Genomic DNA, 54171 nt, shown 5'->3' with positions numbered 1-54171 from the left:
GCTGCCCGTCGTCCGTCATACCGCCAGATTAACGCCGCCCGCCGACAGCGGCCCCGCCGGCCGCGACAGCGCCCCCGCCGGCACCGGCACCGCCGCACCCGACCGGCGCTACTTCTGGTCCGACGCCCGCGCCGTCGTGGCGATGCCCTCCAAGACCTTGGCCGGCTGTCCGCCCGGCTGGACGGTCTTGCCGATGTTCTGCTTGATGTCCTCGCTGACGTCCGCCCAGGACTTCTTGCCGACCGGGTACAGCCGCGAGCCGGGCAGCGCCGTCAGGAAGGGCTTCAGCTTGGCCGCCTGGCCGCTCGTGGCGGCCTGCTTGGCCTGGTAGCCGCTGGTGGTGGCCGGCAGCAGGTCGTACTGGTCCGTGAAGGCCGCCACGTTCTTCGGCTGGTACATGTAGTCCAGGAACTTGCCGGACTGCTCGCGGTGGCCGTTCTTGAAGGCCATGACCCAGTCCGCGACGCCCATGGCCGGCTCCTCGGACCCGGTGGCGGTCGGCAGCGGCACCATGCCGAACTTCACGCCCTTGGCCTCGGCCTGCTTCATCAGCGACGGGTGTCCGTTGAGCATGCCGACCTCGCCCTTGGTGAAGGCGTCGAAGGCGGCCTGCCGGTCCAGCTTGCCCGGTTCGACGGGTCCGGTCAGCCCCTGGCCGACCATCTTGTCCCGCAGGAACTCCAGCGCCTTGACGTTGTCGGCGGAGTCGATGGAGTACTGCTCTTCGTTGTCGGTGTAGCCGCCACCGCCCGAGAGCATCCACATCATCGTCTCGGCCTGCGCCTCCTCGCGGCCCAGCGGCAGCGCGAAGGGGGTGGGCACGCCCGCGCCCTTGAGCTTCTTGGCCGCCGCCTCCAGGTCCGCCCAGCTCTTCGGCTGCCAGCCGGCCTTGGCGTCCTTGCCGATCACGCCCGCGTCGGCGAGCAGCTTCTCGTTGTAGAAGAGCAGCCGGGTGCTCGACACGAAGGGCAGCCCGTACTGGACCTGCTTGACCTTGCCCGCGTCCGCGAGCGGTCCGAGGAAGTCGGCCTCGGTCTTCACGGAGAGCAGCTCCGCCGCCGAGTAGAGCTTGCCGGCGGCCGCGTAGTCGGCGTAGGCGCCGATCTGGGCGATGTCGGGGGCCTTGCCGGCCTTGACCATGTCGGCGACCTTGGCGTCGACCTCGGACCACGAGTAGACGGAGACCTCGACCTTGACGCCCGGGTGGTCCTTCTCGAAGCCGTCGGCGAGGCCCTTCCAGTAGCCGGCCGAGGAGTTCTGCGGATTGTCCCCGTAGTCGGCCGCCACGACCCGCAGGGTCACCTCGTTGTCTCCGGTGAGTCCGCCGAGGGCTCCGCAGCCCGTCAGCGTCACGGCAGTCAGGCACAGCGCGGCGCCGGACGCGGCCAGGCTCAGGTAACGGCCCTTCACAGTTCTCGATCCACCCCTTGTTGTACGTACGATCCACGTAAGGTCTACACCACTTTGGCGGCTCGTCCACATCCGGATCCCGACCGGGGCCCCGAATTTGTATGGCCACTCAACAATCCCTCTCAATGGACTAGACCTTTCCCCGCCGAGCACGCGAGACTGTCTCTGTGAAACCCGTGAAACACGTCATCGCCCTCGATGTGGGCGGCACCGGGATGAAGGCCGCCCTCGTCGCCGAGGACGGCACCCTGCTCCACGGAGCGCGCCGGGCCACCGGCCGCGACCGGGGCCCCGACGCCGTCGTCGAGACGATCCAGGACTTCGCCGCCGAGCTGCTCGGCACCGGCCGGGAACGCTTCGGACGGACCGCCTCCGCCGCCGGAGTCGCCGTCCCCGGCATCGTCGACGCCGACGACGGGATCGCCGTCTACGCGGCGAACCTGGGCTGGCGCGACGTGCCGATGCGCGCCCTGCTCAGCAGCCGCCTCGGCGGCATCCCGGTGGCCCTCGGCCACGACGTGCGCACGGGCGGACTCGCCGAGGGCCGCATCGGCGCCGGCCGCGGCGCCGACCGCTTCCTCTTCGTGCCCCTCGGCACCGGCATCGCCGGCGCCATCGGCATCGCGGGCCGCATCGAGGCCGGCGCCCACGGCTACGCGGGCGAGATCGGGCACATCGTGGTGCGCCCGGGCGGCCCCGCCTGCGGCTGCGGCCAGCACGGCTGCCTGGAGACCCTGGCCTCCGCCGCCGCGGTCAGCCGCGCCTGGGCGGCCGCCTCCGGCGAACCCGGGGCCGACGCCGCGGACTGCGCCAAGGCCGTCGAGTCCGGCGACGCGCGCGCCCGGGAGGTCTGGCTGGCCGCCGTCGGCGCCCTCGCCGACGGGCTGGTCACCGCGATCACCCTGCTGGACCCGCGCACGCTGATCATCGGTGGCGGGCTGGCCGAGGCGGGGGAAACCTTGTTCACACCACTACGGACGGCCGTGGAGGAGCGCGTGACGTTCCAGCGGCTCCCCCACATCGTGCCGGCGGCCCTCGGGGACACCGCCGGCTGCCTGGGCGCAGGGCTGCTCGCCTGGGACCTACTCGCCACGGAGGTACCTGCCTGATGTCCGGAAGCGCGCACAGCACTGTTCTCTCCGGCGCCAGGGTGGTGCTGCCCACCGGAACCGTGGCCAACGGCCGGGTCATCGTCGACGGCGACCGCATCGCCGGCAGCGCCCACGAGGGCTCGCGCACCGTGGACCTGTCCGGGCACTGGATCGTCCCCGGCTTCGTGGACATGCACAACCACGGCGGCGGCGGCGCCTCCTTCACCTCCGGCACCGCCGAGGACGTCCTCCAGGGCGTCCGCACCCACCGCGAGCACGGCACCACCACCCTGATCGCCTCCACCGTCACCGGCGACCTGGACGAACTGGCCCGGCGCGCCGGGCTGCTCGCCGAGCTCACCCAGCAGGGCGAGATCGCGGGCATCCACTTCGAGGGACCCTTCATCAATCCCTGCCGCAAGGGCGCGCACAAGGAGGACCTGCTCCGCGACCCCGACCCGGCCGAGGTCCGCAAGCTGATCGACGCCGCGCACGGCACCGCCCGCATGTTCACCCTCGCCACCGAACTCCCGGGCGGCCTGGATTCCGTACGGCTGCTGGCCGAGCACGGGGTGATCGCCGCGATCGGGCACACGGACGCCACGTACGAGCAGACGCGCGCCGCCATCGACGCGGGCGCGACCGTGGCCACCCACCTCTTCAACGCGATGCCGCCCCTCGCCCACCGCGAGCCCGGCCCGATCGCCGCGCTGCTGGAGGACGAGCGGATCACCGTCGAGCTCATCAACGACGGCACCCACCTGCACCCGGCGGCCCTCGAACTGGCCTTCCACCACGCGGGCGCGCACCGCGTGGCGCTGATCACCGACGCGATGGACGCCGCCGGCTTCGGCGACGGGACCTACCACCTCGGCCCGCTGGAGGTCGAGGTCAAGGAGGGCGTGGCCCGGCTCGTGGAGGGCGGCTCCATCGCCGGCTCCACCCTGACCCTGGACACCGCCTTCAAGCGCTCGGTGACCCTCGACAAGCTGCCGGTGGAGTCCGTGGTCCAGGCGATCTCCGCCAACCCGGCCAAGCTCCTCGGCCTGTACGACGAGATCGGCTCGCTGGAGCCCGGCAAGTACGCGGACCTCGTCGTCCTGGACGCCGCCTTCGACGTCAGGGGCGTCATGCGGCGGGGCGAATGGGTCGTCAGCCCCCTCGCCGCGGCGGCGGTCTGACGGCCAAGCGGCTGTAACGACGAAGGCGGTCGGCCCGAGGACTGGGCCGACCGCCTCGGGTTTGGCATGATCCCGGCAGCAACAGACCCGGGGGTGCCCATGATCCTGACCGTGACGCTCAACACCGCACTCGACGTCACGTACCGCGTGCCGAGGCTGCTCCTGCACGCCTCGCACCGGGTCGCCGCCGTCACCGAACGTCCCGGCGGCAAGGGGATCAACGTCGCCCGCGTCCTGGCCGCGCTCGGCCACGAGGTGACGGCGACGGGCTTCACGGGCGGCCCGGTCGGCTCCGTCGTACGCGAACTGCTCGCGCGGTCCCCGCGGGTGGTGGACGCCCTGGTGCCCTGCGCGGACGGCAGCCGCCGCACCCTGGCCGTGGTCGACGAGTCCTCCGGCGACACCACCCAGTTCAACGAGCCGGGCCCGCTGATCACGCCCGCCGAGTGGTCCCGGTTCCTCGCGCAGTACGGGGAGCTGGTCCGCGGTGCCCGCGCCGTGGCCCTGTGCGGCAGCCTCCCGCCGGGCGTGCCGGTCGGCGCGTACGCGGTCCTCGTCCGGGCGGCCCGCGCGGCCGGGGTCCCCGTCCTCCTGGACACCAGCGGCGAGGCCCTGCGCCGCGGGGTCGCCGCCCGGCCCGAGATCATCAAGCCGAACGCCGCCGAGCTGGCCGAGCTCACCGGATCCCGCGACCCGCTGCCCGCCACCCGCGATGCCCGCCGCCGGGGTGCGCACGCCGTGGTCACCTCGCTGGGCCCGGACGGCCTGCTGGCCGCCACCGCCGAGGGCACCTGGCAGGCGGCCCCACCGCGGGCCCTGTCCGGCAACCCCACCGGAGCCGGTGACTCCGCCGTCGCCGGCCTGCTGTCGGCCCTGGTGGAGGGTGCGGACTGGCCGAACCGCCTCACCCGCGCGGTCGCCCTCTCGGCGGCCACGGTCCTCGCACCGGTGGCGGGAGAGTTCGACCCCCGCACCTACGAGGAGGTACGGGGGTCGGTGAAGGTCACGACGGCCGGCTAGGTCCTAGAAGTTCTCGAGCCACAGCTGGTCGATGTTGACGTTGCAGCTGTTGCCGGCCTCGCACGACAGCTTGATCGTGTTGGTGCCCTTTTCGAGGTTCACCTGGCCCCAGGTCGTCTGCCAGCCCTTCTCCCAGTCGCCCTTGGGCGACTTGGCGAAGTTGCGCATGCTGATCGGCGACTCGTTCGGCTTGCCGTTGACGGTCAGGGTGCCGTTGGCGTCCTCGCCCGGGATGCCGAAGCGCACGTAGAACTTGTACTTCCCGGCCTTGGGAACGTCCAGGGTCCAGGTCACGGCCGCGCCGGGCTTGTTGAACCCGCCGACGTACTGGCCGCCGGAGCTCTTCGCCCCCGGGATCGTGCTGTCCAGGCCCGCGCCGCCCGTGATGGACATGCCGGCGCCGGCCGCCTCGCCCTTGGGCAGCGGGGCCTGGGAGGGAGCGGGAGAGCCGCTCGGGGGCGCGGGCGAGGGGTTCTGCGGGGCCGCCGACTGCTGGCCGCCGTTCGCCTCGTCCCCGCCCTTCTTGTCCTTGTCCTTGTCGCCGAAGGCCAGGGCGGCGCCGATGCCGATCACGACCGCGCCGACCACCGCGACGGCGGCGATCAGCAGACCGCGACGGCTGGAGCCGCCGCCGCCGTGGCCGCCGTGGCCGCCGGAGTGCGCGATCGTCTGGGTCTGGTGCTGCGGGGCCTGCGGCTGCTGCGGAACGCCGTAGCCGCCCGCCTGGAGCGCCTCCGGGGCCTGGTACTGGGCCTGGTAGGGCGGCTGCTGCGCGGGCACCTGGCCGCGCTGGGCGCCGTTGCGGCGCTCGCCGACCGTCCGCACCTGGTGGTGCGAGGTACGGGGGACGCCCGGCTGTGCTCCCTGGTGACCGCCGGCCGACGCCCCGGGATAGCCGTATCCACCGCCCGACGTGGGCGGGGTGGCTCCGGCCGCCTGGCCATCCTCGTAGAGGTAGCCGAACGGATCGTCGTCCTCGGGCTTGTTCGCCCCACCGTGCGGGCCGTTGTTCGCGGGCGTCGTCATCGCAGGTCACTCCTTTCGACCCCCGGGAGCCTACCCCGAACAGGTGCGCCCAGGAGCGACAGACCGCCTCAGCCGGCCCTGCGGTGCGCCTTGGAGCGGGACCGCTTCTCGATGTACATCCGCTGGTCGGCGGAGCGCAGCACCTCGTCCGCCGACATCCCGCAGCTCGCCCAGCCGATGCCGAAACTGGCTCCCACACGGACCGCACGGCCGTCGACCCGGATCGGCGGGATGATCGCGTTGCGCAGCCGGACGGCGAGATCGGCGGCGTCCGCCGCACCCAGACCGTCGGCGAGGACGACGAATTCGTCACCACCCAGCCGAGCGACGGTGTCACCGTCCCTGACGCCCCTCGTCAGCCGCCGGGCGACCTCGATCAGGACCGCGTCGCCCGTGTGGTGCCCGAACCGGTCGTTGATCGACTTGAAGCCGTCGAGGTCGCAGAAGAGCACCGCGAGCCCCTTCGTCCCGTCGTCGATGTCGGTCGCGGGCGCCACCGTGTGCACGTGGTGGTCGTACGGGCCGTCCGCCGCCGTGACCGGCGCCCCGGGGAACTCGAAGGGATCGGACCCCGTGTACCGGTCGGGTCCGTCGGCCTGAAAGCCGTGCTCACCGGCACCACCCGCCTCCGCACGCACCTCGTAGCCGTCGTGCACCGCGCGCCCGTCGTGTCCGTCGCGCCCCTCGAAGGCCGCGTCCAGGGCCTCGACCGCGGTGGCGCGCACGGACTGTGGCCTGCGGCACAGCCGCGCGCCGAGCCGGGACCGCAGCTCGGCGCTGTTGGGCAGGCCGGTCAGCGAGTCGTGGCTGGCCCGGTGGGCGAGCTGGAGCTCGTGCCGCTTGCGCTCCTCGATGTCCTCGACGTGCGTGAGGAGGAACCGGGGCCCGTCGGCGGCGTCGGCGACGACGGAGTTGCGCAGCGAGACCCATACATACGTGCCGTCGCGCCGGCCCAGGCGCAGCTCGGCGCGGCCGCCCTCGGCGGAGGTGCGCAGCAGGGTGCCGATGTCCTCGGGGTGGACCAGGTCGGAGAAGGAGTAGCGGCGCAGTACGGAGGCCGGCCGGCCGAGCAGCCGGCACAGCGCGTCATTGGTCCGCAGCAGCCGGCCGTGCTGGTCCCCGCCCATCTCGGCGATGGCCATCCCGCTGGGCGCGTACTCGAAGGCCTGCCGGAAGGACTCCTCGCTGGCGCGCAGTGCCTGCTGTTCACGCTCCAGCCGGACCAGGGCCCGTTGCATGTTCGCGCGAAGCCGCGCATTGCTGATCGCAATCGCGGCCTGGAAGGCGTACATCTGGAGGGCTTCGCGGCCCCAGGCGCCGGGCCGGCGCCCGTTGCGCGGTCTGTCCACCGAAATGACACCCAGAAGTTCCCCGCCGGACGCGTACATGGGGGCGTAGAGCCGGTCCTCGGGATGCCACTCGTCCTCGAAGCGCGGATCGGGGCCGTCCGTGTGCCACTGGGGGACGTCGTCCTCCATGAGGATCCAGCCCTCGGTGTGCGGGATGAACCGGAGACCGTCCCAGTTCTCACCCATCGTCAGGCGGCGTTCCCAGGAGGCGCGGGAGCCGACGCGGCCGGTGATGAGGGCCTCTGCGGCGGGGTCTCCGGCGAAGGCGGCGACGACCAGATCACCGTCCGGGCGTACGAGGTTGACACAGGCGAGTTCGTAGCCGAGGCCCACGACGATGCCGTCCACGACGGTCTGCAGAGTGTCCGCCAGGCTCCTGGCCGTATTGAGATCGGCCACCACCCGGTGCAGCTGCCGCAGGGTCGCAAGACGGACGTACGGCTCCGACTCGGTCTCCATTGCTCGCTCTCCCCGAGACCTCGACAGCAACTCCAGGTTTGTCATCGGCGTTTCGTTGCGGTGTCCCGTCCACTGAATCACAGTGAGCTGTGCGGCAGGTACACAGGGTCAACAAATCTTGCCCTCTGTGACTCAAGTCACATGAGATGAATATCGGTGCGGGAGGGGACTCGGGGCGACTGGGAGCGCTCCCCCACATTCCCGAGAGCAAACGATACGCCCGGGCCTAGGCCAAGGGGCGGGGGCGCGACTCGGACCAGGGCCCGATGTGCGGCGCGGAGGGGCGAGATTAGCGTTTCCACCGTGCTGAAGACGACCCCCGTGCCCCGCCCGCCCCGTGGAAACCCGCATGCTGAGGGGGTGAGCAATGACGAGTTCCGGGCCGCGATGTCCCGGCTGGCGGCGGGCGTGTGCCTGATCACCGCGCACGAGACCCCCCTGGCGGCGGACGGCCCGCGCGGCGAGGACGTCGGCATGACGGCGACCGCCTTCATGTCCGTGTCCCTGGATCCGCCGCTGGTCCTGGTGAGCCTGCGCGAGGGCTCCCGGATGGACGACCTGCTCGCGGAGCAGCCCCTGTGGGCGGTCTCGGTCCTCGCCGACCACCAGCTCCAGGTCGCGGGCCGCTTCGCGATGAAGGGCCGCATCAGCGACCGGCTGCTCTTCGCGGACCTGCCGTACGTACGCGGCGAGGCCTCCGGCGCCCCCCTGCTGACCGGCGCCCTGGCCACCCTGGAGTGCCGCACCGAGAACCGCGTCGAGGCGGGCGACCACACCCTGGTCGTCGGCCGCGTCCTGACGGCGGCCCTCCCGTCCCCGGACCACCAGCCCCTGACCTACTTCCGCGGCCGCTACCGGCACCTGGGCCAGTAGGCCGGATCCGGCCGCGGCGACTACCAATCGCGCCCGGTCCGCCCCCGCTTGGTCTCGGCCCGCGCCTTCTTCTCCCGCAGCCGCCGCTCGTTGATCCCCCGCGGAATCTTCGTCGCCCGCCGCTGCCTCGGCGGCGGAGCCGTCGCCTCCGCCAGCAGCGAAGCCATCCGGACCAGCGCCATCTCCCGGTTGCGGAACTGCGAGCGGTGCTCGGAGGCCCGTACGGTCACCACCCCGCCCACCAGGCGGGACGCCAGCCGCTCCAGCGCCCGTTCCTTCCACACGTCCGGCAGCGCGTTCGTCGCCGCCAGGTCGAACATCAGCTCCACCCGCGAGTCGGAGGTGTTGACGTGCTGCCCGCCGGGCCCGGAGGACCGCGAGAAGCGCCAGGCGAGCTCGCCCTCGGGGAGCACGACCGAACCGCGGATGACATAAGGACCAGGCATGCCCCCTATGATCCGTGCTCGCCACCGCCCGCGTCACTCAGATTTCACGGCGGGAACCCGACAGGCCTCTCGTCGCGTTATAGGGGGCAGCGGTAGTTTGACCGCCTGTACGTGCATGTTGGATGAGGAAAGGGACATTCCCATGGCTGTCAGCCTGTCCAAGGGCGGCAACGTCTCGCTCACGAAGGAGGCCCCCGGCCTCGCTGCCGTCACGGTCGGCCTCGGCTGGGACGTCCGTACGACGACCGGTGTCGACTTCGACCTCGACGCCTCGGCCATCGCGGTCAACCCGACCGGCAAGGTCGTCTCCGACGGCCACTTCGTCTTCTTCAACAACAAGTCCACCCCGGACCAGACCATCGTCCACACCGGTGACAACCGCACCGGCGAGGGCGCCGGCGACGACGAGGCCATCAACGTCAACCTCGCCGGCCTGCCGGCCGACGTGGACAAGATCGTCTTCCCGGTCTCCATCTACGACGCCGAGGCCCGCAGCCAGAACTTCGGCCAGGTCCGCAACGCGTACATCCGCGTCGTGAACCAGGCCGGCGGCGCCGAGATCGCCCGCTACGACCTCTCCGAGGACGCGGCGACCGAGACCGCCATGGTCTTCGGCGAGCTGTACCGCAACGGCGCCGAGTGGAAGTTCCGCGCGGTCGGCCAGGGCTACGCCTCCGGCCTCACCGGCATCGCGCAGGACTTCGGCGTCAACGTCTGAGTCCGGTAGCCCGGGTCGCTCCGGTCACTTCGGTCGCTCCGGTCGCTCCGGTCGCTCCGGCGATCAGCCCCTGCAGGTGAGGCGCTGATCGCCGGGCGGACACCAGCGCCGGCCAAGCCCCCTCCCGGCCGTCCGGGGAGGGGGCTTCGCTACCGTTCGGTAGGTGATCCTCCAACCGCTCGTCCCCGTCGACGGCGCCCTCCCCGGCCCGGTCCTCACCGAAATCGCCGCGCTCTACTCGACGAACCACGCGTTCTTCGAACTCAGCGGCGACTTCCCCGACCCGGACCGCATCACCGTCGAACAGGTCGCGGCCGCCCTCGCCGACGAACTCGCCCATGACGGCGCCGAGGTCCTCCTCGCCCGTTCCGCCGGCCGCCTCGTCGGCCTGGCCGCCACCCTGGCCCACCACCCGGACCCGGCCTCCGCCGGCACCGATCCGTGGATCGGCCTGCTGCTCATCGACGCCACCGCGCACCGCGAGGGATACGGCCGCGCCGTGGCCACCCTGGTCGAGGACCGCTTCCGCGCCGCCGGACGCACGGGCGTGCAGATCGCCGTACTGGACAACAACCCCAAGGCCCTCGCCTTCTGGCAGTCCCAGGGGTACGCCGAACTGCGCCGGGCCAAGGACCGCGAGCTCGGCCGCGACTGCACGGTGCTGCGCAAGCCGCTCGAAGCCCCGTAGGAGACCGGCCGGCTACTTGGGGCGGCCCTCGCCGTACAGCCAGACGTCCCAGACCTTCTTCAGGTCGTGCCCCGTCTTCTCCTGCGCGTAGGCGGTGAAGTCGGCCGTGCTCGCGTTCCCGTGCCGGTGGTCCGCGGCCCAGCCGCGCACCAGGGCGAAGAACTTCTCGTCGCCCACCTCCTGGCGGATCCGGTGCAGGACCATCGCACCGCGGTAGTACACGGGCCTGTCGGAGATCTGCCCGGGCCCGGGCGGGGAGGCCGGCGGGAAGGCGTCCCAGTCGGAGTCGGCCTCCTCGTCGACGGCCGTGTCGCCGGCCAGGAACGCCTCGAAGTGCCGCTGCGCGGTGGGCCCGCCGTGGTCCTCGGCCCACAGCCACTCGGCGTAGGTCGCGAAGCCCTCGTTGAGCCACATGTCCTTCCAGGACTTCGGCGACACCGAGTTGCCGAACCACTGGTGGGCGAGCTCGTGCAGGACGAGCTCCTCGCTCTCGAGCGGACCGGAGAAGACGGGCTTGGTCTGGGTCTCCAGCGCGTAGCCGAGGGTCCCGGCCGGCAGCACGACCGCACCCGCCGTACTGAAGGGGTACGGGCCGAACCGGCCGCTGCCCCACTCCACCATCTCCGGCAGCCGCGCGAGCGTGCCCGCGCTCGCGGCCGCCTCCCCGGGCGCCACGGCGTTGTAGAGGGCGGTCCCCGACGGCGTCCGCCCCGTCGTCACCTTGTACGGGCCGACGACGGCGGTGGCCAGATAGCTCGCCATCGGCTCCGGGCTGTGCCACGCGAACGAGGTCCGCCCGTCCGCGCCTTCGGTGCGGGAGCGCAGCTCCCCGTTGGACACGGCTTCGTAGCCGCGCGGGACGGTGAGCGTGATGTCGTACGTGGCCTTGTCGCTGGGATGGTGGTTGCCCGGGAACCAGGTCATCGACCCGACCGGCTCACCGACGCCGACCGCGCCGGCCCGCGCCTGCGCGCTGCCCGGCCCGTCCCCGCCGTCCTCGGTGGTGATCCAGCCCTCCTTGGCCCCGTCCGGATCCGTGAGGGCCTTCGGCTTCCCGACGTACTCCACCTCCGTACGGAAGACCTCACCCTTCTGCAGGTCCTCGGCCGGGCGCACGGTCAGCTCGTTGCCGGTCCTGTTGTACCGGGCCCCGACGCCCTGCACGGTCACGCCCTCGACGTTCAGGCCGCTGAGGTCGAGGTTGAAGGAGCTGAGCCCCTGCTCGGCGCGGGCGGTGATGACGGCCGTGCCGTGCAGCTCGCCGTCGGCGGGGTCGTAGTCCAGTTCCAGCGCGTAGTGGTCGACCTGGTAGCCGCCGTTGCCGGCCCTGGGGAAGTACGGGTCGCGCAGCCCCGACGCGCCCGGCCGCCCCTGCACCGTGCCCCCCGTACATGCCGTGGTGAGGGCGAGGAGGGAGGCGACGGCAGGGACGGCAAGACGGGAGAGAGCGCGGTGTTCCACGCACTCGATCCTAGGCGGGCTGCCCGTGCGGGCTGTTTACCCTACTTACCGAGCGCGTCGACGCCGGCCTTGGCGAACTTCTCGTCCAGGTCACCGCTCGGGGCGCCGGCCACGCCGATGCCCGCGACGGGCGCGCCGTTCGCCTGCACCGGGGTGCCGCCGCCGAGGAAGAGGGTGCCGGGGATGTCCTTCAGGTTCGGGGTCTGGGCGAGGCGGCCCACGAGCACCGAGGTCGGGGCGTTCCAGGACACGGCGGTGAAGGCCTTGCGCTGCGCGGACTCGTAGGACTGCGGGCCGGCACCGTCGCCGCGCAGGGTGACGATGGGGTTGCCGTTGCGGTCCACCACCGCGACCGTCACCTTCTGGTTCTCGGCCTGCGCGGCCTGCAGCGCGGCCTGGGCGGCGCGGGTGGCGGCGTCGACGGTGAGGTGCGTCGTGGTGGTGAAGTTCTTGTCGCTCGGGCCGGCCTTCTTCCCGGCGACCGCGGCGGAGGCGGCGACCGGAGCGGCGTCGGCGGCGGGGGTGGCGCTGGCGCTCACGGCGCCGAAGGCTCCGGCGCCCAGGGCGACGGCGAGGGCGGTACCGGTGAGAACGCGGGTGCGGGTGTTCATCTCTGCTCCTGAGAACGGTGACACGGTGACGGCATCGGGTCGGTCCGGGCCGGTCGGACCGGCTCCTTCACTGCTCCAAGCCTGTCCCCGGACCCCCTGCCGCCCCGTCCCCGTACCGGCTCGCCCCGCCCACCGCACCGGTTGACCCCAGGGTCATCCAATCGGTCGATGCGAGCCGCCTCCGGCGCGGTATTTCCTGGTCAGGACCTCACGTCAGGACCTCGCGCACCCAGCCCCGCCGGGGACCAACCCAGCCCCGCCGGCGTTTGAGGCGCGGGGCCCGGGGCAGCGCCCCGGCGGCGGCGCCGCACCCGACAATGGACGCATGCCCCGACCGAGGAGCACCTCGTGAACCCCGCCCCGCCGCGCGACGACACCCGCACGCTGGCCACGGTCGCCCACACCGCCTTCTTCCTCCTCCTCGGCGCGTCCCTGCTCCGCTTCCTCCTGCGCCACCCCGGCGAACCCCGCACCCCGTGGATCATCGCCCTCAGCATCACCCTGGCCCTGCTCTACGTACTCGGCCCCGCCCTCGGCGCCGCCCCCACCGCCCGCCGGCTCCTCTGGCTCGGCCTGGTCGTCACCACCTGGGTGGTCCTGGTCGTCCTCGCGCCGAGCTTCGCCTGGTGCGCCGTACCGCTCTTCTTCACCGCCCTGCGCACCCTCCCGCCCCGCGCCGCCGTCGTCCTGGTCGCCCTCCTCACCGGCTTCGTGGTGATCGCCCAGCTGAAGCTGTCCAAGTCCTTCGACCCGAACCTGCTCCTGGCCCCGCCTGCGGTCGCCGCCCTCGCCACCGCCGTCTTCGTCCACATGGAACGCCAGGCCCGGGCCCAGCGGGAGCTGATCGACGACCTGATCCGCACCCGCCGGGAACTGGCCGCCACCGAACGCCGCGAAGGCACCCTCGCCGAACGGCAGCGGCTGTCCATGGAGATCCACGACACCCTCGCCCAGAACCTGTCCAGCCAGCAGATGCTGCTGCAGGCCGCGGACCGCACCTGGGACACCGACCCGGCCACCGCCCGCACGCACGTCCGTACCGCCACCGGCATCGCCGCACACGGCCTCGCCGAGGCCCGCCGGCTCGTCCACGACCTGGCCCCGTCCGAGCTCGCCGACGGCGCCGGCCTCGCCGAAGCCCTGCGCGCCCTGGACGCCGGCCCGGACATCGAGGTCCGCTTCCACCTCGAGGGCACCCCGGCCGCGCTCCCGGACCGCGTCCAGTCCGCCCTGCTGCGCATAGCCCAGGGCGCGCTGGCCAACGTCCGCGAGCACTCCGGCGCCCGCACGGCCGCACTCACCCTCAGCTTCCTCGGGGACCAGGTGGTCCTGGACATCGCCGACGACGGCCAAGGGTTCGCCGAGCCCCGCACCGGCGCCGCCGAACGCGGGCACGGCCTCCCCGCGATGCGGGCCCGCGTCCGCCAGCTCGGCGGCACCCTCACGATCGAATCCGCGCCGGGCGAGGGCACCGTCCTCTCCGCGGCCATCCCCCTGGAGCCGGCCTCATGACGACGATCCTGCTCTGCGACGACCACGTGGTGGTCCGCGCCGGCCTGCTCGCCCTCCTCGGCAGCGAGCCGGACATCGAGGTCCTCGGCGAGGCGGGCAGCGGCGAGGAGGCGGTGGCCCTGGCCGCCAAACTCCGCCCCGACGTGGTCCTCATGGACCTCCAGCTCGGCGAGGGCATCGACGGGGTGGAAGCCACCCGCCGCATCACCGCCGCCCCCAACCCGCCGCACGTCCTGGTCCTCACCACGTACGACACCGACGCGGACATCACGCGGGCCATCGGCGCGGGCGCCACCGGCTACCTCCTGAAGGCCGAGCGCCCGGAGGAGCTCTTCGCCGCCATCCACTCGGCCGCGCAGGGCCGCACCACCCTGTCCGCGCCGGTCGCCAGCCGCGTGATGGCCCACATGCGCGGTACCCGCCCCACGCTGACCGACCGCGAGCTGGACATCCTCGGCCAGCTGGCCCGCGGCCTCGGCAACCGCGACATCGCCCGCGCCCTGTTCATCAGCGAAGCCACGGTCAAGACGCACCTGGGCCGCATCTACGACAAACTCGGCGTCGACACCCGCGCGGGCGCGGTGTCAGTGGCGAAGGAACAACGCCTCCTCCCTTCTTGACGCGTCCCACGCACTGCTCGGCGCCGGGGCGCCTCACAGGCTTCGGGCAGCTACCGCTGGGGCCCCCTCCCAGCGGTAGCCGGGGGAGACTCCGTCCGGCGAGACCGGGCGAGGGTCCTGGGACCGGCGTCCGTCCGGGGTGGGGACGTCCCGGGACCCGTGACACCATCGGGTACGTGCTCGACATCGGCTACTCCCTCTCCCGGCGCTTCCCGGACCCCCCGCAGACCGACTACCGCTCGGCGGACGTCCACTCCCTGCGCCACGACCTGTTCTGCGGGGACGTCTACCTCGCCGACACCAACGCGGACCGGGAAGTGTCCACAGCCTGGGGATGGGTGCCCGTACTGGACTTCGCCTGGGCGCTGTGCGACATCGTCGAGCAGCTCGACCAGGACCCCCGCGGCAACCGCTCGGCCAACCGCCAGCACGCCGAGCTCGACTTCACCGAGTCCACGGACCGGATGCTCTTCGAGCGCCGCTTCGGCTGGGTCGACGTCGAGGCCGACTGGATGCCGGCCGAGGAAGCCCCGCTGACCTTCAGCCACCGCCTGCTGCGCCGCGAGGCTCGCGACTTCCTGCACGACCTCGTCGCGGACCTCATCGACATGCACGACGGCCTCGCCGACAATCCCGTCATCTGGACCCTCCAGGCCAAGTTCCCCCGCGTCCCGGCGTGACCGTGCCCGATCCCGGGGCGACGTAGGCCGACGCGACGGACGCCGACGCCCGACGGACGCCGACGCCCGACGGACGCCCACGCGACGGACGCCCACGCGGCCGGCACCGACGCGGCCGCCGCCCGCGCGGCTCGACCGGGCCCGGGACCGGCTGGCCGTCACCTTCCGCGGAATGACCGCCCGGGCCGACGAGGTCCAGTACGACTGCCACTGGGGCAGCGCCGAGGAGCTCGCCCGGCTGTTGGCCCGCCACGGAACTCGGCCCCGGCCTCCTGCACCGCGCCTGGAGCGCACCCGACTGGCGCGACCACGGCGCCGTGCTGCGCCGCGTCCTGCCCCGGTTCGCCCGCGAGCTGACCGTCGGCCTCGGCGCCCACGCGTACGCCACCGGCCACGTCGGCATCTCGTTCGAGCGCGGCGACCGGCAGCAGTGGCCCGCCGAGCAGAGCGCGGCCGGGACCCTCGACTCCTGGACGACTCGCCTGCTGGCGGGCTTCCTGCCGTGGCCCTCCGGGAGCAGCACCTGGGAGGAGGACGAGGCCGTCCACGAGGAGCTCACCTCCTGGTTCGCACGCCACGCCCCCGCACGGCTGTGCGCCCACGGCGCCTCCGGGGAGCTGCTCGAAGACGTACGCCTGCTCGGCGTCCCCGGCCCCGCCCGCGCGGAGGACCCGCACCGGCAGGTCGTCCGCCGCCGCGTCGAAGCAGCGGCTACGCCTCCACGCGCAGCCCCAGCTGCGCCGCCAGCGCCGGAGCCAGATCGAACAGCTGCGCCGGGCTGATCACGGCCCCGGCCAACGCGTCCACTCCCCGCGCGATCCCCAGCTCCGTGGCCTCCCGCAGGTCCACGTCCTGCATCCGCACCCCGCTGAAGTCCGCCCCGCGCAGCGCGCAGTCCCGGAACTCCACCCGCTCCAGCACCGCACCGCCGAAGTCCGGCTCCACCAGCACGCACCCCTCGAAGACCACGTCCTTGAGCCGCGCCTCGCGCAGGTTCAGGTAGTCGATCTTCCCGCCGCGGACCACCACCCGCTCCAGCAACGCCCCGTGCAGCTGCACCCCGCCCAGCCGGGCGTCCACCAGCTCCACGTCCCGCAGCGAGGCCCCGGACAGGTCCGTCCCCACGCCCCGGACCCCCTCCAGCACCGAGTCCAGGACCCGCGCCTTCGACAGCCCCGCCTCGTCCAGTACGCAGCGCCGCACCGCGCAGTCCATGAACCGGGCCCCGATCCCCTCCTGCCCCGCCAGGTCCAGGTCCGCAAACTCCAGCCCGTCGTAGTCCCCGTCCGGCTCCAGCCCGCCCCCTTCCCACGCCACCAGCTCCGGCAGCCGTACCTCCGGCCGTCGCGCCGCCTTCACCGTCCGCTGCTGCCCCTTGCTCGCCATGCCCCCATCGTGGCCCACCCCACCGACAGCCCCTTGACCTCAACGATGCTTCAGGTACGAACGTGGGCCCATGACCACCATGCACGCAATCCGCCTCCACGCCTTCGGCCCCGCCGAGAACCTCACGTACGAAACCGTCCCGGCGCCCGTCCCCGCCCCCGGCCAGGTCCGCATCGCCGTCGCCGCCGCCGGCGTCCACCTCCTCGACACCAGCCTCCGCCAAGGCATCCAGGGCCCGCCCGCCCCACTTCCCGAGCTCCCCACCGTCCCCGGCCGCGAGGTCGCCGGCACCGTCGACGCCCTCGGCCCCGGCACCGACCCCGCCTGGCTCGGCCGCCCCGTCGTCGTCCACCTCGGCTTCGCCCCCGGGGGCTACGCCGAGTACGCCGTCGCCGACGCCGACCGCCTCCACCCCGTACCGCCCGGCCTCGGCCCCGCCGAGGCCGTCGCCATGATCGGCACCGGCCGCACCACCCTCGGGATCCTCCAGTTCGCCGACCTCGGCCCGGACTCCGTCGCCCTGGTGCCCGCCGCCGCGGGCGGCATCGGCACCCTGCTCGTCCAGTACGCCGTGAACGCCGGCGCCACCGTGATCGCCCTCGCCGGCGGCCCCGCCAAGACCGCCCGCGCCGCCGCCGACGGCGCCCACCTCGCCCTCGACTACACCGACCCCGCCTGGCCCGACGCCGTACGCGCCCGGTACCCCGCCGGCGCCACCGTCCTCTTCGACTCCGTCGGCGGCGAGACCGCCCGCGCCGCACTCCCCCTGCTCGCCCCCGGCGCCCGGCACCTCGTCTTCGGCTGGTCCGGCGGCCCCCTCGACCTCACCGACGCCGAACGCGCCGGCCTCACCGCCCGGGGCATCACCACCCGCGGCGTCCTCGGCCCCGCCATGCTCCACCAGCAGGTCGGCGCCCCCGACCCGCTGCGCGTCCTGGAGACCCGCGCCCTCGCCGAAGCGGCCGCCGGCCGCCTGCGCCCGGCCCTGACCCGGTACCCGCTCGCCGAGGCCGCCGCCGCCCACCACGCCCTCGAAACCCGCGCCACCACCGGCAAGGTCGTCCTCGAACCCTGACCGGCCCGGCGGCCCTACGCGGAGCCCAGCGCCGCCAGCGCCCCGCCCGTCAGCCGGTACACCGACCACTCCTCCTGCGGCCGCGCGCCCAAGGCCTCGTAGAAGGCGATCGTCGGCGCGTTCCACTTCAGCACCGACCACTCCAGCCGCTCGTAACCCCGCTCCACGCACGTCCGCGCCAGCTCCGCCAGCAGCGCCTTCCCGTGGCCGCCCCCGCGGACGCCCGGCCGTACGTACAGGTCCTCCAGGTAGATCCCGTGCACCCCGCGCCACGTCGAGAAGGAGAGGAACCACACCGCGAAACCGACGGCCTCCCCGTCCTCCGTCTCCGCGATGTGCGCGAACACCGCCGGCCGCTCACCGAACAGCGCCTCCCGCAACTGCCCCTCGGTGGCCCGCGCTTCGTGCGGCACCTTCTCGTACTCGGCGAGCTCGCGGATCATCGCGTGGATGACGGGGACATCGGTGACTACGGCGTTACGGATCATGCGCGCAGCCTAAGGGGGCGGACCGCCCCCGCGATCGGCCGCGCCTCAGCGCTCCAGCAGCACCTCCGCGACCGTCAACTGCTCCTCGTCCAGGCGCTCTTCCCCGTCCTCCCCGTCCCACAGGCAGTTCTGCAGCACCCGCCCCAGCGTCCACGCCCGCGCCCGCTCCCGCGCCCGCTCCAGTCCCACCGCCTCCGTCAGCAGGTCGAACCGCCACCGCACCTCCTGCGACCGGAAGTTGTTGACGATCGCCGGCAGCAGATCGAAGCCCGGATCCCCGGCCAGCGGCTTCGGATCGATCGCCAGCCACGGCTCCCGGCCGCCCGCCAGCACGTTGTCGTAGTGCAGGTCCCAGTGCAGCAGCCGGTCCCCCGGCTCGCCCGCGACCTCCGCCACCGCCGCCGCGCAGTCCCGCAGCAGCCGCCGTTCCCGCTCCTCCACCAGCAGCCCCGCCGCCCTCGGCACGTCCTCCAGCATCTGCGCCGCGATCTCCCCCAGCCCGCGCAGCCCGGCCGGGGCGGCCACCGCCGTCAGCTGCGCCAGCAACTCCCCGACCACCCCCACCGCCCGCCGCGCGTCCCGCCGCGCGAGCGCCGACAAGTGCTGCCGCTCGTCCAGCCGTTCCAGCAGCAGCGTCCCCGTCTGCGCGTCGTGCTCCAGCAGCCGTACGCACCCCCGCCCGCCCCACGCGCGCAGCGCGACGGGCTCCCCCGCGCTCTCCTCGTCCAGCGACACCAGCTTCAGTACGGCCGCACTCCCGTCGGCCCGCTCCACCGGCAGCACCAGCGCCGTCACCCCGTGCATGGCCGGCCCGGCACACCGCAGCTCCCACCGCTCCAGGAACCGCGCCGCCCGGTCCGGCAGCGCCGCGATGAACTCCCGCCCCGCATCGCCGTTGAACCTGAGCTGCGCCTCGACCAGCCCGTCCGGAATCTCCCCGATGTCCACCATGATCCGAAGGTAGCCCGGCACGCCGCACCGGCGGGCCCGGAAGGGCGGCTATCCGATCCCCGCACCCTTCAGCGTCCGCGCGAAGGCCGGCGCGTCGAACATCGACCCGCCCTTCGCCCCCAGCGCCCGCCCGTCCGCCAGCACCGCCGCCGCGACCCCCGTGACGATCCGCCCCGCGCGCCCTGCCCTGCGCATACTGCCCGTCATCAACCAAACCTCTCCCCCGAAAACATGACAAAACCCCCACCACCCTACGGCCCCCGCCACCCCTCCCACATCGGCCATCCGGCCTGGAAACCCGCTCCAACGCACGACAACCAGCCCCTGGACGCCCCACCGGAACCGGGTGTACCAACTCCCCCATGACGATCAACGGCGGTATTTCCTTCTGGTACGCGACCGACCCGGGCGCCGCGGACACCCCACCCCGCGCCCCTCTCACCGCCGACAGCACCGCCGACGTCGTCATCGTCGGCGGCGGCTACACCGGCCTGTGGACCGCCTACTACCTCAAGCAGGCCGCCCCCGACCTCCACATCACCGTCCTGGAACAGAAGTTCTGCGGCTACGGCGCCTCCGGCCGCAACGGCGGCTGGCTCTACAACGGCATCGCCGGCCGCGACCGCTACTCCGCACTCCACGGCCACGAGGCCGCCCGCCGCCTCCAGCACGCCATGAACGCGACGGTCACCGAGGTCATCGACGTCACCGCCAAGGAAGGCATCGACGCCGACATCCACCGCGGCGGCGTCCTCGAAGTCGCCCGCACCCCCGCCCAGCTCGGCCGCCTCAAGGCCTTCCACGCCGCCGAGCTCTCCTTCGGCGAGAGCGACCGCGAACTGTTCGACGCCACCGAGACCCACCGGCGCATCAACATCGCCGACGCCGTCGGCTCCAGCTGGAGCCCGCACGGCGCCCGCATCCACCCCCTCAAGCTGGTCAAGGGCCTCGCCGCCGCCTGCGAACGCCTCGGCGTCGTCATCCACGAGTCGACCCCCGTCACCGAGATCGCCCCCCGCCGCGCCGTCACCCCCTACGGCACGGTCCGCGCCCCGTACGTCCTGCGCTGCACCGAGGGCTTCACCGCCGCCCTCAAGGGCCAGAAGCGCTCGTGGCTGCCGATGAACTCCTCGATGATCGTCACCGCCCCGCTCCCCGCCGCGACCTGGGACCAACTGGGCTGGTCGGACTTCCCGGTCCTCGGCGACATGGCCCACGCGTACATGTACGCCCAGCGCACCGCGGACGACCGCATCGCGATCGGCGGGCGCGGAGTCCCGTACCGCTTCGGATCACGCGCGGCCACCGCCGAAAACACAGGCCGCACCCAGCCCGCCACGATCGAGTCCCTCCGCGACCTCCTCTTCTCCTTCTTCCCGCAGCTCACGGGTACGGAGATCACCCACGCGTGGTCCGGCGTCCTCGGCGTCCCGCGCGACTGGTGCGCCACCGTCACCCTGGACCGCACCACGGGCCTGGGCTGGGCCGGCGGTTACGTCGGCTCGGGCGTCGCCACCGCCAACCTCGCCGCCCGCACCCTTCGCGACCTGGTCCTCGGCGAGTCCACCGACCTCACCGCCCTCCCCTGGGTGGGCCACAAGGTCCGCCGCTGGGAGCCGGAACCCTTCCGCTGGCTCGGTGTCCAGGCCCTCTACGCCGCCTACCGCGAGGCCGACCGCCGCGAAACGGCCACCCACCGCCCCACGACAACACCCCTGGCCCGCCTGGCGGACCGCATCTCCGGCCGCCACTGACACCCGGCCGCCCAGGACATGCCGAAGGCCCCGGACCATGCAGGTCCGGGGCCTTCGGGCACGGAGCCCCCTGTCGGGTTCGAACCGACGACCCCCGCTTTACAAGAGCGGTGCTCTGGCCAGCTGAGCTAAGGAGGCAAGCCGCCATCACTCTACACAGACCGCTCTCGCGCGGGCCATCACATTGAAAGCTGCGGGCGTCACCCGGCCGGCTGCTTCGCGTCGCCGTTGAACTTCGCCGCCGACCAGAGGTAGCCGAGCACCGCGAGACCCAGGCACCAGGCGACCGCGAGCCACCCGTTGTGGCCGATCCCGCTGCCGAGGAGCAGTCCGCGCAGGGTCTCGATGACGGGCGTGAAGGGCTGGTACTCGGCGACCGGCTGGAACCAGCCCGGCATCGCGTCGACCGGGACGAAGGCGCTGGAGAGGAGCGGCAGCAGGATCATCGGCATCGCGTTGTTGCTGGCGGCCTCGGCGTTCGGGCTGATCAGGCCCATGCCGACCGCGATCCAGGTGAGCGCCGTGGCGAAGAGCACGAGCAGGCCGAACGCCGCCAGCCACTCCAGGGCGGTCGCGTCCGTGGACCGGAAACCGATGGCCACGGCGACGGCGCCCACGAGGACCACGCTCATCACGCACTGCAGCACGCTGCCGACGACGTGCCCGATGAGCACCGCCCCGCGGTGGATCGCCATGGTGCGGAAGCGGGCGATGATCCCCTCGGTCATGTCGTTGGAGACGGACACCGCGGTCCCGACGACGGTGCCGCCGACGGTCATCAGCAGGATGCCCGGGACGACGTACGCGATGTACGCGGAGCGGTCCGCGCCGCCTCCGATCCCGGCGCTCATCACGTCTCCGAAGATGTAGACGAAGAGGAGCAGCAGCATGATCGGGGTGAGCAGCAGGTTCAGGGTGAGCGACGGATAGCGCCGGGCGTGCAGGAGGTTGCGGCGCAGCATCGTCGACGAGTCGCGGACGGCGAGGGAGAAGGAGCTCATCGGACGTTCTCCTTGGGCTGGTTGGGGATGCTCTTTCCGCCGGTCAGGGCGAAGAACACGTCGTCGAGGTCGGGGGTGTGCACGGTCAGCTCGTCGGCCTCGATGCCGGCGGAGTCCAGCCGGTCGAGGACGGCGCGGAGCTCGCGCTGGCTGCCGTCGCTGGGGATCTGCAGCGCCAGGGCCTCGTCGTCCCGGGTGACCTCGCGCAGGGTGGCGGTGGCGGTCCGGTACGCGGCCGGATCGGCGAAGCGGAGGCGGACGTGTCCGCCGGGGACCAGCCGCTTCAGCTCCCCGGCGGTGCCCTGGGCGGCGATCTTCCCGTCGTTGAGCACGGCGATGCGGTCGGCGAGCTGGTCGGCCTCCTCCAGGTACTGGGTGGTGAGGAAGACGGTAACGCCGCCGGAGACCAGCTCACGGATGATCTGCCACATGGTGTGGCGGGAGCGGGGGTCGAGGCCGGTGGTCGGCTCGTCGAGGAAGATGATCCGCGGGCTGCCGACCAGGGTCATGGCGATGTCGAGGCGGCGCTTCATGCCGCCGGAGTAGGTGGAGGCGGGCTTCTTCGCGGCTTCGACCAGCTCGAACCGCTCCAGCAGCTCGGCGGCGACCCGCCGCCCCTCGCGCTTGGACAGGTGGTGCAGGTCCGCCATGAGGAGCATGTTCTCCTCGCCGGTGATCAGGCCGTCGACGGCGGAGAACTGGCCGGTGACACCGATCGCGGCCCGTACCGCCTGGGGGTCGGCGGCCAGGTCGTGGCCGCCGACGTACAGATCGCCGGCGTCGGCGGTGACGAGGGTGGAGAGGATCTTGACGGCGGTGGTCTTGCCGGCGCCGTTCGGGCCGAGCAAGGAGAAGACCGTTCCTTCGGGGACGGTCAGGTCGACGCCGTCGAGCACGACCTTGTCGCCGTAGGACTTGCGCAGCCCGTGCGCCGCGATGGCCAGGTTCGTCATGGTGGGTGCTCCTCAGATGCTGCGGGCGGTGATGTCGCCGTAGGCGGTGGTGGCGTGGATGGTGAGGGCGGGGGTGGCGCCGTCGCTGTTGTGGAGCGCGTTGTGGATGCGGCCGTGGCCGGTGCCGGCGTCCAGCGAGGCGGAGACTCCGCGGGCGGCGCCGACGGACACGTCACCGGCCCGGGTCCGCAGCTCGACCGCGCCGCGCACGGCCTCGGCGATACGGATGTCGCCCTTCTGCGTGCTGATCCGGGCGGGACCGCCCAGCCGGCCGAGCGACACGTCACCGGCCATCAGCGTCAGGCGGGCACCGGCGGTCTCGTCGAGCTTGACGGTGCCCTGCGCCCCCTCGAAGACGACGTCACCGAGCCGGCCGACCCCGCGGAACTCCGCACTGGCCGCCTTCGCCTCCACACGGGAGCCGGCCGGCAGCTGGACCGTCACCTCCACCGACCCGGAAGCCCCCAGCAGCTGGTTCTTCCCCTCCGGCGTCCTGATCCGCAGGACCCCGTCCGCGAACTCGACCGCGGTCTGCTCCGCCGCCCTCACATCACGGCCCTTCGAGGCGTTCGCGGGCAGGACCTCGACCCGGGTGTCGGCGCGGTCGGCGGCGATGAACCGGATACGGCCCGCGGCGATGTCCAGGACGGCCGAGACGGGGGCGGGGGTGGCGAACTCCTGCATCGTGCTTCTCCTTCTCCAGCGGCGGGCACTCCATCGGCCCGCCGTTTCTGATGAACGAAAAGCTACGTTGCATTCATAGATTCAGCAACGAATTCGTTGCATATCAAACCAATCATCGCAGCTCAGACCCAGTAATTCATTGCAATGGATCTGATTTCAATGCAACAACCCTCAGCCATCACGTTGCAATGAATGAAGAGTGAACGCTATGCTCGACCCACCACGGACCCCGAAGGAGGCCGCCATGCCGGGAGGCAGACTCACCCAGCAGGAACGCCAGCAGATCGCGGTGGGGCTGGCCGACGACCTCGCCTACGCGGAGATCGCCAGACGCCTCGACCGGCCGACCTCGACGATCACGCGCGAGGTCATGCGCAACGGCGGCCCCGCCGCCTACCGCGCCGAACTGGCCCACCGCGCCACCGAACGCCGCGCCCACCGCCGCAGGCAGCCCGCGCCCCGGGGGGCGCAGGCCCCCGAGCAGGCCCACGGACGCGACGCCGAGGCCGTGCGCGAGTACGAGGAGACGTTCACCACCCTCTTCACGCAGCAGGGCCTGCCCACGATGACGGCGCGGGTGCTGGCGTCCCTCTACACGACCGACGCGGGCAGCCTCACCGCGTCCGAACTCGTCCAGCGCCTCCAGGTCAGCCCGGCGTCCATCTCCAAGGCGGTCGCCTTCCTCGAAAGCCAGGGCCTCATCCGCCGGGAACGCGACGAACGCCGCCGCGAGCGCTACGTCGTCGACGACGACGTCATGTACCAGTCGACGATCGCCGGCGCCCGGGCCAACGCCCTGCTCGCCGAGACCGCACGGCAGGGCGTCGCCATCCTCGGTCACGGCACCCCGGCCGCCGCCCGCCTGGAGAACATCGCCCGCTTCGTCGACTTCGTCTCCGAGAGCATCGCCCGCGCCGCGGACCAGGCCCGCGAAATCCTCCACACGAAACCCGAACCGACCCCGGGCGACACCACCTGAGACACCCCCCGGGCAACCGCCCGGTGCCGTCAGCCCGCCACCGGGTACCCGATCCGCGCCGCCGCCCGCGCCGCCCCGGCGGGGTCCGCCCCCGGGTTCAGGGCCGTGATCACCGCCTCCGTGAGGGGGCGCAGGGCGAAGACGTGGCAGATCGCGTCCAGGTCCAGGGGGCGCTCGGGCTCGTAGTAGTCCTCGGCGAAGTCGCGGTAGGCCTCCGGCGTGCCCGCCGCCAGCACCCCGAAGAGGTCTTCCGCGCCGTCGGCGTAGCCGTGCGGGTCGTCGGCCGGGAACTCCACCGGCCCCGTGCGCCAGGCCGCGTCCCCCGCCTCGCGCCAGAAGACCACCGTCGCGCGCGGAACGCCCTCGTCGCAGAACGCCGGCTCCGTCACGTACCGCCGGAAGGCCGCCGGCACGGCGTCCACCAGACCGGGCCAGACCGCCAGGTCCTCGTCTCCGTACGGGCTCATCCGCGACTCGTGGGCGAAACCGCGCGCGTAGGCGCCCGCCGGGGAGAACACGATCGCGTAGTCGTCGCCGGAGCCGTTGTCCATCAGGGCCGCCTCCTCCGTTCCGGACCAGGAGGCGGCGTACGCGAAGAAGCCGAAGCCCGAGGCGTCCATCACGGCCTCCAGCATGGCCGGCGCCCGGCAACGGTCGCGCAGGGCCGGGACGTCGGGCAGGGCCGGGAGGATCTCGTGGACTGTCACGGGAGGCATGGAAGCAGCTCACACCGACAGCCCGGTGGCTCCGGGTGCTGACAGACGGCGTTCGGGGAGGTAGCGTCGGGCGGAGTTCGGTGTTACTGGACTAGACCCATTCTTCCTTCCACTCGGATCGTCCGGCACGTTCCTGCCGGTAGAAGGGATTCATCACCATGGCTTCTGTCACTTTCGACAAGGCGACCCGGCTGTACCCCGGCGGCGACAAGCCCGCCGTCGACCAGCTGGAGCTGGAGATCGAGGACGGCGAGTTCCTCGTCCTCGTCGGTCCTTCCGGCTGCGGCAAGTCCACCTCGCTGCGCATGCTCGCCGGCCTGGAGGACGTCAACGGCGGTTCCATCCGCATCGGTGACCGTGACGTCACGCACCTGCCGCCCAAGGACCGGGACATCGCGATGGTGTTCCAGAACTACGCGCTCTACCCGCACATGTCCGTCGCCGACAACATGGGCTTCGCGCTCAAGATCGCCGGCGTGGACAAGGCCACCATCCGCAAGAAGGTGGAGGAGGCGGCCGACATCCTCGACCTGCGTCCCTACCTCGACCGCAAGCCCAAGGCGCTCTCCGGCGGTCAGCGCCAGCGCGTCGCGATGGGCCGCGCGATCGTGCGCCAGCCGCAGGTGTTCCTGATGGACGAGCCCCTGTCGAACCTGGACGCCAAGCTCCGCGTGTCGACCCGTACGCAGATCGCGGGCCTGCAGCGCCGCCTCGGCATCACCACCGTCTACGTCACCCACGACCAGGTCGAGGCGATGACGATGGGCGACCGCGTGGCCGTCCTGAAGGACGGGCTGCTGCAGCAGGTCGACACCCCGCGCAACATGTACGACCGTCCCGCGAACCTCTTCGTGGCCGGCTTCATCGGATCCCCGGCCATGAACCTGGTCGAGGTCCCGATCACCGACGGCGGCGTGAAGTTCGGCGACAGCGTCGTCCCGGTCTCGCGCGAGGCCCTGTCCGCCGCGGCCGACGCCGGCGACCGCACCGTCACGGTCGGCGTGCGCCCCGAGCACTTCGACCTCGCCGAGACCGGCGGCCTGACCATCGACGTGAACGTCGTCGAGGAACTCGGCGCCGACGGCTACGTCTACGGCTCCACCCCGGGCGAGAAGGGTTCGCAGGACCTCGTGGTCCGCGTGAACGGCCGCCAGGTGCCGGAGAAGGGCTCCAGCCTGCACGTGGTGCCCCGGGCCGACGAGATCCACGTGTTCTCGACCTCCTCCGGCGAGCGGCTGTCGGGCTGACCCGTACTCCGCAACCCCGCACGACCGGAGGGGCGTTCCGTCAAGGGGCGCCCCTCCGCCGTGCGTTGCCCAACTCCGGCAGACCGGGCCATTCGACCCTCTCCGTCAACCCGTAATTCGAAAAGCCACGTCGAACCGTCCCTCGACAGGGTGACTAAATGTCGCCAAATCTTCACCGAGCGCTACTCTCGCCCTCGTGACCCACACTGCCCGCCGTATCGGCCGTTCCCTCGCCCTGGTCCTGCCCGTCGTCCTCGTCCTGTCCGGGACCCTCGCGGTCACCATGGTCCCCTGGGCGGACACGTCCTCCTCCCAGATCCTGACCGCCTCCGCCGAGGGCGTCTCCGCCCCGGCGAAGCCGCGCGCCGCGCACGAGGTGCTGCGCGAACAGCTCGTCGGTGATCTGCAGCAGGGCCAGGCGCCGGACGACGTCCTCACGCATCTCCAGCAGGAGGTGAACCGGCGGCCGTCGCTCGCCGAGCACTGCGTGGGGATCGCCCGGGCGCTGGGCCGGGCCGCCGTCGACGCGTACGGCCCGACGAAGGCCCAGTCCTTCGCCCGTCCCGTCTGCGACACCTCGTACGCCTCCGGCGTCGCCTCCATGGGCTGACGCACCCCGCGTCCCTACGCTGGCCGCCATGACCGACGACCACCGATCCGCCCCCTCTTCCTCCTCCGCAGCCGCGTTCCCCGCCGCTCCCACCCAGGCAGTCGTCCTGGCGGGCGGCCAGGGTTCGCGGCTGCGGCCGTACACGGACGACCGCCCCAAGCCGATGGTCGAGATCCCGGGTACGGGGGTGCCGATCATCGGGCACCAGCTGGCCTGGCTGGCGGCGGAGGGGGTCACGGACGCGGTGGTCTCCTGCGGACATCTCGCCGGGGTGCTCCAGGAGTGGCTGGCCGGCGCCCAACTGCCGCTCCGGGTGACCACGGTGGTCGAGGAGGAGCCGCTGGGGCGCGGCGGCGGCCTCAAGTACGCCGCACGGCACCTCCCGCACCCGGACCTGGCCTGGTACGCGACCAACGGCGACATCTGGACCCGGTTCTCGCTGCGCGAGATGGCGGCCTTCCACGCCGAACGCGGTGCGGTGGCGACGCTGGCGCTGGCCCGGCCGCGGATTCCGTGGGGGGTGGTGGAGACCAACGAGTTCGGGCAGGTACTGGACTTCATCGAGGCTCCGCCGTCGCCGTATCCCGTCAATGCCGGCGTGTACGTCTTCGGGCCCGAATTCGCTCCGCTGCTCCCGGACTTCGGGGACCACGAGCGGACGACGTTCCCGCGACTGGCGCGCGAGCGGCGGCTGGCGGGCTTCCCGCTGCCCCAGGGGGCCTACTGGCGGGCCATCGACACCGCGAAGGACCTGACCGAGGCCGCACGGGAGTTGGCGGCGCAGACGGGCTCCTGAGGCCGCTCACGGTTCACGGCGCCCCGGCCCCGCACCCCCGCCCACCCGCGTACGGCGCTTCGCGCGTCGCCCGGCGCACGCGGAAGGGCCCGGCACGCTCGCGCGCGCCGGGCCCCGGTCGTCGTACGGGTCCCGCCGGTGGGGCTCAGCCGATGAGACCGCCGATCAGTCCGGGCTGCTTCGTCGGAGTCCCGCCGCCGTTCGAGCTGCCCGAGGAGGACGGCTGCCGGGGCGACGTGGACTGGCGGGGGGTGCTGCGCGGGGTCTGCTGCCTGCCGGTGGTGCCCCGCGTCGCGGAGGGCGACTGGGAGCCCGTCCCGGCGGTCTCCCGGGCGGGTGCGCCCGAGGCGCCCTTGCCGGACTTCGCGGCGGGCTCGGTGGGAGTGGCGGAGGCCGAGGGGGCGGGCGCCTTGGCCGTCGGCTGCGCGGAGGGCTGCTGCCTGGCCGGGGTCTGCGGCAGCGGCCGGCCCGGCAGGTAGTTGCTCGGGGCCTGGCCGGGCCCGGGGACGGTGACGACGGTGGTGGAGCGGACGGCGCCGCCGAGGAGCGAGCCGACGAGCAGGGCGAGCCCGCACACGACGGTCGCCATGACGGCCCCGCGGCGCAGCACGCGCCGCCGCAGCCGCCAGATCTCGGAGCGCGGCCCGAGGGTGCGCCAGGCCTCGCCGGCGAGGCGTCCGTCGAGGGAGTAGACCGGGGCGCCCGCGATGATCAGCGGGCTCCAGGCGGCGAGGTAGATGATGTCGGGCGCGTCGTAGGCGGGGACGGTCTTCCAGCTCACCGTCATCAGCAGCGCGGCCGACAGGAGCGCCCCGAAGCAGGCGGCGAACCGCTGCCACAGGCCGAACACCGTCAGCACGCCCACGATGACCTGGAGGAAGGCCACGCTCAGGCCCGCGCCCACCGGGTGCGCGAGGGCGAAGTCCCGCAGCGGCTCGGCGAGCGCCCACGGGTTGAGCGTGTGCAGCCAGGTGACCATGGAGCCGCGTTCGCCGCCGTCGAAGTAGACGGGGTCGCACAGCTTGCCCATGCCGGCGTAGATGGAGATGAAGCCGAGGAAGACGCGCAGCGGGAGGAGGACGACCCCGAGGTTCATGCGGCGGCCGGGGTAGTACGAGGCCTGTCCGCGGGAGTCGGCGGCCGACCGCCGGGTGTCCGGCCCGGGCCCGGAGCCGGGCGGCTCCTGGTGGGGCAGGTCCCGTACGGCGGCCAGCGGGCGCGTCTCGGAGGGGTCCCGGTAGCTGCGCTGGCCGATGACGGTCGGCGTGGCGAGGGTGTCCTCGGCGAGGTCGTGGGCGAGGTCGATGCGCGGGATGACCTGGGTGGCTCCGCCGTCGTACTCGCCCACGACCTCGTACTCGTCGTAGCCGCGCCCGGACTCGCGTACGGCCTGGAGCAGTCCGCCCATGGCCGCGGCGTCGCCGGCGTCGGACTTGCCGCTCCAGACCACGGGGGCCCGGCGGCGGGTGGCCCCGGCGGCCGCCACCACGGCACCGCCCAGGACGGGCGCGCGGCCGGGGGCCTTGGCGGGCTTGGAACGCGCGCTCGGGCTCGGTGCGAGCCGCACGCGGAAGCTGGCGTGGTTGACGATGACCTGTGCGGGATCGCACGGCACCTTGACCATGCTCAGCGCGGGCTGGTCGTCGAACCCTGACGTTCTGGTGTCCACACTCATCTAACCGAGTGATCAGTGTTTAGGACACTGCCTTGACGACAGGGATGTGTCCGAGACCCGTCAAGATCAAGCCACCCCGCCCGAAACGGGCGGGGTGACACGCTCACGGGTCACTTTCCGTGAGCCAAGTGGATCAAGGGAGCGGGGGCTCCGGGTGATCAGGCGCGGCCGCGGTCCGCGCGGCGGCGGGCCGCCTCGTAGAGCACGACGCCCGCAGCGACACCGGCGTTGAGGGACTCGGCGCCGCCCGGCATCGGGATGCGCACGAGGTAGTCGCAGTTCTCGCCCACGAGGCGGCCGAGGCCCTTGCCCTCGGAGCCGACGACGATGACGACCGGGCCGCCGAGCACCTCCAGGTCGTTGACCGTGTGCTCGCCCTCGGCCGCGAGGCCGACGATGGTGATGCCGGCCTTCTTGTAGTCCTGCAGGGCGCGGGTCAGGTTGGTGACGCGCGAGACCGGGGTACGGGCGGCGGTGCCGGCCGAGGTCTTCCAGGCACCGGCGGTCATGCCGGCGGCGCGGCGCTCGGGGATGACCACGCCGTGGCCGCCGAAGGCCGAGACGGAGCGGACGATCGCGCCGAGGTTGCGGGGGTCGGTGACGCCGTCGAGGGCGACGATCAGCGGCTCGTCGCCGTTGTCGTAGGCGGCCGCAGTGAGGTCCTCGGGGTGCGCGTACTCGTACGGCGGGACCTGGAGCACCATGCCCTGGTGGTTGAGCCCGTTGGTCATGCGGTCGAGCTCGGGGCGCGGGGCTTCCATCAGGTTGATGTTGCCGCGCTCGGCGGCGAGCTGGAGGGCCTCGCGGACGCGCTCGTCGTTGTCGATGAACTGCTGGACGTACAGCGTGGTGGCGGGAACGCCGTCGCGCAGCGCCTCGAAGACCGGGTTGCGGCCGACGACCATCTCGCTGGTGCCCTTGGGGCCGCCGCGGCGGGGGGCGGGGCGGCGCTTGGCGGCCTGGCGGGCCATGGCGTTGCTGATGCGGTTCGCCTTGTGCTTCTTGCGGTCCTCGGCCTTGGGCGTGGGGCCCTTGCCCTCCAGGCCCTTGCGCCGCTGGCCACCGCTGCCGACCGTGGCGCCCTTCTTGTTGGACGTGCGGCGGTTCCTGCGCTGGCTGTTCCCGGCCATGACCTCTACCTGTTTTCGTTGGTACTGCGATATGTACGTATGAAGAGTGTGCCGCCCGGAGCGCCGGGCGGCACACCAAGTTCAGCTGCGCGGGCTCAGCGGGGGCCGAGCGTCCAGCGCGGGCCCGTCGGGCTGTCCTCGATGACCAGGCCGGACTGCTGGAGCTGGTCGCGGATGGCGTCGGCGGTCGCCCAGTCCTTGCGGGCCCGGGCGGACTCGCGCTGGTCGAGGACGAGGCGTACGAGGGTGTCGACGGCGCCGTGGAGGTCCTCTCCGCGGTCGGCCTCGCCGGCCCAGTGCGGGTCGAGCGGGTCCAGACCGAGGACGCCCAGCATGGCCCGCACCTCGGACAGGCGCGCGATGGCCGCGTCCTTGTCGTCGGCGGCGAGCGCGCTGTTGCCCTGCCGGACGGTCGTGTGGACGATGGCGAGCGCCTGCGGGACGCCCAGGTCGTCGTCCATGGCCTCGGCGAAGGCGGGCGGGACCTCGACCGCGGGCTCGACGGGGCCGCCGGCCTTCTCGATGACCCGCTGGTAGAAGCCCTCGATCCGGGCGAAGGCCGACTCGGCCTCGCGCAGTGCCTCCTCGCTGTACTCGATCATCGACCGGTAGTGCGGGGTGCCGAGGTAGTAGCGCAGGACGATCGGGCGCCACTGCTTGACCATCTCGGAGACGAGGACCGAGTTCCCGAGGGACTTGGACATCTTCTCGCCGGACATGGTGACCCAGGCGTTGTGGACCCAGTAGTTCGCGAACTCGTCGCCGAAGGCCTTGGCCTGCGCGATCTCGTTCTCGTGGTGCGGGAAGATCAGGTCCAGCCCGCCGCCGTGGATGTCGAAGGCCTCGCCGAGGTACTTGTGCGCCATGGCGGAGCACTCCAGGTGCCAGCCCGGGCGGCCGCGGCCCCACGGGGTCTCCCAGGAGGGCTCGCCGGGCTTGACGGACTTCCACATGGCGAAGTCGCGGGCGTCGCGCTTGCCGGTCTCGCCGGTGCTCTCCGGCTGGCGGATGTTGTCGAGCTCCTGGCGGGACAGCGCGAGGTAGCCGGGGTACGACTTCACGTCGAAGTAGACGTTGCCCTCGGACTCGTAGGCGTGGCCGCGCTCGATGAGGCCGCGCATCATCTCGACCATCTCGGTGACGTGGCCGGTGGCGCGGGGCTCGTAGGTGGGCGGGAGGCAGCCGAGGGCGCTGTAGCCGTCGTTGAAGGCGCGCTCGTTCTCGTAGCCGATGGACCACCACGGGCGGCGCTGCTCGGCGGACTTCGCGATGATCTTGTCGTCGATGTCCGTGACGTTGCGGATGAAGGTGACCTCGTAGCCCCGGTACTCGAACCAGCGGCGCATCATGTCGAAGTTGAGGCCCGACCGGATGTGCCCGATGTGCGGGGCGGCCTGCACCGTGGCGCCACAGAGGTAGATCGAGACACAGCCCGCGGTGAGCGGGGTGAAGTCGCGGATCTGCCGGGCGCTGGTGTCGTACAGGCGAATAGTCACGGCATCCAGGGTAGTGCGCCTGTAGCAGTGCCCCGCGCCCTTTGGGGACGCGGGGCACCTTTGTTGTGGAAGATGTGCCGTCGCCACGGGTGTTCAGGCCCGGTTCGTCCGGTACACGAGGGCCGTGGCGATCGCGGCCAGCCCTTCGGCCCGGCCGGTGAGGCCCAGGCCGTCGGTGGTGGTGCCGGACACGGAGACGGGGGCGCCGGCCGCGGCGGCGAGCGCCTTCTGCGCCTCTTCGCGCCGCTTGCCGATCTTCGGGCGTACGCCGATCACCTGGATGGCGATGTTGCCGATCTCGAAGCCCTCGGCGCGGACGATCCGGGCGGCCTCCGCCAGGAGGGTGACACCGGCGGCGCCGGACCACTCGGGGCGGGAGGTGCCGAAGTGCGCGCCGAGGTCGCCGGCGCCCGCGGCGGAGAAGAGGGCGTCGCAGGCGGCGTGCGCGGCGACGTCGCCGTCGGAGTGGCCGGCGAGGCCGTCCTCGCCCTCCCACAGCAGGCCGGCGCACCACAGCTCGCGGCCGGCCTCGAAGGCGTGCACGTCGGTGCCGATGCCGACGAGCGGGATCAGCGGGGCCTGCGGGCCCTGCGGGCTCTGCGGGCTCGGGCTCTGCGGGCTCTGCGGACTCGGGCTCTGCGGGCTCTGCGGGCTCTGCGGACTCTGCGGGCTCTGCGGGCTCTGCGGACTAGAAACCATCGGTGGCCCTCCTGCGGGCGAGTACGGCCTCTGCGAGGACCAGGTCGAGCGGGCGGGTGACCTTGAAGGCCTCCTCGTGGCCGGGGATCACCACGACGGTGACACCGAGCCGTTCCACCATGCCGGCGTCGTCGGTGGCGCCCTCGCCGTCGACGGCGATCGCGGCGTGCGCCCGCAGGAGGGTGGCGAGGTCGAAGCCCTGCGGGGTCTGCACGGCGCGCAGCCGGGCCCGCTCGGGCGTGGCGAGGACCGGCTCGGCCTCGCCGGGCTTGCCGGGCTCGACCTCCTTGACGGTGTCGGCCAGCGGCAGCGCGGGCACCACGGCCGGGGCTCCGTCGCGTACGGCCTCGACGACGGAGTCCACGGTGTCCACGGGGACGAGCGGGCGGGCCGCGTCGTGGATGAGGACGGAGGTGACGTCCTTCGGCAGGGCGTCCAGGCCGGCGCGTACGGACTCCTGGCGGGTCTCGCCGCCGGGGACGACGAGGAGCTCGGTCCTCTCGGGCAGCGCGTGCTCGCCCAGGAGGAGGCGCACCTCGGCGGTCTCGGAGGGCGGGGCGACGACCACGACGAGGGAGACCGCGCGGGAGCGGGCCATCGCGCGTACGGCGTGGACGAGCATCGGGGTGCCGCCGAGGGCCCGCAGGGCCTTGGGGGCACCGGGGCCGAGGCGTACCCCGCGGCCGGCGGCCGGGATCACCGCGGCGGTGCGGTGGGGGCGCGTTACGTCAGACATCAGTAGCTCCGAGCCAGGTTTGTGACTTCGGCCGACATGGGTATGGCCTGAAGGGTGCCGGGTGCGACGCCCTCGCCCCTTCCGTGACGACCGGTCGAGCAGGCTGCCCGGGCCCGGCACGCCGTCGAGACGGTGGCAGCGTGGTAGTGCAGAAGAGTACGGATACGTACGGATACAGACATGCCGCAGCGCCCGGCAACAGGTCTCTCGTGGAGGAGAGACGTTGTCATCGGGCACCGCGGCAGACTGTGCACAGAGGCTGTGCACGGGATGCCTCGCGTCAGGACGCGAGCACCTCGTCGAGGAGGGCCTCGGCCTTGTCCTCGTTCGTGTTCTCAGCGAGCGCGAGCTCGCTCACCAGAATCTGGCGTGCCTTCGCGAGCATGCGCTTCTCACCCGCGGAGAGCCCGCGCTCGCGCTCACGACGCCACAGGTCACGCACCACTTCGGCGACCTTGATGACATCGCCAGAAGCGAGCTTCTCCAGATTTGCCTTGTAGCGCCGGGACCAGTTCGTCGGCTCTTCTGCATACGGTGCGCGAAGCACCTCGAAGACCCGGTCCAGCCCGTCCTGGCCGACTACGTCGCGAACGCCGACGAACTCCGCATTGTCCGCAGGCACACGAACCGTCAGGTCGCCCTGGGCGACCTTGAGCACCAAGTAGGTCTTGTCCACGCCTTTGATCTGACGAGTCTCAATGGCCTCGATCAGCGCGGCCCCGTGATGGGGATAGACCACGGTGTCGCCAACCTTGAACGTCATGTGACAGGTACCCCTTCCGTGGCTATCCAGGGTAACACGAGAACTGACTGTTATGAATGGCGTTTTCGCAGGTCAGGGCACATCTCGGGGCTTGACAACAGCGACAGGAACGTGCTGCGGAAGGGTTGCGGAAGGGGGTATTCGCAGGTCGGGGGCGCTGCGCGGACCAGGCGAAAGGGCCACGCTACACCTGCCCGGCACCCCCATCAGTGTGACGTACATCCCGTTTTGCCGGTTTTGGAGTCGGGAAACCGAACTACTCCGTTCGACTGGCGGCCGCCCGTGCGGAGCGGGTTCCGGCCCAATCCCGAATTGATCACGAAGTGTGTTCGGGGGAATCCCGGAAATTGATCACCGGGCATCCGGCGCACGATATGCGAGCGCCACATGATCGGCGCGGCGGAGAGCACGCGGAACGGCACGCGGAATGCAAGATCGCGGGGCGCCCGCAGGGTGGCGCCTGCGCTGCGGAGGGTCGGGTGCGGGGGCGGGGCGGCGGCTCGGTAACCTAAGCGCGCTGACACACCCTTAGAGCGGCTTTACCTCGGCCGTTCCGAGCGTCCACCCGCCCCTTCCGTTCGTCCAAGGAGTTGCCGCCGCCGTGAGCCGCAGCCTTCGACGCGGCGCCCTCGCCGCCACTGCCGTCGTGTTCTCGATCGCCTCGCTGGCCGCATGCGGTGCGGGCCAGGACGCGCAGACCCTCCAGATCAAGCCGGACAACGCCGCCGCCACCAAGGGCGAGATCGAGGTCCAGAACGCCCTGGTGATCACCCAGGGCCAGAAGGGCGAGAAGGGCCCCGCGGTCGTTTCGGCGACGCTCTTCAACAACGGCACCAAGGCGGAGACCGTTGACAGCATCACCCTCCCGGGTGGCAAGGGCAAGGTCACGCTGAAGCCGGCCGAAGGCTCGGGCAAGGTCACCGTGCCGGCCCTCGGCTCCGTGGTGATCGGCGGCAAGGGCAACGCCTCCGCCGTGATCGAGAACGGGGCCGCGTCCGTCCGGGACGGCGAGGTGCAGAAGGTCGTCTTCCAGCTGAGCAGCACGGGCGGCGTCGAGCTGGAGGCCTTCGTGGTCCCCAACACCGGCATGTACGCCGGCTTCGGCCCGACCGCGGCCCCGGCCGCCACGCCGGCCGCCGGCGCCACCCCGGCCGGCACCCCCTCCGGCTCGCCGTCGGGCTCCCCGTCGGGCGCGGCCGGCGGTGCGGCCTCGGGCAGCCCGTCCGGGTCCCCCTCGGGCAGCGCCGCCGGCACGCCGTCGGGTTCTCCCTCGCACAGCGCGGGCCACTGAGACCGAGGGCGGCGTAGCGCCGTACACGTACGCATACGGGAAGGGCCCCCATCCGCATCAGCGGCTGGGGGCCCTTCCCGTACTGCCGGGACGTCTTCGGCCTACGGCTCGAACTTGTAGCCGAGACCGCGGACCGTCACCAGGTAGCGCGGCGCGCCCGGGTCCGGCTCGATCTTGGCGCGGAGGCGCTTGACGTGGACGTCGAGGGTCTTGGTGTCACCGACGTAGTCGGCGCCCCAGACCCGGTCGATCAGCTGCATGCGGGTCAGTACGCGGCCCGCGTTGCGCAGCAGCATCTCCAGCAGGTCGAACTCCTTCAGCGGGAGGTCCACCTTGCCGCCGGCGACGGTGACCACGTGGCGGTCGACGTCCATCCGTACGGGACCGGCCTCCAGCGCCGCCGGGGTGACCTCCTCCGGCTCCCCGCGGCGGCGCAGGACCGCGCGGATGCGGGCGACCAGCTCGCGCGAGGAGAAGGGCTTGGTGACGTAGTCGTCTGCTCCTATCTCCAGCCCGACGACCTTGTCGATCTCACTGTCCTTGGCCGTCACCATGATCACGGGAACGTTGGAGCGGCCGCGCAGCTGCCGGCAGACCTCCGTGCCGGGCAGGCCGGGAAGCATCAGGTCGAGGAGGACGAGGTCGGCGCCGTTGCGCTCGAACTCGTCCAGCCCATCGGGCCCGGTCGCGGCGATGGCGACCTCGAAGCCCTCCTTGCGGAGCATGTACGACAGGGCGTCGCTGAAGGATTCCTCATCCTCGACGACGAGCACTCGGGTCACGGAAGGACCTCCGGGGCAGGAATGGCTGGTGCGGTTCTGGTTCAGGCAGGGGTGGGGTGGGTGTGGGGGGCCGTCGCCGGGGCCGGCGCCGCCGCTTCGGGGAGTCGCAGGGTGAAGGTGGAACCCTGGCCCTCCGAGCTCCAGACCGACACCTCCCCGCCGTGCGAGGCCGCCACGTGCTTCACGATCGCAAGGCCGAGGCCCGTTCCTCCCGTGGCACGGGAGCGGGCCGGGTCCACGCGGTAGAAGCGCTCGAAGATGCGCTCGCGGTCCTTTTCCGGGATGCCGATGCCCTGGTCGGTCACGGCGATCTCGATCAAGTCTCCCCCCGGTGCCGCCACCCTGCGCCCGGCTATGCCGACGCGGGTGCGGGCGGGGCTGTAGTTGACGGCGTTCTCGACCAGATTTCCGAGGGCGGCCGCGAGCTGCCCGCGGTTGCCCCATACCCGCAGGTCGGCGGTGCCGCCCGCGGCCATGGTGATCTGCTTCGAGGACGCCGTGTGGCGGCAGCGGTCGATCGCCTCGGCGACGAGCGTGTCCACGCGCACGGGCTCGGCGTCCTCCAGCGGGTCGTCGTTCTGTACCCGGGAGAGGTCGATGAGCTCCTGCACGAGGTTGATCAGCCGGGTGGCCTCGATCTGCATGCGGCCCGCGAAGCGGCTGACCGCCTCGGGGTCGTCCGAGGCGTCCATGACGGCCTCGGACAGCAGGGAGATCGCCCCGACCGGGGTCTTCAGCTCGTGCGACACGTTGGCCACGAAGTCGCGGCGTACGGCCTCGATGCGGCGCGCCTCGGTGAGGTCCTCGACCAGGAGGAGCACCAGGCGGGAGCCGAGCGGGGCGACGCGCGCCGAGACCGCGAGCGCCTCGCCGCGGCCGGTGCCGCGCCGGGGCAGGTCCAGCTCCACCTGGCGTATCTCCCCGTCGCGCCGGGTGTCACGGGCCATGTGGAGCATGGGCTCGACGGCGAGCTTGCCGCCGCGGACCAGGCCGAGGGCGTACGCCGCCGAGCTGGCCTTGACCACCGCGTCGCCCTCGTCCAGCACGACGGCGGAGGAGCGGAGCACGGAGAGGACGGTGTCCACGCCGGGCGGGAGCACCGCATTGATGTCGGGGCGCATGGAGCTCCGGGTGGGGCGGGCCTGGTCGCGCTCGCTCCAGCGGAACGCCAGCATCGCGATCACACCGGTGCAAAGACCGGCGATCGCTGCAGCTGCGGCGACCGCCGCGTTCACGTCCATGGATCCAGGTTAAGCAGGCGCGACGACACTTCCACAGCCGTTCGGGTGGCACCTCGAACAGTCGTCGCCCAGAGTTCACCCTGGCGACGGGGTTGATTCACTTGTGGTGCCGGAGTCGGACGCGTTTGCGGCTCACCGTGTCAACGTGGGGCCAAAGGCCGCCCCGGCCCGCCCCGGGCATTACTGCAGTAGTAGGTCGAGAGAGGGACACGAGACATGCGCGACGCGTACCACGAGGAACTGGACTCGATCGGAGAAGGCCTGGTCGAGATGGCCCGGCTCGTCGGTTCCGCGATCGGGCGGGCCACGACGTCCATGCTCGACGCCGACCTGAAGCTCGCCGAGAGCGTCATCGCCGCCGACCAGAAGGTCGACGACCTCCAGCACGACCTGGAGGCCCGCGCCATCGCCCTGCTGGCCCGCCAGCAGCCGGTCGCCACCGACCTGCGCATCGTGGTCACCTCGCTGCGCATGAGCGCCGACCTGGAGCGCAGCGGCGACCTGGCCCAGCACGTGGCGAAGCTCGCCCGGCTGCGCTTCCCGGACCGTGCGGTGCCGCACGACCTGCACGCCACCATCCTGGAGATGGGTCAGCTGGCGCAGCGCCTGATGGCGAAGGCCGCCGAGGTGATCATCACGAAGGACGTCGACCTCGCCCTCCAGCTGGAGCAGGACGACGACGAGATGGACCAGCTGCACCGCACGCTGTTCCAGCACCTGATGGACGACCGCTGGAAGCACGGCATCGAGACGGCGGTGGACGTGACGCTGCTCGGCCGCTACTACGAGCGCTTCGCCGACCACGCGGTGTCGGTGGCCAAGCGCGTCGTCTACCTGGTGACGGGCGAGCACGCGGACGACCTCCAGCAGCCGACGCAGGTCGACGGCGTCTGACCCCCGGGGGGGCACGCCGAGCCCCAATGCGCCGTTGACGCGCCGGGGGCACTGGGCATGAATGAGGCGAAGGCAGTACGACTCCCTGTACACCGCCTGCGAGGAGGAACCATGCCCGATTCCCCCGTCCCCATCACCCCGGAGCAGGAGCAGCCGCCGAGGCCGGAGCCGCTGCGCCTCCCGCTGCTCGCAGCATGCGGCTGCGGCTCGGGCTGCGGCTGCGGCTGCCAGTCCGGCGCCCCGTGCCAGTGCGGCGGCTGACCGCCGCCGTCACCGGCTCGACGCACGCGAAGGGCCCCGTCCGAGTCCTCTCGGCCGGGGCCCTTCGTACGGGTCCGAGGGGACCGTCCGGCGTACACCGCACGCCGGCCGGGCCCCGTGCGCGGGCCGCGACTACGCTCCTCGGGTGAACGACTTCCCCTGTTTCTGCCTCATCTGCGCCCCGACCGAGTTCGGCGGGCCCCCGTCGGAGAAGCGGGACGCCCTCACCACGAAGAACGTCGCGGACTACGGCTGGCACGTCATGGGGGTGGCAGGCGGTGACTCCCCCGGAGACTGGGCCTACTCCATCGGCCTCTGGCACACCCTGCGCAGCCCCGAGGTGAGCGTGTTCGGCCTGCCCTCCCAGACCGCGATGCGCGTCGCGAACGCGGCGGGGGCGGCGATCCGGGGCGGCAACCCGCTCGGGCCGGACCAGCGCCGGGACGACGTTCTCGACGGCTGCGACGTGATCGTCCGGCCCGTGCACCCCAGCTGGTACTACGACTTCTTCGGCGCGGGCATCGACTTTTACCAGACCCCGCCCCTGCCCATCACGCAGTTGTTCTGGCCGGACGAGGACGGGCGCTTCCCCTGGGACGAGGGGGCCGACGAGCACTGCCGCACGAGCCAGCCCCTGCTCTGGATCCCGAAGGAGGAGAGCGCCGGTCCGTGGACCGAGGTCGCCTGAGGCCCTCGGAGCCCGGCACGCACGTGTCCGGCCCGTAGGCGCCGCCCCCGGGGTCGCGGGCGATCGGCTCAGGGCCGGGGGTGCAGCGGCACGGGCAGCCGGTCGAGCACGATGCCGAACCCGGTGCGGTAGGCGGCCCGTACCTCCTCCTCGGTCGTCAGCTCCTCCTCCGTACGGTCGCCGTCCGCCGAGGTGGCGATGAGGGTGTGGTCCCGCAGGGTGATCCGGCCGCCGTGCTCGGTGAGCCGGGAGCAGACCGGGCCCTTGGTGAAGCCCGAGTCCGGACTGGTCCGGTGCCACCATGCGCCCGTCCGGAAGTCGGCGAGCACACGGGGACGGGTCTCCAGCCGGTACACCGGCACCCCGTCGCGCAGCACCTCGAGGTCGCCGCCACCGCCCTCCCCGTCGTTCCGGGCCGGCCGGACGAGGAACACCCCGCCCGGATCCTTCTGCTCCCCCGGCTCGTCCAGGTCGAGCGGGTGTGCGGTGTGGTCGCCGAAGCCCACGTCCGCGAGCCAGCGCCCGTCGACGCGCAGCGCGAGGTGGTCGTACGGGACGCCCAGCGCGCCGTCCTTGCCGTACACGCGGGCTTGGAGGAGTTCCACCCGGTGGCCGAGAGCGCCCAGCAACGCGGCGAATCCGGCGTTCAGTTCGTAGCAGATGCCACCGCGCCCGGCGGTCACGATCTTGTCGAAGACGGCGTCCCGGGTGAGCGCGAGCTCGTCGCCCAGGTGGATCGACAGGTTCTCGAACGGCACGGTGCGCAGGTGGCACAGGTGCAGCTCGCGCAGCGAGTCGGCCGTGGACCGGGCGGGGCGCGCCGCCCCCAGGCGGCGCAGGTAGGCGTCGGTGCGGGCGGTGCCGAGGGGTTCCATGGCCGACACTCTTCCGACCGCCGGCCCGCAGCGCCATGCGCCATTGGACCTAGGCCTCCGCGCCGTCGGCCCCGGCAGGCCCGGGGGCTTCGAGGTGCGTACCGTCTCCGCCGACCCGAGCCGCCTTCCCACTCGGCGGCCGCCTGGCGGTCCTTCACCGACGGGGCCGTCGAGAGCGGTTACCGCGCGGCCCGCGACATCGACGATTCCCCGGCCGACTGATCACCGGCGGGCGGTGGCCGGCCGGTAATCGGTGCCCGCGCGCTGCTCTGTAGGCTGTGCGCGAGCTCACGCTGAGCGCGTTCAAAAGCTAAAAACGGGGGGGTCCGGTGCGCAATCGCCGACTCGTAATGTCCGCTGCCGCCATCGTCGCGGCAAGCATCGGTTTCATACCCGGCACGGCTCAGGCCGCCGATCCGGTCAAGCCCGCCGCGCAGGCGGCGGGAGCACCTGCCGTCGACCCGACGAAGGGTGTGGCGGCAGGGTTCGGGACCTTCACCAGCGCCGCCACCGGCAGCGCGCAGCTGAGTCTCTTTCTGAGCGCCCGGATGTCGTCGGCGCACGGCTTCGAGCTGACGACCTCGCTCAACAGGACCGCCCCGCCGCTGGACACCACCATCGACTGGGGTGACGGGACCACGGACACGGTGACGGCCTCCGGTGCCTGGGAGACGCGGACCCAGCACACCTACAAGGAGCTCGGCGAGTACACGATCAAGGCCGCTGTCGTCGATCCGGCACTCGGGACGCACGACACCAAGGAGGTCCGGGTCAGGACGGCGGGCTCGGAGTTCACCCCGTACGGTCCCACCCGCCTGCTGGACACCCGCAGCGGCACGGGCGCCGTCAAGGGCAAGGTCAAGGCGTACTCCTCGACCCGCCTCAAGGTCGCGGGGAACGGCAGCATCCCCACCGGGGTCACCGCCGTCGCGCTCAACGTGACCGCCACCGACACCACCAGTGGCGGGCACGTCAGCGTCTTCGCCTCCGGTGCCACGCGCCCGACCGCATCGAACATCAACTTCGAGGCCGGTCAGACCGTCCCGAACCTGGTGATCGCGCAGGTCGGCGCGGACGGCTACGTCGAGCTCTACAACGGCGGCTGGGAGCCGGTCGATCTGATCGCGGACGTCACCGGCTACTTCGGCCAGCAGGAAGCCAGCGGGTACGCCTCGCAGGCGCCGGCCCGGGTCGTCGACACCCGCTACGGGACCGGCACGCAGCGCGGTCCGCTCGCCGGCCAGGGGTCCTTCACCGTCAAGGTGGCCGAACCGGGCACCACCGCCGTCGCGCTGAACGTGACGGTCACCAACCCGCAGGAGGCCGGTCACCTGACCGTCCACCCGGCCGGGCAGGCGGCGCCGACCACGTCGAACGTGAACTTCACCCCCGGGCAGACGGTCGCCAACTCGGTGATCGTGCCGGTCGGCAAGGACGGCGAGATCACCGTCCGCAACGGCGCCTGGGCCCCGTCCGACGTCATCGTGGACCTGGTCGGCACGTACAGCACCGCGAGCGCCGGTGCCTACGTGCCGGTCACGCCCGTCCGGCAGATCGACACGCGCGAGAGCTGGTCCAAGGGTCCGTGGCCCACGCGCGGGTACCTCTGGCAGGCCTTCTCGCTGGAGCAGGCCTGGGTGCTGAACACCACGGTCACCAACACGCGCGGCGCGGGCTTCCTCTCGGTCGCACCGGACCCCAACTCCACCGGCAACTACGCCGGCGGGACCGCCGTCACCCCGGAGCGTCCGGTGTCCTCCACCCTGAACTGGACGGCGGGCAAGACCGTCGCCAACCTGGTTCAGGCGAGCGCCGGTGACAACGGCGTCGTCGACTTCTGGAACCAGGGCTGGGACCGCGCCGACCTGGTCGTCGACATCTTCGGCTACTACGACAACAAGTAGCCGAGCAGTTCTTCGAGGCGTCCCGGGACAGACGAAAGCCCCTGCCCCTGACCTGCACCATGCGTGCAGATCAGGGGCTTGACCGCTTTTCTTACTTCTTCTTGCCCTGGGTCTGGCGGGCCCGTTCTCCTGCCCTGGTCAGAGGGCCGCGCACCCCGCCTGACCTGCTGTCGAGTGGTCATCGTTGGTCGTTGTCCGTCACCCCCGGTCACCCTCGCAGGGCCCAGAGAGGGCCCAGGGACGGGGCCCCAGCCGGTGGCGGCCCGCCTTCCCAACTCCCACGTGGCGGCCTGTCGCTTGTCTTGTCGCTTGTCGCTTGTCGTCCCCGTTTCCCCAGGTCACGGCTGAGCTGCACGGCACTGGACAGCAATTGGGGCTTGAGGCGACAAGCGACAAGCGAGCAGGAACCAAGGTCCTACCCCTCGGAGATCCCGGGTCACGGCACAGGCAAGAGGAGCACGTCGCCGGGCGCGAGGTGCTCCTCTTGCGTGTTCTACGTGGTGGGGTCAGCTCCTTGGGAGCGCAAGGCCGCATTCACTGTGGGCCGGCACCGGGCCCGGTCTGGCGTGCGCGGGGTTGCCCCCACCGGAGCCGTGGCGTTCGGCGAGCAGCTGCTTGCGATGGCGGCTGCGGCGGAAGGCGGTGACGAGGACGATGACGGCGCAGATGGTGATTCCGAGGATGGGGAGGGCGATGGCCAGTACCAGCCAGCCCGCAAGCGCGAAAAAGCCTCCGGAGTCACCGATGGCGTACTTGGAGGATGCGTGGGACGAACAGGTGACCTGATAGTCGCCTGCTCGTGGCACGTCGATGGTGTAGAGCGGATTCCAGGTCTCGTCACGGGTGAGGAACACGTCGACTCCCGGATCGGTGAGACCGGGGTCGCCCGGCCCGATGATGCTGCACTTCGGGGCGGCGGACGGGCCGAATTCCTCGTCCCTGATCCAGATGGTCTTCTCACTCCCCGGCTCGAGCCGAAGGGTGACGATGTCGCCGTTGGCGAACTGATGGTTGGTGTCCACCGCGTCGATCGCGTTGTTGAACCGGAAAGCACCGATGGCCACGCCCATCACGATGAGCACGACGGCGATCGCGCCTGCTATGGCATACCAGCGACGGCTGGGCCGGAGTTCGTTCGCCGGTATCTGCGGCGGTGGGAAGGGCTTCACTAGCACACCCTAGATCGTCCTGTCCGGCCGACGAGCCGGCGGGTCCTGACGGCCGATCATGTGACTGGTTCAACGTCGGCTCGTCGGCATGGCCATAGGGCGGGAGCAAGGTGGGAGTCATCCCCGCGGCGAAGAGCCGCGAGCACGCCGCCGCGCGGGAGCACGGCACGCACGCGCTGAGGCATTTCTACGCGTCCGTCCTGCTGGACGCGGGCGAGAGCATCAAGGCCGTGAGCGAGTACCTGGGGCACTCGGATCCGGGACTCACCCTGGAGGTCTACGCCCACCTCATGCCGAGCAGCGGGGACCGCGCCCGGCAGGCTCTCGGCAGGGCTCTGCGGCCGGACGATCCCCCGCGCTGAGGGCCCACAGTGGGCCCAGGGCAGACGAATGCCCCTGATCTGCGCCGTGTGCGCAGGTCAGGGGCATGATCGCTTCGGCTACTTCTTCTTGCCCTGGTTCTTGACGGCCTCGATGGCGGCCGCGGCCGCGTCCGGGTCGAGGTAGGTGCCGCCCGGCTTGAGGGGCTTGAAGTCGGCGTCCAGCTCGTAGACGAGCGGGATGCCGGTCGGGATGTTCAGGCCCGTGATGTCGGCGTCCGAGATGCCGTCGAGGTGCTTGACCAGACCGCGCAGGGAGTTGCCGTGCGCGGCGACCAGCACCGTGCGGCCGGCCAGCAGGTCCGGGACGATGCCGTCGTACCAGTACGGCAGCATGCGCTCGACGACGTCCTTGAGGCACTCGGTGCGCGGACGCAGCTCGTTCGGGATCGACGCGTAGCGCGGGTCCTCGGACTGCGAGAACTCCGTACCGTCCTCGAGGACCGGCGGCGGGGTGTCGTACGAGCGGCGCCACAGCATGAACTGCTCCTCGCCGAACTCGGCGAGGGTCTGCGCCTTGTCCTTGCCCTGGAGCGCGCCGTAGTGGCGCTCGTTCAGGCGCCAGGAGCGGTGCACCGGGATCCAGTGACGGTCCGCGGCCTCGAGGGCGAGCTGCGCGGTGCGGATCGCGCGCTTCTGGAGGGAGGTGTGCAGGACATCGGGCAGCAGGCCGGCGTCCTTCAGCAGCTCACCGCCGCGGACCGCCTCCTTCTCGCCCTTCTCGGTGAGGTTGACGTCCACCCAGCCGGTGAACAGGTTCTTCGCGTTCCAGTCGCTCTCGCCGTGGCGGAGGAGGATCAGCTTGTACGGTGCGTCGGCCATGCGTACGAGCCTAATGGACGGGCGGGGGCGCTCGCGCGCGAGGCAGGGTCCTCCGATTGACGTCGCGCGTCAATCGGGTGGCGCCCGGGGGCCCGTCGCTCGTAATGTGCACACAGCTCAAGTGACACTTACACCTCCGGGGGGATTCCTTATGTCCGCTGCCAGTCTGAGACGGGCCGCCCGGGAGAGCGTCTCGGGTCTGCCCCGCGCCTTCTGGTGGCTCTGGACGAGCACGCTGGTCAACCGGCTCGGGGCCTTCGTCGCCACCTTCATGACCTTGTACCTGACCCTGGACCGGGGCTATTCGGCCTCCTTCGCGGGACTCGTGGTCGCCCTCCACGGGCTCGGCGGTGTCGTCTCCTCGCTCGTCGCGGGCGTGATGACCGACCGGCTGGGGCGGCGCCCCACACTGCTGGCGGCCCAGGCCTCGACCGCGTTCTCGGTGGCCCTGCTCGGCTTCATGGAGCACCCTGCGGCGATCGCCGCGGTGGCCATGCTCGTCGGCATGACCTCGAACGCGTCCCGGCCGGCGGTCGCGGCGATGATGGCGGACATCGTCCGCCCGGAGGACCGCGTACGGGCCTTCGCGCTCAACTACTGGGCCATCAACCTCGGCTTCGCCGTCAGCGCCACCGCGGCGGGGGTGATCGCGGAGTACAGCTACCTGGCCGGCTTCCTGGGCGAGGCGGCGCTGACGCTGACGTGCGCGGTGCTCGTGTACCTGAAGCTGCCCGAGTCCCGGCCCGACGGCGGGCCCGGCTCGCCCGCCACCGCCGGCAAGGCGGCCGCGGCCGGGGCCACGACCGGGGCGGAGCCGGCGATCGGGCTCGGGAGCGTGCTGCGGGACGGGCGGTTCATGAGCGTGGTCGGGCTGTCGTTCCTGATCTCGCTGATCTTCACGCAGGGCTCGGTCGGCCTGCCGGTCGCGATGGGCGCCGCCGGGTTCTCCCCCGGCGACTACGGGCTGGTCGTCGCCGTGAACGGGCTGCTGATCGTGCTGCTGCAGATACCGGTCACGGCGCTCATCGAGCGCCGCGACCCGCAGAAGCTGCTGGTGATCTCGGCACTGCTGGCCGGGTACGGGTTCGCACTGACGGCCTTCGCCGGGCCGGTGTGGGCGTACGCGCTGACGGTGTGCGTGTGGACGCTGGCGGAGATCGTGAACTCGCCGACCCAGATGGGCCTGGTCGTGCGGCTCTCGCCGGTGCACGGGCGCGGCCGCTACCAGGGGGTCTACAACCTGTCCTGGGCGGTGGCCTCACTCGTGGCGCCGCTGATGGCGGGCTTCGTGATCGACCGGTACGGAGCGGACTGGCTCTGGGGCGCCACGGGCGTGCTCGGGACGGTGGCGGCGGCGGGGTACTGGCTCCTGATGAGGGGGCTTCCCGGAGATGGCGTGGTCGGGGCCGCATCGGCGGGCGCGCCCGCCGATGCCAAGCCGGTTCCGGCCGGGGCCGAGGCCTGACGCGGCTGCGACGCCGCTGCCGGGGCTCCGCCCCGGACCCCGCGCCTCAAACGCCGGCGGGGCCGTCCTTCAGGACGGCTGCGTCAGGTGTTTGAAGGCGTCCAGGTTGAAGGTCGGTTCGCCGCGGGAGACGCGCCATTCGTACTCGCGGCGGATCGCGCTCGCGAAGCCCAGTTCCAGCAGGGTGTTGAAGGAGCCGTCGGCCGCCTCCAGGACCGTGCCGAGGAGGCGGTCCAGTTCGTCGGCGGTGACGACCGACAGCGGGAGCCTGGCCGTCAGGTAGATGTCGCCGAGGCGGTCCACCGCGTACGCCATCCCGAACAGCTTGAGGTTGCGCTCCAGCAGCCAGCGGTGGACGCCCGCCTCGTTCTCGTCGGGGTGGCGGATCACGAAGGCGTTGACCGACAGCGAGTGGCGGCCGACCCGGAGCGAGCAGGTGGTGCTCAGCTTGCGGGTGCCCGGGAGCTGGACGACGTAGGAGCCCGGCGCGGGGCTCTCCCAGCTCAGCTCGGCGCCGTTCAGCGCGCTTTCGATGATCCCGGCGGTGTCAGCGTCAGCCATGGTGGGAGCGTACGCGACGGCGGTGATCATGCACGGCTGCCGTGTAGACGTCGGCCGTGCCGCTCGCCGCGGTGTCCCAGCCGAAGAACTGCGCGTGCCGCGCCGCGTCGGCGCCCATCCGGTCCGCGAGCCCGGGATCGTCCACGAAGCGCCGCAGCTCCCGCGCGTAGTCCACCGGGTCGTGCCCGGGTACGAGGATCCCCGTGACCCCGTCGTTGACGGCGACGGGCAGTCCGCCGACCTCGGCGGCGAGCACCGGCGTGCCGGCGGCCTGGGCCTCTATCGCTACGAGCCCGAACGACTCGTTGTACGAGGGCATGACCAGCACGGACGCCGCCCGGAACCAGTCCGCGAGCCCGTCCTGCGCCACCGGCGGGTGGAAGTGCACGAGGTCGGCGATGCCGAGCTTCGCGGCGAGCTTCTGCAGGCCCTCCGGCTTGGCGAGGCCGCTGCCGCTGGGGCCCCCGACGACGGGGACGAAGAGCCGGCGGCGCAGCGAGGGGTCCCGGTCGACCAGGACGGCGACGGCGCGCAGCAGGATGTCGGGGGCCTTCAGCGGCTGGATCCGCCCGGCGAAGAGCGGGATGACGGCGTCCTGCGGCAGACCGAGGCGGGCGCGGGCGGCGGCCCGGCCGTCGCCGACCGTGAAGCGGTCGAGGTTCACGCCGGGGTGGACGACGGCCACCTTGCCGGGGTCGGCCTCGTAGTGCCGGACGAGTTCGTCGGCCTCCTCGGCGGTGTTCGCGATGAGGCGGTCGGCGGCGGCCACGATCTGGGTCTCGCCGATGACGCGGGCGGCCGGTTCGGGGGTGTCGCCCTCGGCCAGCGCCGCGTTCTTGACCTTGGCCATGGTGTGCATGGCGTGGACCAGGGGCACGCCCCAGCGTTCGGCGGCCAGCCAGCCCACGTGGCCGGAGAGCCAGTAGTGGGAGTGGACCAGGTCGTAGTAGCCGGGGCGGTGGCCGGCCCAGGCCTGCATCACGCCGTGGGTGAAGGCGCACAGCTGGGCCGGGAGCTCCTCCTTGGCGAGGCCTTCGTACGGGCCCGCGTCCACGTGCCGTACGAGGACTCCGGGGGCCAGCTCGACCACGGGCGGCAGCCCGCCGGTGGTGGCCCGGGTGAAGATCTCGACCTCGATGTTGATCGCGGCGAGCCGTTTGGCCAGCTCCACGATGTAGACGTTCATCCCGCCGGCGTCGCCGGTGCCGGGCTGGTGCAGCGGCGAGGTGTGCACGCTGAGCATGGCCACGCGGCGCGGCTTGCGGTGGTGGCCCACGGCCGGCAGGCGCAGGCGCGGCGGCTCGTGACGGGTGGCGCGGGCGGCGGCGAGACGGCCACTGAGGCTGCCGCCGAGGCGGGACACGTACTGGCTCAAGGGAGCAGTTCCTCTCGGCTCGGACGGTGCGCGCACAAAACGCTCGGACGGCGGGGCGGACGGACGGCGGGGCGGACGGCGTGACTGGATGGCATGCCGACGGGGGCGCGGGAGGCGCCCTGCAAGGAGTGCAACCCGGATGGCGGCCCCCCGCATTCCGGGGTCTCCGGTTTTCCTTGCGGTTTCCCGGTTTTTCTCGGGGCACCGCCGGATTTTCATCCGGCGCGGGCACTCCGCTTACCCTCGGCTCATGGCCTCCCGCACCACCCCGCCCACCAGCCGCGCGCCCGGCCGCGCCCCTGGCCGCCCCGTGGGCTCGGTGACGCGCGGGACGACGAATCCGAACCGGTTGCGCCGGATGGACCGCTGGATCGCGGCCACGCACGGGGCCGCGCTGCGGCGCGCGGAGGCGCCGGTCGCGGTCGACCTCGGCTACGGGGCCGCGCCGTGGACGGCGGTCGAGCTGCTGACGCGGCTGCGGGAGGCGGCGCCGCGGGTGCGGGTCGTCGGCATCGAGATCGAGCCGGCACGGGTGGCGGGGGCCAAGCCGTACGAGCGGGAGGGGCTGAGCTTCCGGCACGGCGGCTTCGAGGTTCCGCTGGACGGTGGGGCGCGCCCGGCCCTGATCCGCGCGGCGAACGTTTTGCGCCAGTACGACGAGGAGCAGGTCGCGGAGGTGTGGGCGCGGCTGTGCGCGCGGCTGGCCCCGGACGGGCTGCTCGTGGAGGGGACCTGCGACGAGATCGGGCGGCGTCACGTGTGGGTGGCGCTGGGCCCGGAGGGGCCGCGCACGGTGACGTTCGCGACCCGGCTGGGCTCCCTGGAGCGCCCCTCGGACCTGGCGGAGCGGCTGCCGAAGGCGCTGATCCACCGGAACGTGCCGGGCGAACCGGTGCACGCGTTCCTGCGCGACTTCGACCGGGCGTGGGCGGCGGCGGCCCCGTACGCCTCTTACGGAGCGCGGCAGCGCTGGATCCGCACGGCGCGGGCGCTGGCCGCCGACTGGCCGCTGGCGGACGGGCCGGGGCGGTGGCGGCAGGGAGAACTGACGCTGCGGTGGGAGGCGTTGCGCCCGGTGGGGTGAATGCGGCGCGGTGGGGACCCGGGGGTGCGGGCGGGCCGTTGATCCGTGCGGGGCGGGACACGGCGTCCGTTGGGGCGGACAAGATCGGAAAGGCATCCACAAGGGTGTCGGAATTCATCGACTCGTGGCACCATCCCGATGGCAGTGAGAAGTTACTGATGAATAGTCAGATCTGATACGAGGTCTGACCCGGGTGCCTGGGGGGACCATGGGGGCCGTAAGGCGACGACGTGGCGCAAGCTCGCTCGTACTGCTGTGCGCGATGGCGATAGTGACGGCGCCGGGTCTCGCGACGGGCATGGCGTACGCGGCACCGGGCACACCGGGCGCGCCCGCCGCACCCGCCTCTCCCGCCGCTCCGCTGCCCGGGCCGGGCGGGAAGTCCCTCGAGCAGGTCCGCAAGGACATCGAGGAGCTCTACCGGCAGGCGGGCACCGCCACGGACGCCTACAACCTCGCCGAGGCCGAGACCAAGACCCAGTCGGAGAAGATCGTCGAGATCGCCAACCTGGTCGTCGCCGGTCAGGAGCGGATCACCACCCTCAAGAGCCGTGCGGGCGCGGCCGCCCGCGCCCAGTACCGCTCGGGCGGGCTGCCGCCGGGCGCACAGCTGGCGCTGAGCGACAGCCCGAGCCAGTTCCTCGACGGGGCGGGCCGGCTGCGGCAGGGCGAGAAGGCCACCTCGGACCTCCTCTCCGAACTGGGCCGGACCCAGAGCGACTTGCAGCGCTACGCCCAGGAGGCGAACGAGCGCTGGAAGACGCTGGAGGCCAACCGGGTCAAGCAGGAGGACTCGAAGAAGCAGATCGAGGAGAAGATCAAGGCGGCGGAGGAGCTGGAGAGCAAGCTGGAGGCCGAGGAGAAGGCCCGGCTGATCCAGCTGGAGCAGGAAGCCCAGTACAAGGCGCAGACGGCGTGGCTGTCGACGGGCGCGATGAAGGACGTCAACGGCAAGGCGACGGACGCCGGCAAGCGGGCCGTGCAGTTCGCCACGGCGCAGATGGGCAAGCCGTACCGCTGGGGCGCCGTGGGTCCGGGCTCGTTCGACTGCTCCGGGCTGACCTCCCAGGCCTGGCTGGCCGCCGGCCGTGGCATCCCGCGCACCTCGCAGGAGCAGCTGCGGCTGCTCCCGAAGGTCGCGCTCAAGGACATGCGTCCCGGCGACCTGATCATCTACTTCGACGACGCGAGCCACGTCGGCATGTACGTCGGCGACGGCGCGATGGTCCACGCCCCGCGCCCCGGCCGCAACGTGACGATGGCGGGCGCGGGCTCGATGCCGATCAAGGCCGTGGTCCGCCCCGACGCGTAGCCCCTCGCGGGGAGCCGAACTGTGCCCCCCTGGCCCAGGCCCCGGAATCCTCGGGCCCTGCCCTGGCCCAGGCTCAGGACCCCGGACCGGGGTCCGGGGCGGAGCCGTGGAAACGGAGGAGGGGCGGGGCCGAGGGCATTCGGCGGCCCGGGGCCGGCCTGCTGCGGGCAGCCGTCGGCCGGGTGAGGCAACCAAGGGGGTGTGTCGGACGTCTCGGTAGGCGGGACGGATCGCGACCCCCGCCGTGACCTTTGTCATCCAGTGAGGACGTTTTTCCCCCGCGATAACGGCATATGCCGGAGGCCCGGCGAAGAACGGCATTCCGCTCGCCGGGCCGGGACCGCTAGGGTCTGCCGGACGAGCGCACCCTCGGGGGGAGGGAAGGAACCGGAGACGATGTCCGTACCCGTACCGCGGCAGAGGGACACCCCGGCCACGGAGGGCGGTCAGGCCGTTCTGCACACCGCCGCACCGCCCGCCGCCACCGCCACCGCCACCGCCGTCGTGCAAGCGACTCCGCAGGCGACCCCGCAAGCCACCCCTCACACGATCCCGCTGACCCTCCTGGTCATCGAGGACGACCCGGCCGGCGGCCTCACCGTCCCCGAGATCCTCGACGCCGACGGCCACCGCATCCGGCTCCGCACCGCCCGCAACCTCACCGAGGCCGAGCGGCTGCTCACCCCCGACGTGCACTGCATCCTGCTCGACCTGTCCCTCCCGGACTCCAGCGCCCGCATGCCGGGAGTACCGGCGGCTGCGGCCGCCAGCGCCGCCACGGCCACCGCCGTGGACCAGCTGGCCGCCCTCCGCCAGGTGCTGCGCATCGCGCCCCGGCACGCCGTCCTCGTCCTCACCGGCGAGGACGACGCCGAGCGCGCCGCCGAGGCCGTCCGCGTCGGCGCCCAGGACTTCCTCTTCCGGGACGAGCTGGACGGCCGGCTGCTGAGCCGCGCCATCCGCTACGCCGTGGAGAGAAAACGGGCCGACATCGCCCAGTACAAGCTTGCAGAATCGAAACTGCGCGCCCAGGAGAACGCCCGCCTCGAACGCGGCCTGCTCCCCACACCGCTCCTGGAGGGCTCCGACCTCCGCTTCGCCGCCCGCTACCGCCCCGGCCGCAGCCGGGCCCTCCTCGGGGGCGACTTCTACGACACCGTCCGCACCCCCGACGGCACCGTTCACGCCATGATCGGCGACGTCTGCGGCCACGGCCCCGACGAAGCCGCCCTCGGCGTCGAGCTCCGCATCGCCTGGCGCGCCCTGACGCTGGCCGGCCTGTGCGGTGACGACCTGCTGTCCACCCTCCAGGAGGTCCTGGAGGTGGAGCGGCCGAACGAGGAGATCTTCGCGACGCTCTGCACGGTCGACATCGCCCCGGACGGCCGCCGCGCGGGACTGTGCCTGGCCGGCCATCCGGCCCCGCTGATCTCCCGGCCGGGCCGCAGCGCGCGACTGCTCCCGTACGAGAACAGCGGCCCGGCCCTCGGTCTGCTGCCCCGCGCCCGCTGGCCCCGCCGCCAGGTCGAGCTCGGCGGCACCTGGAGCCTGATGCTCTACACCGACGGCCTCATCGAGGGCAGGATCGGCGAGGGCAAGGAGCGGCTGGGCCAGGACGGCATGGTCGAGATGATCAACCGCCACCTGGACCGCGGGCTGAGCGGCGAAGCCCTGCTGGAGGCCTCCGTCACCGAGGCCCGCCGCCTCAACGGCGGCGAGCTCACCGACGACGTGGCCCTGGTCATGCTCTCCCGCGCCGAGGGCTGAGCGCCGGGCTTGACCCCGGCCGGGGAGCCCGGCGGCCCGGGGAGGGGCTACCGCCCGCCGTTGTAGGGCCCGTACGGGCCGTCGCTGCTGCTTCCGCCGCGCCGGCCCCCGCGACCGCCGCCCGAGACCTGCTTGAGGGCGGGGCGTACGTCGACGAAGAACACGATGGTCGCGACGAGACCGGCGATCTGCAGGAAGAGCATCCCCAGGAACACGTCCACGACGACGGTGACGCCGAGGATGACCAGCCAGAAGGTCTTGGTCTGCTTGTCGGCCGCCCGGTACGCGTCCTCGCGCGCCAGCAGCGCGAACACGAAGGCCACGACGGCGAGCAGCAGCATGGCGTACCCGAACAGCGGGAGCACGCCCCGATCGAACCCGTCCATCAACATCGCTTCGACCGCCTTCTCATGCCTCTGCTTCGCACTTCCGATGCCGCCGGCTCCACGCTACCCGCACGGGCGCCCTCACCAACGTCAACGGGCCGGGCCCCTGAAGGGTGCCCGGCCCGTCGTCGCTCATGCCGTTCCGGTTCAGCTCGCGTCGTCCGCCGTGACGGCGGCCTTCTTGGCCGAGGTCCTGCGCGCGGTGGGCTTCTTCGCGGCCGGCTTCTCCTCGTCGGCGGCCTCGGCCACGGGCTCGGACCCGGCAGCCGGATCGGCAGCCGTCTCCGGCTCGGGCTCGACGGCCACGGCGATGTCGACGATCTCCTCGGAGAACTCGCCCCGCCAGGTCCGCACGGCCTGCTCGCCGTGCTCGGCGACCTTGTCGTACGTCTCCTTGGCGCGCACCGCGTACTCCGCGGCCACGCCCACGCCGCGCAGCGCCAGGTCCTGGGCGCTCTCCCCGAGCTTCTTCGGGTCGATCGCCCCGAACACCTCGGCGACCTTGGCGGTGAGCGCCTCCTGCACGGCCTTCGGGTCCGTGTTCTTCACGGCCTCGATGCGCGCGGGGGCCTCGGCGCGAAGCTGCTCGATGAGCTCGGGAACCTTCTTGGCCTGCTGCACGGCGAGGTCGGCCGTGCCGGCGGCGAAGTAGAGGGGGGTCGGGTCGGTGAGGGTCTTCTTCAGGTCATCGGCGATGGCCATGTGCTGGTCCTCCCGGATCAACTTCGGTTCGTCTTCGACGGCATCTCGTCGGCGGGTGCGGCGGGTTCGGCAGGCGCGTCGAGCGCGTTCTCCTTGCGGAACGACTCGTAGATCTGGAGCAGCACCTGCTTCTGCCGCTCGTTGATGCTCGGGTCGGCGAGGATGACGGCTCGCGTCTCCACCTCGTCCGGGTCCCGCTCATCCAGGATCCCGGCCTGCACGTACAGCGTCTCCGCGGAGATCCGCAGCGCCTTGGCCAGCTGCTGCAGGATGTCCGCGCTCGGCTTGCGCAGCCCGCGCTCGATCTGGCTCAGGTACGGATTCGACACCCCCGCAGCCTCGGCCAGTTGCCGCAGCGAAAGCTGGGCCTGCCGACGCTGCTCGCGGAGGTACTCGCCGAGGTTTCCGACGTTGAGCGTTGCCATGCTCCGATCCTGCCGCACCTTGCTAACTTTTGCAAGCAGGCTGCTTGCAACAGCTCCCACCCGACGTGCGACAGCTCCCGCCCGGACGGATCAGGTCCTGCCGATCACCACCGTCGCGTACAGCTCCTCCGAGGTGACCGCCCGGACCGCGAGCCCCGCCGATGCCAGGGCCGAGGCCGTCGACGGGGACTGGCGGGCGCTCGTCTCGATCAGCAGGTGGCCCCCCGGCGCCAGCCACGGCACGGCGCCCGCCGCGACCCGGCGGTGGATGTCGAGGCCGTCGGCTCCGCCGTCCAGCGAGACCAGCGGCTCGTGGTCCCGTGCCTCCGACGGCATCAGGCCGATCTCCTCCGTCGGCACGTACGGGGCGTTGACCACCAGCACGTCCACCCGGCCCTTCAGCGACGCCGGCAGCGCGGCGTACAGATCGCCCTCCCACACCCGGCCGCCGTACGCGGCCACGTTGCGGCGCGCGTACTCCAGCGCCGCCGGGTCGATGTCCG

At 72.2% G+C, this 54171-nt stretch carries 57 protein-coding genes, 1 tRNA gene and 1 pseudogene (2 of these 59 running past the window's edge); 26 read left to right on the top strand and 33 right to left on the bottom strand.

Going from position 1 to position 54171, the window contains the following annotated elements; genetic code table 11:
- Both RIU97_RS22530 and RIU97_RS22525 read right to left on the bottom strand, forming a co-directional pair.
- Positions 1 to 19, bottom strand: the 5' portion of a protein-coding gene (locus tag RIU97_RS22530; protein ID WP_037924728.1) for a DUF3263 domain-containing protein. 218 nt of this gene lie to the left of the window's left edge; 19 of the gene's 237 nt are visible here — the first part of the coding sequence; the start codon lies at positions 17 to 19; its stop codon lies off the left edge, out of view.
- 89 nt (positions 20 to 108) lie between these two features.
- Positions 109 to 1410: an ABC transporter substrate-binding protein gene (locus RIU97_RS22525; protein ID WP_404959395.1), complete on the bottom strand. Its 1302-nt coding sequence runs from the start codon at positions 1408 to 1410 to the stop codon at positions 109 to 111.
- Positions 1411 to 1586: 176 nt separating this feature from the next.
- Between RIU97_RS22525 and RIU97_RS22520 the strand changes: the two genes are divergently transcribed.
- The 3 genes from RIU97_RS22520 (at position 1587) to RIU97_RS22510 (ending at position 4702) form a co-directional block, all read left to right on the top strand.
- The gene (locus tag RIU97_RS22520; RefSeq protein ID WP_404962901.1) at positions 1587 to 2519 is read left to right on the top strand and encodes an ROK family protein; all 933 of its coding nucleotides are present in this window, start codon (positions 1587 to 1589) and stop codon (positions 2517 to 2519) included.
- The gene (gene nagA / locus RIU97_RS22515) at positions 2519 to 3682 is read left to right on the top strand and encodes an N-acetylglucosamine-6-phosphate deacetylase (RefSeq protein ID WP_404959394.1); all 1164 of its coding nucleotides are present in this window, start codon (positions 2519 to 2521) and stop codon (positions 3680 to 3682) included. Before RIU97_RS22520 ends, nagA begins: the two co-directional genes overlap by 1 nt.
- A gap of 99 nt (positions 3683 to 3781) precedes the next feature.
- Positions 3782 to 4702, top strand: coding sequence for a 1-phosphofructokinase family hexose kinase (locus tag RIU97_RS22510; RefSeq protein WP_404959393.1), 921 nt, complete (start codon positions 3782 to 3784; stop codon positions 4700 to 4702).
- A 3-nt stretch (positions 4703 to 4705) separates the two neighbouring features.
- On the opposite strand, the gene RIU97_RS22505 is transcribed toward RIU97_RS22510, so the two are convergent.
- Together RIU97_RS22505 and cdgB are read right to left on the bottom strand one after the other, a co-directional pair.
- Positions 4706 to 5728: a CBM35 domain-containing protein gene (locus tag RIU97_RS22505; RefSeq protein ID WP_404959392.1), complete on the bottom strand. Its 1023-nt coding sequence runs from the start codon at positions 5726 to 5728 to the stop codon at positions 4706 to 4708.
- Between the two features lie 68 nt (positions 5729 to 5796).
- Positions 5797 to 7536: a diguanylate cyclase CdgB gene (cdgB, locus tag RIU97_RS22500; protein WP_404959391.1), complete on the bottom strand. Its 1740-nt coding sequence runs from the start codon at positions 7534 to 7536 to the stop codon at positions 5797 to 5799.
- 303 nt (positions 7537 to 7839) lie between these two features.
- Here cdgB and RIU97_RS22495 point away from each other — a divergent pair, with 303 nt between their 5' ends.
- Positions 7840 to 8409: a flavin reductase family protein gene (locus tag RIU97_RS22495; protein WP_404959390.1), complete on the top strand. Its 570-nt coding sequence runs from the start codon at positions 7840 to 7842 to the stop codon at positions 8407 to 8409.
- A gap of 20 nt (positions 8410 to 8429) precedes the next feature.
- On the opposite strand, the gene arfB is transcribed toward RIU97_RS22495, so the two are convergent.
- The gene (arfB, locus tag RIU97_RS22490; RefSeq protein WP_362859582.1) at positions 8430 to 8855 is read right to left on the bottom strand and encodes an alternative ribosome rescue aminoacyl-tRNA hydrolase ArfB; all 426 of its coding nucleotides are present in this window, start codon (positions 8853 to 8855) and stop codon (positions 8430 to 8432) included.
- Between the two features lie 142 nt (positions 8856 to 8997).
- Here arfB and RIU97_RS22485 point away from each other — a divergent pair, with 142 nt between their 5' ends.
- Together RIU97_RS22485 and RIU97_RS22480 are read left to right on the top strand one after the other, a co-directional pair.
- Positions 8998 to 9573: a TerD family protein gene (locus tag RIU97_RS22485; protein WP_030718836.1), complete on the top strand. Its 576-nt coding sequence runs from the start codon at positions 8998 to 9000 to the stop codon at positions 9571 to 9573.
- Between the two features lie 163 nt (positions 9574 to 9736).
- Positions 9737 to 10261 (top strand): GNAT family N-acetyltransferase, encoded by a 525-nt coding sequence (locus RIU97_RS22480; RefSeq protein ID WP_404959389.1) that lies wholly within the window; start codon positions 9737 to 9739, stop codon positions 10259 to 10261.
- Positions 10262 to 10273: 12 nt separating this feature from the next.
- On the opposite strand, the gene RIU97_RS22475 is transcribed toward RIU97_RS22480, so the two are convergent.
- A complete protein-coding gene (locus tag RIU97_RS22475; protein ID WP_404959388.1) occupies positions 10274 to 11722 on the bottom strand; it encodes a M1 family metallopeptidase in 1449 nt (482 codons plus the stop codon).
- Positions 11723 to 11763: 41 nt separating this feature from the next.
- A complete protein-coding gene (locus RIU97_RS22470; protein ID WP_404959387.1) occupies positions 11764 to 12333 on the bottom strand; it encodes a heme-binding protein in 570 nt (189 codons plus the stop codon).
- A gap of 348 nt (positions 12334 to 12681) precedes the next feature.
- Here RIU97_RS22470 and RIU97_RS22465 point away from each other — a divergent pair, with 348 nt between their 5' ends.
- The 4 genes from RIU97_RS22465 (at position 12682) to RIU97_RS22450 (ending at position 15927) form a co-directional block, all read left to right on the top strand.
- Positions 12682 to 13845, top strand: a complete 1164-nt coding sequence (locus RIU97_RS22465; protein ID WP_404959386.1) for a sensor histidine kinase — start codon at positions 12682 to 12684, stop codon at positions 13843 to 13845.
- The gene (locus RIU97_RS22460) at positions 13842 to 14465 is read left to right on the top strand and encodes a response regulator transcription factor (RefSeq protein ID WP_361759020.1); all 624 of its coding nucleotides are present in this window, start codon (positions 13842 to 13844) and stop codon (positions 14463 to 14465) included. Before RIU97_RS22465 ends, RIU97_RS22460 begins: the two co-directional genes overlap by 4 nt.
- A 176-nt stretch (positions 14466 to 14641) precedes the next feature.
- Complete coding sequence (locus RIU97_RS22455) at positions 14642 to 15145, top strand: hypothetical protein (RefSeq protein WP_030718823.1); 504 nt, start codon at positions 14642 to 14644, stop codon at positions 15143 to 15145.
- A 317-nt stretch (positions 15146 to 15462) separates the two neighbouring features.
- Positions 15463 to 15927 (top strand): hypothetical protein, encoded by a 465-nt coding sequence (locus tag RIU97_RS22450; protein WP_404959385.1) that lies wholly within the window; start codon positions 15463 to 15465, stop codon positions 15925 to 15927.
- Here RIU97_RS22450 and RIU97_RS22445 read toward each other — a convergent pair.
- A complete protein-coding gene (locus RIU97_RS22445; RefSeq protein WP_404959384.1) occupies positions 15857 to 16531 on the bottom strand; it encodes a pentapeptide repeat-containing protein in 675 nt (224 codons plus the stop codon). The genes RIU97_RS22450 and RIU97_RS22445 overlap by 71 nt on opposite strands.
- A 79-nt stretch (positions 16532 to 16610) precedes the next feature.
- Between RIU97_RS22445 and RIU97_RS22440 the strand changes: the two genes are divergently transcribed.
- A complete protein-coding gene (locus RIU97_RS22440; protein ID WP_404962900.1) occupies positions 16611 to 17606 on the top strand; it encodes a zinc-binding dehydrogenase in 996 nt (331 codons plus the stop codon).
- Between the two features lie 14 nt (positions 17607 to 17620).
- On the opposite strand, the gene RIU97_RS22435 is transcribed toward RIU97_RS22440, so the two are convergent.
- From RIU97_RS22435 to RIU97_RS22425, 3 genes are read right to left on the bottom strand one after another with little or no spacing between them, the layout of a single operon-like run.
- Positions 17621 to 18094 (bottom strand): GNAT family N-acetyltransferase, encoded by a 474-nt coding sequence (locus RIU97_RS22435; protein ID WP_404959383.1) that lies wholly within the window; start codon positions 18092 to 18094, stop codon positions 17621 to 17623.
- A 45-nt stretch (positions 18095 to 18139) separates the two neighbouring features.
- Positions 18140 to 19045 carry an aminoglycoside phosphotransferase family protein gene (locus RIU97_RS22430; protein WP_404959382.1) on the bottom strand — a complete coding sequence of 302 codons (906 nt, stop codon included), beginning with the start codon at positions 19043 to 19045 and terminating at the stop codon, positions 18140 to 18142.
- 48 nt (positions 19046 to 19093) lie between these two features.
- Entirely contained in the window at positions 19094 to 19252 is a 159-nt protein-coding gene (locus tag RIU97_RS22425) for a hypothetical protein (protein WP_404959381.1), read from the bottom strand.
- A gap of 155 nt (positions 19253 to 19407) precedes the next feature.
- Here RIU97_RS22425 and RIU97_RS22420 point away from each other — a divergent pair, with 155 nt between their 5' ends.
- On the top strand, positions 19408 to 20799 hold the full coding sequence (locus RIU97_RS22420) for an NAD(P)/FAD-dependent oxidoreductase (RefSeq protein WP_404959380.1): 1392 nt from the start codon (positions 19408 to 19410) through the stop codon (positions 20797 to 20799).
- A 64-nt stretch (positions 20800 to 20863) separates the two neighbouring features.
- On the opposite strand, the gene RIU97_RS22415 is transcribed toward RIU97_RS22420, so the two are convergent.
- The 4 genes from RIU97_RS22415 to RIU97_RS22400 form a co-directional block, all read right to left on the bottom strand.
- Positions 20864 to 20937 (bottom strand) — tRNA-Thr (locus tag RIU97_RS22415).
- A gap of 62 nt (positions 20938 to 20999) precedes the next feature.
- Positions 21000 to 21800 carry an ABC transporter permease gene (locus RIU97_RS22410; protein ID WP_404959379.1) on the bottom strand — a complete coding sequence of 267 codons (801 nt, stop codon included), beginning with the start codon at positions 21798 to 21800 and terminating at the stop codon, positions 21000 to 21002.
- On the bottom strand, positions 21797 to 22753 hold the full coding sequence (locus RIU97_RS22405) for an ATP-binding cassette domain-containing protein (RefSeq protein WP_404959378.1): 957 nt from the start codon (positions 22751 to 22753) through the stop codon (positions 21797 to 21799). The genes RIU97_RS22410 and RIU97_RS22405 overlap by 4 nt, the downstream gene beginning before the upstream one ends.
- A gap of 12 nt (positions 22754 to 22765) precedes the next feature.
- A complete protein-coding gene (locus RIU97_RS22400) occupies positions 22766 to 23437 on the bottom strand; it encodes a DUF4097 family beta strand repeat-containing protein (RefSeq protein ID WP_404959377.1) in 672 nt (223 codons plus the stop codon).
- A 244-nt stretch (positions 23438 to 23681) separates the two neighbouring features.
- Here RIU97_RS22400 and RIU97_RS22395 point away from each other — a divergent pair, with 244 nt between their 5' ends.
- Positions 23682 to 24416, top strand: a complete 735-nt coding sequence (locus tag RIU97_RS22395; protein ID WP_404959376.1) for a helix-turn-helix domain-containing protein — start codon at positions 23682 to 23684, stop codon at positions 24414 to 24416.
- Positions 24417 to 24445: 29 nt separating this feature from the next.
- On the opposite strand, the gene RIU97_RS22390 is transcribed toward RIU97_RS22395, so the two are convergent.
- Entirely contained in the window at positions 24446 to 25132 is a 687-nt protein-coding gene (locus RIU97_RS22390; protein ID WP_404959375.1) for a hypothetical protein, read from the bottom strand.
- A 158-nt stretch (positions 25133 to 25290) separates the two neighbouring features.
- On the opposite strand from RIU97_RS22390, the gene RIU97_RS22385 reads away from it, so the two are divergent.
- From RIU97_RS22385 to RIU97_RS22375, 3 genes are all read left to right on the top strand, one after another.
- Positions 25291 to 26379, top strand: a complete 1089-nt coding sequence (locus RIU97_RS22385; protein ID WP_404959374.1) for an ABC transporter ATP-binding protein — start codon at positions 25291 to 25293, stop codon at positions 26377 to 26379.
- Between the two features lie 196 nt (positions 26380 to 26575).
- Positions 26576 to 26989: a hypothetical protein gene (locus tag RIU97_RS22380; RefSeq protein ID WP_319730330.1), complete on the top strand. Its 414-nt coding sequence runs from the start codon at positions 26576 to 26578 to the stop codon at positions 26987 to 26989.
- Between the two features lie 28 nt (positions 26990 to 27017).
- Positions 27018 to 27785, top strand: coding sequence for an NDP-sugar synthase (locus RIU97_RS22375; RefSeq protein ID WP_404959373.1), 768 nt, complete (start codon positions 27018 to 27020; stop codon positions 27783 to 27785).
- A 145-nt stretch (positions 27786 to 27930) separates the two neighbouring features.
- On the opposite strand, the gene RIU97_RS22370 is transcribed toward RIU97_RS22375, so the two are convergent.
- From RIU97_RS22370 to RIU97_RS22345, 6 genes are all read right to left on the bottom strand, one after another.
- Positions 27931 to 29460, bottom strand: a complete 1530-nt coding sequence (locus RIU97_RS22370) for a DoxX family membrane protein (protein ID WP_404959372.1) — start codon at positions 29458 to 29460, stop codon at positions 27931 to 27933.
- 158 nt (positions 29461 to 29618) lie between these two features.
- A complete protein-coding gene (rlmB, locus tag RIU97_RS22365) occupies positions 29619 to 30590 on the bottom strand; it encodes a 23S rRNA (guanosine(2251)-2'-O)-methyltransferase RlmB (protein ID WP_404959371.1) in 972 nt (323 codons plus the stop codon).
- A 95-nt stretch (positions 30591 to 30685) separates the two neighbouring features.
- On the bottom strand, positions 30686 to 32086 hold the full coding sequence (gene cysS, locus RIU97_RS22360; protein WP_404959370.1) for a cysteine--tRNA ligase: 1401 nt from the start codon (positions 32084 to 32086) through the stop codon (positions 30686 to 30688).
- 93 nt (positions 32087 to 32179) lie between these two features.
- Positions 32180 to 32785 carry a 2-C-methyl-D-erythritol 2,4-cyclodiphosphate synthase gene (ispF, locus tag RIU97_RS22355; RefSeq protein WP_404959369.1) on the bottom strand — a complete coding sequence of 202 codons (606 nt, stop codon included), beginning with the start codon at positions 32783 to 32785 and terminating at the stop codon, positions 32180 to 32182.
- A complete protein-coding gene (gene ispD / locus RIU97_RS22350) occupies positions 32775 to 33521 on the bottom strand; it encodes a 2-C-methyl-D-erythritol 4-phosphate cytidylyltransferase (protein WP_404959368.1) in 747 nt (248 codons plus the stop codon). Before ispD ends, ispF begins: the two co-directional genes overlap by 11 nt.
- Positions 33522 to 33801: 280 nt before the next feature.
- Positions 33802 to 34284, bottom strand: coding sequence for a CarD family transcriptional regulator (locus RIU97_RS22345; RefSeq protein WP_003953493.1), 483 nt, complete (start codon positions 34282 to 34284; stop codon positions 33802 to 33804).
- A gap of 601 nt (positions 34285 to 34885) precedes the next feature.
- Between RIU97_RS22345 and RIU97_RS22340 the strand changes: the two genes are divergently transcribed.
- Positions 34886 to 35575, top strand: a complete 690-nt coding sequence (locus RIU97_RS22340) for a DUF461 domain-containing protein (RefSeq protein WP_404959367.1) — start codon at positions 34886 to 34888, stop codon at positions 35573 to 35575.
- A 101-nt stretch (positions 35576 to 35676) separates the two neighbouring features.
- Here the strand turns inward: RIU97_RS22340 and RIU97_RS22335 are convergent, their stop codons facing one another.
- Both RIU97_RS22335 and RIU97_RS22330 read right to left on the bottom strand, forming a co-directional pair.
- Positions 35677 to 36357, bottom strand: a complete 681-nt coding sequence (locus RIU97_RS22335; protein WP_030387286.1) for a response regulator transcription factor — start codon at positions 36355 to 36357, stop codon at positions 35677 to 35679.
- A gap of 41 nt (positions 36358 to 36398) precedes the next feature.
- Positions 36399 to 37598: a sensor histidine kinase gene (locus RIU97_RS22330; protein ID WP_404959366.1), complete on the bottom strand. Its 1200-nt coding sequence runs from the start codon at positions 37596 to 37598 to the stop codon at positions 36399 to 36401.
- A 216-nt stretch (positions 37599 to 37814) separates the two neighbouring features.
- On the opposite strand from RIU97_RS22330, the gene phoU reads away from it, so the two are divergent.
- From phoU to RIU97_RS22315, 3 genes are all read left to right on the top strand, one after another.
- Positions 37815 to 38492 (top strand): phosphate signaling complex protein PhoU, encoded by a 678-nt coding sequence (gene phoU, locus RIU97_RS22325; protein ID WP_030718463.1) that lies wholly within the window; start codon positions 37815 to 37817, stop codon positions 38490 to 38492.
- A 111-nt stretch (positions 38493 to 38603) separates the two neighbouring features.
- On the top strand, positions 38604 to 38753 hold the full coding sequence (locus RIU97_RS22320; RefSeq protein ID WP_167344738.1) for a hypothetical protein: 150 nt from the start codon (positions 38604 to 38606) through the stop codon (positions 38751 to 38753).
- A 145-nt stretch (positions 38754 to 38898) separates the two neighbouring features.
- Positions 38899 to 39441 (top strand): DUF4262 domain-containing protein, encoded by a 543-nt coding sequence (locus tag RIU97_RS22315; protein WP_404959365.1) that lies wholly within the window; start codon positions 38899 to 38901, stop codon positions 39439 to 39441.
- A 68-nt stretch (positions 39442 to 39509) separates the two neighbouring features.
- On the opposite strand, the gene RIU97_RS22310 is transcribed toward RIU97_RS22315, so the two are convergent.
- Positions 39510 to 40316 carry an arylamine N-acetyltransferase gene (locus RIU97_RS22310; RefSeq protein ID WP_404959364.1) on the bottom strand — a complete coding sequence of 269 codons (807 nt, stop codon included), beginning with the start codon at positions 40314 to 40316 and terminating at the stop codon, positions 39510 to 39512.
- 350 nt (positions 40317 to 40666) lie between these two features.
- On the opposite strand from RIU97_RS22310, the gene RIU97_RS22305 reads away from it, so the two are divergent.
- The gene (locus RIU97_RS22305) at positions 40667 to 42220 is read left to right on the top strand and encodes a hypothetical protein (RefSeq protein WP_404959363.1); all 1554 of its coding nucleotides are present in this window, start codon (positions 40667 to 40669) and stop codon (positions 42218 to 42220) included.
- Between the two features lie 506 nt (positions 42221 to 42726).
- Here RIU97_RS22305 and RIU97_RS22300 read toward each other — a convergent pair.
- Entirely contained in the window at positions 42727 to 43389 is a 663-nt protein-coding gene (locus RIU97_RS22300) for a hypothetical protein (RefSeq protein WP_404959362.1), read from the bottom strand.
- Positions 43390 to 43499: 110 nt separating this feature from the next.
- Here RIU97_RS22300 and RIU97_RS22295 point away from each other — a divergent pair.
- Positions 43500 to 43751 (top strand): annotated as a pseudogene (locus tag RIU97_RS22295) (tyrosine-type recombinase/integrase); the annotation flags it as partial.
- Between the two features lie 78 nt (positions 43752 to 43829).
- On the opposite strand, the gene RIU97_RS22290 reads toward RIU97_RS22295, so the two are convergent.
- Entirely contained in the window at positions 43830 to 44591 is a 762-nt protein-coding gene (locus RIU97_RS22290; protein ID WP_319724882.1) for a phosphoglyceromutase, read from the bottom strand.
- Positions 44592 to 44742: 151 nt separating this feature from the next.
- Between RIU97_RS22290 and RIU97_RS22285 the strand changes: the two genes are divergently transcribed.
- Positions 44743 to 46056, top strand: coding sequence for an MDR family MFS transporter (locus RIU97_RS22285; RefSeq protein WP_404959361.1), 1314 nt, complete (start codon positions 44743 to 44745; stop codon positions 46054 to 46056).
- A gap of 69 nt (positions 46057 to 46125) precedes the next feature.
- Here the strand turns inward: RIU97_RS22285 and RIU97_RS22280 are convergent, their stop codons facing one another.
- Positions 46126 to 46617 (bottom strand): YbjN domain-containing protein, encoded by a 492-nt coding sequence (locus RIU97_RS22280; RefSeq protein WP_404959360.1) that lies wholly within the window; start codon positions 46615 to 46617, stop codon positions 46126 to 46128.
- Positions 46610 to 47992 carry a D-inositol-3-phosphate glycosyltransferase gene (mshA, locus tag RIU97_RS22275; RefSeq protein ID WP_404959359.1) on the bottom strand — a complete coding sequence of 461 codons (1383 nt, stop codon included), beginning with the start codon at positions 47990 to 47992 and terminating at the stop codon, positions 46610 to 46612. The genes RIU97_RS22280 and mshA overlap by 8 nt, the downstream gene beginning before the upstream one ends.
- Before the next feature lie 250 nt (positions 47993 to 48242).
- On the opposite strand from mshA, the gene RIU97_RS22270 reads away from it, so the two are divergent.
- The 3 genes from RIU97_RS22270 to RIU97_RS22260 all read left to right on the top strand — a co-directional run bounded on the left by RIU97_RS22270 (position 48243) and on the right by RIU97_RS22260 (position 52155).
- Positions 48243 to 49076, top strand: a complete 834-nt coding sequence (locus tag RIU97_RS22270; protein WP_404959358.1) for a class I SAM-dependent methyltransferase — start codon at positions 48243 to 48245, stop codon at positions 49074 to 49076.
- Positions 49077 to 49338: 262 nt separating this feature from the next.
- The gene (locus RIU97_RS22265; RefSeq protein ID WP_404959357.1) at positions 49339 to 50388 is read left to right on the top strand and encodes an NlpC/P60 family protein; all 1050 of its coding nucleotides are present in this window, start codon (positions 49339 to 49341) and stop codon (positions 50386 to 50388) included.
- A 396-nt stretch (positions 50389 to 50784) separates the two neighbouring features.
- On the top strand, positions 50785 to 52155 hold the full coding sequence (locus RIU97_RS22260; RefSeq protein WP_404959356.1) for a PP2C family protein-serine/threonine phosphatase: 1371 nt from the start codon (positions 50785 to 50787) through the stop codon (positions 52153 to 52155).
- A gap of 47 nt (positions 52156 to 52202) precedes the next feature.
- On the opposite strand, the gene RIU97_RS22255 is transcribed toward RIU97_RS22260, so the two are convergent.
- The 4 genes from RIU97_RS22255 to RIU97_RS22240 all read right to left on the bottom strand — a co-directional run.
- Positions 52203 to 52547, bottom strand: a complete 345-nt coding sequence (locus RIU97_RS22255; protein WP_404959355.1) for a DUF2516 family protein — start codon at positions 52545 to 52547, stop codon at positions 52203 to 52205.
- Between the two features lie 141 nt (positions 52548 to 52688).
- Positions 52689 to 53243: a hypothetical protein gene (locus tag RIU97_RS22250; RefSeq protein ID WP_404959354.1), complete on the bottom strand. Its 555-nt coding sequence runs from the start codon at positions 53241 to 53243 to the stop codon at positions 52689 to 52691.
- Positions 53244 to 53260: 17 nt separating this feature from the next.
- Positions 53261 to 53668, bottom strand: coding sequence for a helix-turn-helix domain-containing protein (locus RIU97_RS22245; RefSeq protein WP_404959353.1), 408 nt, complete (start codon positions 53666 to 53668; stop codon positions 53261 to 53263).
- A 90-nt stretch (positions 53669 to 53758) separates the two neighbouring features.
- On the bottom strand, positions 53759 to 54171 hold the 3' portion of the coding sequence (locus RIU97_RS22240; protein ID WP_404959352.1) for a putative protein N(5)-glutamine methyltransferase. 352 nt of this gene lie beyond the right edge of the window; the window shows 413 of its 765 coding nt (coding positions 353-765); its start codon lies beyond the right edge, outside the window — the gene reads right to left on this strand; the stop codon is at positions 53759 to 53761.

It is taken from the genome of Streptomyces sp. 147326 (assembly GCF_045000215.1).
GTDB lineage: Bacteria > Actinomycetota > Actinomycetes > Streptomycetales > Streptomycetaceae > Streptomyces.
This window is presented reverse-complemented; position numbering and strand designations above follow the sequence as displayed.

Coding starts and splice junctions, on each gene's coding strand:
- RIU97_RS22250 (WP_404959354.1), bottom strand. CDS start 53,243: ATGGCCATCGCCGATGACCTGAAGAAGACCCTCACCGACCCGACCCCC.
- RIU97_RS22435 (WP_404959383.1), bottom strand. CDS start 18,094: ATGATCCGTAACGCCGTAGTCACCGATGTCCCCGTCATCCACGCGATG.
- RIU97_RS22510 (WP_404959393.1), top strand. CDS start 3,782: ATGATCCTGACCGTGACGCTCAACACCGCACTCGACGTCACGTACCGC.
- RIU97_RS22255 (WP_404959355.1), bottom strand. CDS start 52,547: ATGTTGATGGACGGGTTCGATCGGGGCGTGCTCCCGCTGTTCGGGTAC.
- RIU97_RS22410 (WP_404959379.1), bottom strand. CDS start 21,800: ATGAGCTCCTTCTCCCTCGCCGTCCGCGACTCGTCGACGATGCTGCGC.
- RIU97_RS22320 (WP_167344738.1), top strand. CDS start 38,604: ATGCCCGATTCCCCCGTCCCCATCACCCCGGAGCAGGAGCAGCCGCCG.
- RIU97_RS22440 (WP_404962900.1), top strand. CDS start 16,611: ATGCACGCAATCCGCCTCCACGCCTTCGGCCCCGCCGAGAACCTCACG.
- RIU97_RS22280 (WP_404959360.1), bottom strand. CDS start 46,617: ATGGCTGACGCTGACACCGCCGGGATCATCGAAAGCGCGCTGAACGGC.
- RIU97_RS22505 (WP_404959392.1), bottom strand. CDS start 5,728: ATGACGACGCCCGCGAACAACGGCCCGCACGGTGGGGCGAACAAGCCC.
- RIU97_RS22425 (WP_404959381.1), bottom strand. CDS start 19,252: ATGACGGGCAGTATGCGCAGGGCAGGGCGCGCGGGGCGGATCGTCACG.
- RIU97_RS22330 (WP_404959366.1), bottom strand. CDS start 37,598: ATGGACGTGAACGCGGCGGTCGCCGCAGCTGCAGCGATCGCCGGTCTT.
- RIU97_RS22270 (WP_404959358.1), top strand. CDS start 48,243: ATGGCCTCCCGCACCACCCCGCCCACCAGCCGCGCGCCCGGCCGCGCC.
- RIU97_RS22470 (WP_404959387.1), bottom strand. CDS start 12,333: ATGAACACCCGCACCCGCGTTCTCACCGGTACCGCCCTCGCCGTCGCC.
- ispD (WP_404959368.1), bottom strand. CDS start 33,521: ATGTCTGACGTAACGCGCCCCCACCGCACCGCCGCGGTGATCCCGGCC.
- RIU97_RS22445 (WP_404959384.1), bottom strand. CDS start 16,531: ATGGCGAGCAAGGGGCAGCAGCGGACGGTGAAGGCGGCGCGACGGCCG.
- rlmB (WP_404959371.1), bottom strand. CDS start 30,590: ATGGCCGGGAACAGCCAGCGCAGGAACCGCCGCACGTCCAACAAGAAG.
- RIU97_RS22370 (WP_404959372.1), bottom strand. CDS start 29,460: ATGAGTGTGGACACCAGAACGTCAGGGTTCGACGACCAGCCCGCGCTG.
- RIU97_RS22395 (WP_404959376.1), top strand. CDS start 23,682: ATGCCGGGAGGCAGACTCACCCAGCAGGAACGCCAGCAGATCGCGGTG.
- nagA (WP_404959394.1), top strand. CDS start 2,519: ATGTCCGGAAGCGCGCACAGCACTGTTCTCTCCGGCGCCAGGGTGGTG.
- RIU97_RS22375 (WP_404959373.1), top strand. CDS start 27,018: ATGACCGACGACCACCGATCCGCCCCCTCTTCCTCCTCCGCAGCCGCG.
- RIU97_RS22400 (WP_404959377.1), bottom strand. CDS start 23,437: ATGCAGGAGTTCGCCACCCCCGCCCCCGTCTCGGCCGTCCTGGACATC.
- RIU97_RS22485 (WP_030718836.1), top strand. CDS start 8,998: ATGGCTGTCAGCCTGTCCAAGGGCGGCAACGTCTCGCTCACGAAGGAG.
- RIU97_RS22405 (WP_404959378.1), bottom strand. CDS start 22,753: ATGACGAACCTGGCCATCGCGGCGCACGGGCTGCGCAAGTCCTACGGC.
- arfB (WP_362859582.1), bottom strand. CDS start 8,855: ATGCCTGGTCCTTATGTCATCCGCGGTTCGGTCGTGCTCCCCGAGGGC.
- RIU97_RS22305 (WP_404959363.1), top strand. CDS start 40,667: ATGTCCGCTGCCGCCATCGTCGCGGCAAGCATCGGTTTCATACCCGGC.
- RIU97_RS22265 (WP_404959357.1), top strand. CDS start 49,339: ATGGCGATAGTGACGGCGCCGGGTCTCGCGACGGGCATGGCGTACGCG.
- RIU97_RS22430 (WP_404959382.1), bottom strand. CDS start 19,045: ATGGTGGACATCGGGGAGATTCCGGACGGGCTGGTCGAGGCGCAGCTC.
- RIU97_RS22260 (WP_404959356.1), top strand. CDS start 50,785: ATGTCCGTACCCGTACCGCGGCAGAGGGACACCCCGGCCACGGAGGGC.
- RIU97_RS22385 (WP_404959374.1), top strand. CDS start 25,291: ATGGCTTCTGTCACTTTCGACAAGGCGACCCGGCTGTACCCCGGCGGC.
- RIU97_RS22345 (WP_003953493.1), bottom strand. CDS start 34,284: ATGACGTTCAAGGTTGGCGACACCGTGGTCTATCCCCATCACGGGGCC.
- RIU97_RS22460 (WP_361759020.1), top strand. CDS start 13,842: ATGACGACGATCCTGCTCTGCGACGACCACGTGGTGGTCCGCGCCGGC.
- RIU97_RS22390 (WP_404959375.1), bottom strand. CDS start 25,132: ATGCCTCCCGTGACAGTCCACGAGATCCTCCCGGCCCTGCCCGACGTC.
- cdgB (WP_404959391.1), bottom strand. CDS start 7,536: ATGGAGACCGAGTCGGAGCCGTACGTCCGTCTTGCGACCCTGCGGCAG.
- RIU97_RS22290 (WP_319724882.1), bottom strand. CDS start 44,591: ATGGCCGACGCACCGTACAAGCTGATCCTCCTCCGCCACGGCGAGAGC.
- RIU97_RS22285 (WP_404959361.1), top strand. CDS start 44,743: ATGTCCGCTGCCAGTCTGAGACGGGCCGCCCGGGAGAGCGTCTCGGGT.
- phoU (WP_030718463.1), top strand. CDS start 37,815: ATGCGCGACGCGTACCACGAGGAACTGGACTCGATCGGAGAAGGCCTG.
- ispF (WP_404959369.1), bottom strand. CDS start 32,785: ATGGTTTCTAGTCCGCAGAGCCCGCAGAGCCCGCAGAGTCCGCAGAGC.
- RIU97_RS22420 (WP_404959380.1), top strand. CDS start 19,408: ATGACGATCAACGGCGGTATTTCCTTCTGGTACGCGACCGACCCGGGC.
- RIU97_RS22245 (WP_404959353.1), bottom strand. CDS start 53,668: ATGGCAACGCTCAACGTCGGAAACCTCGGCGAGTACCTCCGCGAGCAG.
- RIU97_RS22310 (WP_404959364.1), bottom strand. CDS start 40,316: ATGGAACCCCTCGGCACCGCCCGCACCGACGCCTACCTGCGCCGCCTG.